Raw genomic sequence first — 53,611 nt, forward strand, 5'->3', positions numbered from 1 at the left:
GCCGGGAAGCCCGACGCCCGGAAGCCGGGAAGCCCGACGCCCGGAAGCCGGGAAGCCCGACGCCCGGAAGCCGGGAAGCCCGACGCCCGGAAGGCCCGGAGGCGGCGGGTCAGGACCAGGGCAGGACTGCGCGGGTGTGCCAGTAGGCCTCGGCGGGCTCGGCCATGGGGGCGAGGGTGGCGAGGTCGTCCGGGGTGGGGTGCAGGGTGGCGGCGGTGAGGTTGGAGGCGAGCTGGTCCAGGGTGGCGGCGCCGGACAGGACGGTGTCGGCCCAGGGCTGGGCGGCGGCCGCGGCGAGGGCGAGGGCGTCGACGCTGGCGCCGGTGCGCCGGGCGAGGGCGCGCAGCGGGGCGGTGTCGGGGCCGGTGGCGTTGCGGCCGGCGAGGCGGCCGTTGGCCATGCCCTCCTTGACGACGACGAGCCAGCCGGCCGCGTGGGCCTCGGCGAGGGCGGGGGCGGCGGAGGTCTCCAGCAGGTTCCAGGTGGCCTGCACGGCGGTGTACAGGGGGCGGCCGGCGGTGGTGACGGCGAGGGCGCGGCGGATGGTGTCGGCCTGGGCGGGGCCGCTGGTGGACAGGCCGACCCGTACGCCCTGGTCGGCGAGGGCGGCCAGGCGCCGGTGCAGGGCGGGGTCGGTGAGGGCGGGGCTGTCGGGGGTGACGGAGTGGACGAGGTAGACGTCGAGGTGGTCGCCGAGCAGGGCGCGGGTCTCCTGGACCTGGCGGTCGTAGACGGCGGTGGAGTGCTCCTTGACCTCGTGGGCGGCCGTCCCGCCGGTGCGCCAGTCGGCGGTGTAGGTGTAGCCCCACTTGCTGCCGACCGTCATCTCGGCGGCGGCGTCGGGGCGTTCGGCGAGCCACTGGCCGAGGAACTCCTCGGCGCGGCCGTAGGAGCGGGCGGTGTCGAGGTAGCGCACGCCGGCGGCGTACGCGGCGTCGAGGAGGGCGTGGGTGCGTTCGCGCAGGGCGTCGACGGTGCGGTCGGCGGGCAGGTCGGTGTCGCGCCCGAGGTTGATGTAGCCGGGCCGGCCGACGGCCGCCGTGCCCAGCCCGAGGCGCGCGGGGTGCGGGCGCGCGGCGGCGGGGGCGGGGTTCGCCGGGTCCGCCGGGTTCCCGGGGTTCGCGGCGGCGGGGTCGGTCGGCATGGCGGGTCTCCTCGGGCGCGACGGTTCTCACCTGGGACTTTAGCCGCGCGGTGTCAGCGGCCGGCGGTGGTGGCCCGGATCCAGGGGGCGTAGGCGCTCACGTCGGTGTACAGGCCGGGGCCGCCCGCGCAGGGCACGCCGGGGGCGCCGGGCCCGGAGGTGGTGCCGATCAGCTCCCAGCGGCCGCCGCGCCCGCGCTGGATCTGGGGGCCGCCGGAGTCGCCGAAGCAGGCCATGGCGCGCGGGACGCGGCCGAGCGTGCACAGCCGGGTGGGGTCCGCGTAGCCGGGGGCGCAGTCGTCGCGGGTGCCGATGCGGGCGGGCAGTTCCTGGAGGCGGTCGGGGAAGACCATCCTGCCGTAGTCGGTGGTGTCGACGACGGTTCCGAAGCCGAGCAGCCGGGTCGGGGTGCCGGGGGTGCCGGGGTGGTCGGCCAGGCGCAGGGGCCGGCCGTCGGCGGGGCGGTCGAGCCGGACGAGGGCGAGGTCGTCGCGGTTGGGGCGGGTGGCGCCGTCGCCGAACGCGAAGCCGGGGTGGACGACGACGCGGTCGACGGTGCGGACGGTGCCGCCGCTGTCGCGGTGGGCGCTGCCGATGCGCACGGTGCCCTTGAGGGTGAGGCCGGTGTCCTCGGTGCCGACCACGCAGTGGGCGGCGGTCAGCACCCACTGGCGGTCGACCAGGGTGGCTCCGCAGGCGCCGTCGGCGAGTTGGACGGCGCTCAGCGGGAGGGTGGCCATGAAGGGGTAGCGCTCGGTGGAGTCGCGGCCGTTGACGATGGCCGAGGCGCTGCCGCTCATGGCGGTGGCGCCCAGGGCCGCGGCCAGGGCGGTGACGGCGGCGGCCCGCAGGGCGCGGCGGCGGGCGAGGAGGCGGGCGAGGGGACGGACGGTGGTACGGGGCGGCACGGGTGACGGCCTTTCGGTTCGGCTGGTGCGGATGCGACCAGCCAACCGGGCGCCGGCCCGCCGGGACATCCGGCCAGCGGGCGTCCCGGCCTGGGGGTATCCCCCGGGCCGGGCCCCGGGCTACCGGGTGTCCCGCCCGCTCTCCCCCGGCACCGTGCCCGGCACCGCCGCCGGCACGGTGCCGGGCACGCCCCCGGGCTCGGGCCACCCCGAGGAGGAGGTGCGCACCGCCGCGGCCGCCGGCGTGACGGCCGGAGCGACGGCCTGGTCCAGGCGCAGCACGAAGTTGACGTAGTCGTGCGGTTTGCCGGGCCAGTGGCAGTCGTTGCTGGTGAGCAGCCGGCTGCGCAGCCCGCCGTGCTCGGTGAGCGGCCCGGTGGTGGTGCGCAGGTTGGGCTGCCAGCTGCGGCCCCACAGGTGGTGTTCCAGGGACAGCGTCCAGCTCTCCTCCTCCACCTCGATGGCGGCGCCGACCCGGCCGGGCAGCACCCGCATTCCGTACGCGCCGCGGACGACGGCCCGCTGGTCGAAGTCGGCGTTCTTGCCGACGACGGTGATCCGCCACGCGCCGTGGAACCTGAGCACGCCTGCCTCCTGACGCCGTGGCGCCCGCTCCGGCAGAGGGCGCCCCGTCCACGTCTACGGCCGCGCAGCACCCCGGGGCTCAACCCGCCCGCAGGCCGGGCCCGAAACGCTCCGCCTCCGCGCACCCCCGCGTCGCGGCGAGGCGCACCGGGCGGATGCCGGCACTCCGGGTGGTGAGCACCACCGGCTCGCCGGACACAGCACCGGCGAGCCGGGCCAGGGCCGCCGCGCGCCTCCAAGACGTAGCCGGCGCCCCAGCTCCGCGGCAGCAACAGGTCCCCGGGGTCGCCCCCGGCCCTCGGCGGCCTCGGGGGCCGGGGAGCACCCCGGGGCTCAACCCGCCCGCAGGCCGGGTCCGAAACGCTCCGCCTCCGTGCACCCCCGCGTCGCGGCGAGGCGCACCGGGCAGACGCCGGCACTCCGGGTGGTGAGCACCACCGGCCCGCCGGACACGGCACCGGCGCCGGGCCAGGGCCGGTCATCGGGCCTTCGGGCTCGACCACGAAGTGCCCGGGCCGCCGTTCGGGCGCCGTGGGCAGCTCGCGCTCCGCCTCCCCGCGCGGCCGTGGTCCGCCGGGGTGGGTACGTCCCCGCGGTGAGGCGAGCGGTTCGACGGGCACCGGGCAGCCCCGGGGCCCGAGCGCGCGCGGCACCGGCCGCTCGGTCCTGACCGGCTCGGGCGGTCCGGGCACGGTTCCGGGGCCGTCCGTCCGCGCACCCTGGCAACGGGGCACCGGCCGTTCAGCGGCGGGCGGCGGACAGCGAGCGGAGCTGGACGTGCACGGCGGCGGGCTCGGTGCCGGTCAAGTCGGCGACCTCGGCGGCGATCAGGTCCAGGACCAGATACAGCAGCAGGACGCCCTGCTCCGCGCCGGTCAAGTCGGCAACCTCGGGGCACCGGCCCTTCAACGGCGGACCGCCGGCAACGAACGGAAGCCGGACGGGCACGGCAGCAGACTCGACGCCGCTCAGTCGGCGACCTCGGCGGCGATCAGGTCAAGGACCAGATACAGCAGCAGGACGCCCTGCTCCGCGCCGGTCAAGTCGGCGACCTCGGGGCACCGGCCGTTCAGCGGCGGGCGGCCGACAGCGAACGGAACCGGACGTGCACGGCAGCAGACTCGGCGCCGCTCAGTCGGCAACCTCAGTCGCGGTCAAATCGAGGACCAGGTACAGCAGCAGGACGCCCTGCTCCGCGCCGGTCAGGTCGGCGACCTCGGGGCACCGGCCCTTCAACGGCGGGCGGCGGACAGCGAGCGGAGCTGGACGTGCACGGCGGCGGGCTCGGTGCCGGTGAGGTCGGCGATCTCGGCGGCGGTCAGGTCCAGGACCAGGTGCAGCAGCAGGACGTCCTGCTGGGCGGCGGTGAGGTGGGCGAGCGGGCCGAGCGGGCGGGGGCCGGCCTGGGCGCAGACGCGTCGGCGCACCGCCTGCCAGGCGCAGGCGGCCGGGCTGGCGGTGGCCAGGGCGTCGAGCCAGCGGCGGCCGAGGTCCTCGAAGGCGGCGCGCACGGCGAGCGGTGCGTCGGCGGGCGTCAGCAGCAGTTCGGCGTAGCCCAGGTAGTGGCGCCGGTGGAGGTCGTGCAGCGCCCACAGGCCCAGGGCGGGGCCGGGGGCGGCCGAACGGCGTGGTGGTGTCGGCATGGTGGTGTTCCCGAGGTGGCGCGGGTGGGTGCCGGGGCACGGGCGGCGGGGTGCGGCGGGTGCCGGGCCGCGGCCGGGGCGCGGGTGGCGCGTCCCGGCCGCGGGCCCGGTCACACCAGCAACGACGGGTTGTCGTCGGTGCCTTCGCGGCCCGCCGCGGCGGGGTGGGCGGGGCCCTCGCCCCGGTCGGTGGCCAGGCTGGTGCGCAGGGTCGCCCAGAGCCGGAACAGGATGTCCGTGGAGGTGCCGGCGCTGGAGGACTGCATGGCCCGGACGAACTCGCTGGCGTACGTGCGCGAGTTGACCGGCAGCGGGGTGCGGGCGTTGTTCGTCCGGTCCCAGGCCGCCGCCCACTGGGCGCGGCGGGCCTCCTTGATCCCGCAGACCTCCATGTAGGCGAGGAAGACGGGTTTGCGCAGCGGGGCCTCGCCCTTGAGGACCAGGGCCAGCGTGCTGGAGGGCAGGCGTCCGCCGCGGTCGCGGGCGCGGCGGTCCAGCTCCCGCAGGGAGGGCCAGTCCGCCTTGCGGCGCATCTCGTGCATCGCCCGGCGCAGGTCCGCGAAGGAGTCGACCTGTTCGGGGTCGACCCGCCGGGGTGCGCGCAGCCGCCGGCTGCCCGAGGGGCGGGGCACGTGGGCCCAGTAGTTGGCCTGGGACCACTTGCGCCGGGCCGCCTTGAGGTCGCCGCCGCACTCGCGGACGACGGCCTCGACGACCGCCCAGCTCGGCACGGAGCGTCCGCTGGCGGCCCGTTGCAGGGTGGTGGGGTGGTAGTTGGTCAGAGCGGCGAGTTGACGGTACGTCAGCCCGGCCTGCTCGCGCTGCTCGCGCAGCAGGGCGACGAGCCGGGCCAGCGCCGGCTCGGTCGCCTCGATCGGGTTCTCTCGGCGTCCCATCGCAGGCAGGCGTTCTTCCTAGGCCCGCCCCCGTCGGAGTCGTGCGGCCAACAGGCAGCCTCCCGCGGCCAGTTCGAGCGCGGTCCGGGCCGGCATGCCCGCCGCCACCAGGGCCGCGGCCAGCGCGACCGTCAGGACGGCCACGACCACGACGACGACCACGACCGCTCCGCCCGAGGCCCCGAAGGCCCCGAAGGCCCCGAAGTCGCCGGTTGCGCCGGGCCCGGCGGCCGCGGGCGGCCGGTACGGGTGCGGACGCGGCGGGGCGGGTTGCGCCGCCGCGCAGTGGGTAGGGGTGTGGGCACGCTTGTTCCGGTTCCTCGCCATCGAGGAGTCCTCCGTATCACTGTTCGCTCCAACGGCCGGGCACTTGTGCGGTTGGCGTCGCACTGTGTGTCCGGTGGCATCACACTCTGTCAGGCGTATGGGTGAATCCCAATCGGTTCGGCGAACATCGCGCGGATTGATGCGCGACAGTCCCGGTCCCTTCCTGAAATCTTGCGAACGTCCTACCAGAAAAGCGCAGTTCAGCGAATCGAAACCGGATTTTGGTGCGCCTTTGTGCAGCGCGCCCTTGTGAGCCGTCCTGGCCGGGTGTGACGATTGACAGCGGCGTTCACCCGGACCCGCGGGTCCGGAACCCGGGGGCGCTGTTCACTCCAACAACTCGGGAACATCGGCAGCGGGCCGTGTTGGCGCATGGGTCCGTCCGAACAGCAGAGACCGCCCGGCCCCGGTGGCCCGAGCGGTCTCTCTGCGTTCTGCCGGTGCGGCCGGGGTCGCTCAGCGGGCGAACTCCACCTCCACGCCCGTCAGTTCGCAGCTGGCCTGCCACAGGCGCGCGGCGGTGGCGGTGTCGGCGAGGTGGTCCCAGAGCGGTTCGACCCGCGGGGCGCCGCGCAGTCCGAAGGCGCGCGGGCTCCACATCCGGCCGCCGCGCACCCCCGGGTCGAGCACGGCCCGCACGGCGGGCCACGCGGCGGCGTCCTTGCCCTGCACGACGAGGCCGAGCGGCAGGTGGCGCAGCCGCTCGCCGGTGGTGCGGACGTGGACGGGCGGGCGCGAGGGGGTCAGGGAGTCGAGCGCGCCGCCGGGGTGGACGAGGACGCTCAGCGTCGTGCTGCCGGCGGCGCGCAGGCGGCGGTCGAGTTCGAGGGCGAAGAGCATCTGGGCGAGCTTGGAGCGCGCGTAGGTGCGCTTGGGCCGGTAGTCGCGGGTGCTCTGGAGGTCGTCGAGGTCCAGGCGTTCGGACTTGGCGGCGAAGCTGCCGGTGGTGACGACCCGGCTCCCGGGGGTGGCGGCGAGCAGCGGGGCCAGGTGGTGGGTGAGCGCGAAGTGGCCCAGGTGGTTGGTGGCGAACATCAGCTCGTGCCCGTTGACGGTCTCCCGGCGCGGCGGGTGGTCGAGCGCGATCCCGGCGTTGAGGACGACGGCGTCGAGCCGGTCCGGGCCGAGGGCGTCCGCGCAGGCCCGGGGCGAGGCGGGGTCGGCCAGGTCCAGGGGGACGTGCCGCACGTCGGCGCCGGGGACGAGGGAGCGGATGGAGGCGATCGCGGCCTCTGCCTTCGCCCGGTCGCGGCTGCCGAGCACGACCGTGGCGCCGGTGGCGGCGAGCTGCTCGGCGACGAAGTACCCGATGCCCGCGTTGCCGCCGGTGACCAGGAAGCGCCGCCCCTCGGCGCGGGGCAGCCGGTGGACGTCCCACGGCGGGGTCTGGGGTGCGGAGGGCATGGTGGCTCCTGGAGTTCGGGTGGTTCCGGAGCCCCCACTGTCCCGTGGGCCGCTCACATCCCACCGACAGCCCGCTGTCGGGGGGCGCACACGGGGGGCGCGCGCTGACGCTGTGCAAGCAAAAGATCGCATTCCGGTATCAGCGGCCGGGTGTCGGGGACTACGGTGACGCATCGGAACGGAGTTGCGCAGCCCGCAGTACCTGAGAGGTTCGGATGGCCCATCGGCGCTTGGAGAACGGCCTCACATCGAGTCCGGCGGTGGTGTTCGGCGAAGCACTCCGCTTCGGCCGTGAACAGGCCGGCTACACCCAGGAGGAGCTGGGCAAGCTGCTGTACTGCCACCGGGTGGTGATCACCCGGTACGAGAGCGGCAAGCGTTCGATGCACCGGGGCACCGTCGAGCGAGCCGACGAACTGCTCGGCATGAACGGCCTGCTGGTGCGGCTGTGGGAGCGGGTCGACTGGAGGGCGTCGGTCGAGCATCCGGACTGGTTCCAGAGCCACGCCGACTCGGAGGCCGAGGCCGTCGGGGCGCTCGTGTACCAGACCGACTACATGTTCGGGCTGATCCAGTGCCGTGATTACGCCCGGGCGATGTTCGAGGCCGGCGGGACCGGCGAGCGCCCCGGGGTGATCGGGGAACGCGTGGCGGCGCGGCTCGCCCGCCAGCAGCGCTTCCTCGCCGAGGACGGGCCGCAGCTGGTGGTCCTCCTGGACGAGAGCGCCATCCGCTCGGTGGTCGGCGGGCCCCAGGTGATGGCGCGGCAGATGCAGCACCTGCTGGACCTCGCCCGACACGAGAACATCGTCATCCAGGTGGTGCCGTTCACGGCCCGCAGGACGATCATCAACACCTCGATGGTCATCCTGGACATGCCGGACGGCGTGCACTCGGTGTACTCGGAGAACCTCGACAGGGGCAACTCGTGCGACGAACCGACCGTCGTCGCCGGGCACCGGCGGCGCTATGATCGCCTGCGTGGCGAGGCGCTCACGGTGGGCGACTCGCTCGCGCTGATCGCCGAGGCGCTGAAGGGGTTCAAAGATGATGCGGAACGAGCTCGACGCGACCACCTGGCGCAAGAGCAGCTACAGCGGCACGAACGGCGGCAACTGCGTCGAGGTGGCCCCCGGATTTCCCGGTCTCGTCCCCGTCCGTGACTCCAAGGACCCCCACGGCCCCCGCCTCGCCTTCTCCTCCCCCGCCTGGGACGCCTTCCTTACCGCCATCCGGCGGGGCGAGTTCCCGGCCCGGGGCTGACCGGACGGCACACCGTGGGGGGGGGGGGGGGGGGGGGCCCCCCCCCCCCCCCCCGCGCCCCCGCCCCCCCCCCCCCCCGGGGGGGGGGGCCCCCGGGGGGGGCGGCCCCCGGGGCGGGGGGGGGGGGGCCGCCCGCCCCCCCCCCCCCCCCCCCCCACGGCTCTCCCCGGCCCCCGGCTACTCGCGGGGGCGGGCCAGCAGGGCGGCGGAGGCCGGGTCGCCGACGCGGGTGGCCACCGCGCCCTTGAGCACGCTCAGGGCGGCGGGCAGCGCCGCGACCGCCGCCGCCTTGAGCGCGCCGACCGACGTCAGGTCGAACTTGTCGGCCAGCAGCAGGCCGAGGAACGCCGCGGCGTACGTGGCGACGGTGCGCTCGACCAGATCGATGAGGAACTTCCGCATGGCCAGGACTCCTTACACGGTGGAGACGGTGTGGAGGCGGTGAGGTGCACGGCTCCCCCAGCACCCGGCGGGGGGCCGTTCGGCGGGGCGGGGTCGGCGGTCAGGGGGCATGCGCGGCCAGCAGGCATGCGCGGTCGGATGGTTGGCGCCCCTGGGGTACACGTCCGGGCCCCCGGTTTCCGACGACGGCCGAACGCCGGTTTCCACCGCGCTCCTCACGCCGCGCGCCTCACGCCGGGCGGGCGCTGAGCTCCACCGCGCGCAGGGCCGACGCCAGGGCCGGGGCGTCGCCGACGTCCAGGGCGGTGTCCGCCAGCTTGATGACGTGCTCGTCCCCGTGCGCCGCCGCCCGCTCGAACACCTCCTGCCCGGTGAGGGCGCCGGGCGGCGGCACGTAGGCGGCCGGCGCGGCGGGCGCGTACATCGCCGTCACCGCCGCCGAGGCCGTCCAGGCCGCCGCGAGGCTCGCCGGCCACAGCGCGGGCGGCAGCGCGGGCAGCACGCGCAGCACGGCGTTGGGGGCGGTGGCGGCGTGGACGAGCATCGTCTCCTCGCCGTGGCCGTGGGTGGCGTAGCGGTGGGTCGCCGCCCGTACGAGTTCCGCGAGCCGGGCCCGCGCCTCCTGCGGGTCCGTCACCGCGGCGGCGGGCCACACCGGCAGGGCGCTGACGCGGCCGAGCCGGTCGGGGAAGCCGCCCTCCCGCGGGGCGAGGAGCGGCACCGCGTCGAGGGCGGCGGCCGCGCCGTCGGCGCCGGGCAGGCGGGCGGGGGCGGCGAGGGGGCGGTGGCGGGCGGCCCAGTAGCCGAGGCCGTGGGCGAGTTCGGCCAGCCGGGGGCCGGTGGCCTGCGCGGCGAGGAGCGTGCGCACGGCGTGGCCGACCCGGATCACCGGGTGCGTGGAGCCGCCGTACAGGCCGGGCAGCAGCCGGGGCCACCACCGGGCGAGCACCTCGCGCCAGGGGTGCTCGGCGAGTTCGCGCCCGAAGTGGTCGATCCAGTCCGCCGCCCGGGCCGGATCCCCCAGTGCGGCGGGCCAGGCGGCGGCCGTGACGGGTGCGACGCGGGGCGGGAAGTCCTCCAGCTTGCGCGCGTACCCGTCGAGCCAGCGGTGCACCACGCGGGCCTGCCCGTGGGCGGCGAGGGCCTCGACGGCCATCGGCGCGTGGTTGGTGAGCCGCCCGAGCCGCTCGGGCCCGCAGGCGTGCAGCCGCAGGAGTGCCTCGTCGAGGATGCCTGTCGTATCCGTGTCCACGGCAGGGAGGGTAGGCGGCGGGCCGCGGGCGGCGTAACGGTCCGCGGTCCTAGGTCGTGTCCTGGGCCGCCGGGGCGGGGGTGCCTGGGTGCCGTGCGTCGAGGGCCGGGCGGGGGCGGTGTCGGGGGTGCGGGCGGCGCCGCCCCCGCCCGGCGGGGAGCCGCGGCTACCAGACCTTTTCGAGCGCGAACAGGTCGGCCTGGAACTTCGCCTGCACGACGTGGCCGGCGCGCTGGTCGCTCTGGAGGACCAGCCAGCTCTGGCTGTTCTGCGCCTGGAACGCGACCAGGTTGGTGCCCGGGATGCTCCTGCCCCAGAACACCTCGCGCGGCTCCCAGTTGCACTCCTCCGTGATCAGCCAGGTGCCGTCTTCGATGTGCCCCTGGTCCATGGCCACGCACCACCAGCGCATGTGGTCCTTGAACTTGTAGAACCTGGCCCCGGGGTTCCGGGGGTCGTCCTGGGAACAGACCTGGAACTGCTGGTTGGCGTTGTCGGTGCTCTTCCACTCGTACTGGACGATCGAGCCGTGGTCGTCCCGGCTCTTCGACACGTCCCACACCATGTTGTACGGCGTGCGGATGCGGTACCCGCCGCCCTCGCAGCTGTAGCCGTCCATCGGGTCCGCCGCGGACGCGGTGGGCGCGGCGACGGTCAGCACCGTGCCGAAGGCGGCGACGGCGCCGAGTACGGCGCCGGCGCGCCGGGCGAACCTGCTCCTGTGCTTGGTCCTGGCCATGGTGGTTCCCCTCCTGGTCGTGATCGGGCGGGCAGGGCTGGGTCAGCTGGTGCAGAGCTTCTGCTGGGCGGCCCACCGCACGGTTCCGGCGGGCATCGCGACCGTGCACTCGACGGTGCCCTCGTCGATGTCGCCGAAGGTGGTGTAGCGGCCCGTGCCGGTCTGGCTGGCGTTGACCCAGTAGCCCGTGCCCGGGCCCGAGCGGGCGCACAGGTAGCGCGACCACTCGCCGTCGACCCGCAGGGCGCCGCGGTAGATCCCGTAGTGGCCGGGCGCGTTGAGGTTGATGACCCTGGTGAGCTCGGTGGTCCGGGTGCTGGCCCGGTCGGTGGCGACGTGGAAGCCGACCTTGACGCCGACCTCCGCCAGGGTGGACTTGTAGCCGGAGTTGAACTCGAAGCTGTTGTTGATGCTGGTGGTGATGGAGGTCAGCTCGGTGAGCTTCCGGGTCTGCTGCCCCGTCGTCCCGGGCGCGACGTTGAAGGACTGGTACTCGGTGACCACCGGGGTGACGGTGGCCGAGGTGATGTCGTCCCAGATCTTCTGGACGTCCGGGTTGCAGGTGGCGGCGGGCGGCGGCACGGCGTGCGCGGGCACGGCGCCGAGCCCGAGGCCGGTGACCGTCAGGACCGCGGCGGCGAGGCCGGTGGTCAGCGCGGAGCGCCGACGGTTGCGGATGGTCGGGGGCCGAGTGGTCACGAAGGGATCCCTCCGGTAGGGGTACGGTCTCGAACCGACTACCGGGATCCTCGGCTGTGACCCGGCGCGGTTTCCATCCCAGCGGCCTGGGAGGGGGCGGGGCCCCGGCGGCCGGCGCGTGGGCCGGTGGTCGGTGTGCGTGCTAGCTTTCGGCCATGGGTTTACGCGGGGCACGCGGGGCGGCGGCGCGACGGGCGATCGAGGGGCTCCGGGAGCTCGCCGCGGCGGGCCTGACGGCCGAGGAGGTGTTCCGCGGGGCGGACGAACTCCTGCGCGGCGTCCTGGAGTACGACGCGGTCTGCTGGCACTCGGCGGACCCGGCGAGCGGTCTGGTGACCTCGGTGCTGAGCGACGACCTCAGCCTGGACGGGTTCGAGAACGCCGTACGCCTGGAGGTGTGGGCGGACGACGTCGCGACGTTCCCCGGGATCCGCCGCAGCGGCGTGCGGGCGGAGACCCTCAGCCGGGCGACCGGCGGACGGCCGGCGGACAGCGCGCGGTTCCGGGAGCAGATCGGCCCGGCCGGTTTCGGCGACGAACTGCGCGCCGTCTTCGACGCGCACGGCGGCATGTGGGGCTGCGCCGCGTTCATGCGGGCCGCCGACCGGGGGCCGTACCTGGCCCGGCAGCGCGAACTCGCCGGCCTCGCCGCGCGCCACCTGGGCAACGCCCTGCGGGCCTGCCACGTCCCGTCGCCGGCCGGGCAGCGCGAGGGGGAGGCGGACGGCGGGCCGGCGGTCGTGGTCCTCGGCCCCTCGAACCGCCCGTTCGCGCTGTCCGGCCCGGCGGAGGACCTGCTCGGCCGCCTGGCCGATCCGAGCCGGACCTCCCTGGGCGTGCCGACGGCCTTCGCGATGGCCGCCGAGCAGGCCCGCCGGGCGGCCTGCGGCCTGCCGGTGCCCCAGTCGAAGATCCGGGTGCAGGACCGCGACGGCCGCTGGTACGTCCTGCACGGCTCGGCCCTCAAGGGCGGCCCCGAGGGCCAGGTGGCGGTGGTGGCGGCCCCGGCGACGCCCGCCGACGCGATGCCGCTCCACCTGTGCGCCTACGGCCTGACCCGGCGCGAGCAGGAGGTGGCCCTGCTGCTGGTGCGCGGCTGCGACACCCGCGACGTCGCACGGCTGCTGGCGATGAGGCCGTACACCGTCCAGGACCACCTGAAGTCGGTGTTCGCCAAGACCGGCGTGGCCAGCCGCCGCGAACTGGTCGCCCGCGTCATGCTCGGCGGTGCGGCGTCCCGGGGTGCCCCCTGAGCGCAGGGCGCTCCCCCTCCGGACCGGGCGGAACCGGCCCTTCCTGACGCCGTGTCACATAGCCTGGCCCGCACGCCCTCCGGGCCCGTCCGGGCCCCGCCGGGCCCTACCGACACCGAGGAGACGACATGACCGCTCTCCGCCGCCGCGCCGCCGCGGCCGCCCTCGCCCTCACGGCCGGCCTGACCGCGGCCGCCGCCACCGCACCGGCGCACGCCCAGGCCCCCGCCCGGGGCCTCGACCGCTACTACCAGCAGCGCCCCGCCTGGCACAGCTGCGTCCAGGGCCCGGACGACCAGGACGGCGCCGCGCTGGAACGGGCCGGCGCCCGCTGCGCGGAGGTCACCGTGCCGCTCGACTACGGCGCCCCCGGCGGGCGCACGATCACGCTGGCGCTCTCCCGCATCAAGGCCACCGACACCCGCCACCGGATCGGCACGCTGCTGCTGAACGACGGCGGGCCCGGCAGCGCGACGCTCGGCGCGCCGCCGCGGGTGCACGCCGCGCTGAAGGACACCGCCGCCCGCTTCGACATCGTCGGCCTGGACCCGCGGTTCGCCGGCCGCAGCACCCCCCTGGACTGCCACTGGCCGATCGGCTACGACCTCACCTCCTCCGGCGTCGGCCGGGCCTCCTTCGAACGCCAGGTCGCCTTCCAGCGGGACCTGGCGAACCGGTGCCGCTCGGCCGCCGGGGACGTGCTGCCGTACACCAGCACCCGCGACGCGGCCCGGGACATGGACGTGGTGCGCGGCGCACTGGGCGAGCGGCGGATCTCCTACCTCGGACTGTCGTACGGCACCTACCTCGGCACGGTGTACACCCAGATGTTCCCCGGCCGCGCCGACCGGGTGGTGCTGGACGGCGCGCTGGCCCCGGCCCACGCCGGGCCGGCGCTGCTGCCCAACATGGTGGCGGACAACGAGCGGGTGTTCGCCGACTGGGCGGAGTGGGCCGCGCGGCGCCACGGCACGTACGGGCTGGGCAGCACCCGCGAGGAGGTGGTCGCCGGGGTGCTGCGGACGATCGCGGCGTCCGCGGTGCACCCGCTCGTCCTCGGCTCCGGCGCGGACGCCTTCGAGCTCGACGACACCCGGGTGCCGCTGATGCTGTTCGGGAACCTCGCGGGCGACTCCGACGCCGAACGGGCGGCCCTGGCCGAGCTGATGGTGCTGCTCGCCGAGGCCGCGGCGGGCCGGCCGGTCACCCCCTCGGCCGACACCACCGCCCTGCTGCGCTTCCTGTTCACCCCGCAGGGCTCGCCGGTCGGCAGCATCTCCCAGGCCATCCTGTGCGCGGACGGAACGGCGCCGCGCGACCCGGAGGAGTACTGGCGGCTGATCGAACGCGACCGCGCCCGGTACCCGCTGTCCGGCCCGCTGGTCGACAACATCACCCCGTGCGCCTTCCTGGACGCCCCGCGCGAGGCGCCCACCGAGGTGCGCCGCGACGCCCGGGCGCTGATCGTCGCCGCCACCGGGGACCCGCGCACCCCCTACCGGGACAGCGTCGCGCTGCACGGGCTGCTGCCCTCCTCGCGGCTGCTGACCCTGCACGGCGCCGACCAGCACGGGCTGTACGGGACGTACGGCAACGCGTGCGTGGACGACGCGGTCAACGCCTACCTGGCCGGCGGACGGCTGCCGCAGGCCGACCTGTCCTGCGACCGGGCGTAGCCGGGCGGCGGTCCCCCGAGGCGGGCGCGGCGTGGCCGGGCGCAGCACGGCGGACGCAGCGTGGCCGGGCGCAGCACGGCGGACGCAGCGTGGCCGGGCGCAGCACGGCGGACGCAGCGCGGCCATGCTGCGCCCGCGGTGGATGCGCCCGGCAACCGTGCGGGCACGGAAGGGAGTTGGGCGCGGGAGCGGATTGCGGTGCGGGCCGCGGGCGGGCCAGGGTGCGGGGCGGAGGCGTGCGATGCGACAGGACCCCTGCCGGTGGAGAAGCTGCTGAAGGACGTGGCCGTGAGCCTGCTGTCCCTCGCCGTCCTGGCGGTGGGCCGGGTGGCCGACGGCGCGCGGGGCCTCCGGGCGGGCTCCTGGCCCACCGAGCGGCGCAAGCGCGCGCTGGTCGGCTCCCCGGCGGCGCGGGCGGCCCGGGCGGCGGAGCGCGAGCGGATCCGGGCACTGGTGGCGGCGCTGGGGGCGGTGGAGGGGGTCGAGCACCTGCTGACCCAGGTGCTCGACCAGTGCGTCCGCCCGTCCTCCCAAGGCCCGGACCACCCCCGGGGCACGCTGCTGGTCTGCCGGATCCACGCCCGCGCCCACTTCGTCGTCCGGGGGACGTCCTGGGGGCCCTGCGGCGGATCGACGCGGCGGGCGTGGCGCGGTGGCGGGCCCACGGCCGGGGGCCGGACCCGCACGGGAGCCTGGAGCACGCGCTGCGCTGGTACCGCGGCGGCGGCGTCGACGCCCACGGCCGGCGGATGGACTCCCCGTGCCTGTCCGGCCCCGGCGCACGGCTGATCTGGGACTGCCCCGGGTTCCGGCCCCGGGGCCCCGTCCCGGCGGGCCCCTACCCCGGCCCGCTCTCCGGGTGCGAGCGGACCCCGGCGGACGCGGACGCGGCGCTGCTGCGGCGGGAGGCCCGCGCGGACGGGCGGCGCGTGGTCCTGGAGGTGGACTTCGGTGCGGACCGGGTCGGTTACTGCCAGTACCACAAGGTGGCGCGCGGCGGGTTCCTGGGGCGCGGGCGGGCCTGAGGAGCAGACGGGGAAGTGCGGGGCGGTGCGGGGAGGGCGGCGGGGGCCGGGGCCGTCCGGGCGCCCTCCCCCGGTCAGCCGCGGCTCAGCACTGGGGGCGGCGGCCGTGGTTGGCCCCGCGCCTGGCCCTGGCCTTCTTCTTGCGGCGGCGCTTGGACGACATGGCCTCTCCTCTCCCTCGTGCGAGCGGGACGCCCCGGCGGGGGCGTCCCCGGGCTTCCACCGTTCCACACCCGGGCGGCCCCGGCCCGTCGAGCGGCCGGCGCGGTGCGCGCGGGGGCCGTCAGTCGGGGAGGTTGCCGTTGCCGCCGAGGTTCGCCACCATGCGGCGCAGCACGTTGACCGTGGTCACGAACTCGTCGGTGCCGATGCCCTGGTGGGCGCGTTCGCTGACCTCCAGGTTGCGCTCGCGGGCGCGCAGGCGCCCGGCCTCGCCGTCCTCGGTCAGGGCGAGGGCCCCGTCGGCGTCCTCGGTCAGCCAGCCGCGGGCGGCCAGGTCGTCGAAGACGGCGTCGAAGTCGGTGCCCTGGTCGTCGTAGGGGGCGAGCCGCTCGGTCAGCGTGGCGCGGGTCCACCCGCCGGGGCGGCCGGCCGCGTGGTTGAGCGTCCACCAGTGCGGCTGGGTGAGGCCTTCGACGGCCAGCTGCACGCGCAGGCCCTCCACCACCAGGCGGCGGTAGACCTCGCCGGTCCAGGCCCCGATGGGCTGGGCGGCGATGATCTGCGGGTCGTAGGTCTTGATGGTCACGTCCGGTGCTCCTTCGGCGGTTCGTCAGGACGCGACCGACCGTAGGACCTCAAGCCGCCTTGAGGTCAAGGGCGCCCGCCCGGTCCGGCGCCGGTCAGCCGATCACCGCGTCCACCTCCACCTCCACCAGCCACCGCTCGTCGATGAAGCGGGTCACCTCCACGAAGGTGGCGGCCGGGCGGATCTGCGCGAAGCGCTCGCCGTGGGCGCGCGCGGCCTCCCGCCACTGGCTCATGTCGGTGAGCATGACGCGGGTGCGCACGACGTCGGCGAGGGTGGCGCCGGCCTCCTGCAGGGCGGCCTCGGCGATGTCCAGGCAGCGGAGGGTCTGGGCGTGGACGTCGCCCTGGCCGACCGTCGTGCCGTCCTCGCCGATCGGGGCGGTGCCCGCGACCGCGACGTGGTTCCCCTTGCGCACGGCCCGGGAGAAACCGATCCGCTTCTCCAGGGGCGAGGCGGAACTGACTGTCTGTCGAGTGCTGTCCATCGCACCATGGTGCCGCACCGGGGCACCGCGGGGGCCTTCCGCCTGCGCGAACGCCCCGCGCGCCGCGGCGGCCGGCCGCAGGCGCCGCGGCGTCGAACGGCACGGTCTCGCCCTGGTCGGCCGGCCCGCCCGGGCCGGCTGCCCGGCGGGGCCGAGGCCTCCCCTGGCCTGCGCTGCGCTTCCCCGGTCCACGGCCGCCACGCCACCGCCGCCCGGCGGCGCCGGCCGGAACGCCGACCGGCTGCTCGTCGGCGGGCCCGCCGCCGGGGGCTTCGCCTTCGGTTCCTCCGGCCGGTTCCGCCTCGGACGCTCCGGCCGCGGCCGGGTCGCGCCGGTCGGCGAACCCGCCGCCGCGGGCGGCTTTTCTGCGCCGCCTGCACCCGCTGCGGGTCGAACGGCCACGCCCCCGGGCAGCGCCCTGGCGGTCCGCCCGGGCCGGGGACACGGACACCGCCCTCCCCCGCGGCCCGCTGCCCGTCCGCGGCGCACGGCGGCCGGCGGCTACCGGGGGCGCGGCTGGTTGAAGCGCAGCATGTTGCCGGACGGGTCGCGGAAGGCGCAGTCGCGCACCCCGTACGGCTGGTCCATCGGCTCCTGGAGGACCTCGGCGCCGGCCGCGCGGATGCGCTCGAAGGTGGCGTCGCAGTCGTCGGTGCGGAAGATGACGCCGCGCAGCAGGCCCTTGGCCAGGAGCTCGGCGGCGGCCCGGCGGTCGCTCTCGGAGGCGTGCGGGTCGGCCAGCGGGGGCTCCAGGACGATCTCCACGCCGGGCTGGTCGGGGGAACCGACGGTGACCCAGCGCATGCCCTCGAAGCCGACGTCGTTGCGCACCTCGAAGCCGAGGACGTCCCGGTAGAAGGCCAGGGCCCGGTCGTGGTCGTCGACGGCGATGAAGCACTGCGCGAGTTCGATGCTCATGGCCGTCACGCTACGGGAGCGGCGCCGGGGCCGCCGTCCTGGACCCCGCCGTCCCGGGCCCCGCCGTCCCGGGCCCCGCCGTCCCGGGCCTGCGGGCGGCGCACCGGGCGGGTGCGGATCCTGGCGACGCACGCCGGGATCGCCGCGCCCTGCCCGTGGTCGCGGGCCCGGTAGGCGCTGGGGCTCTCCCCGACCAGCTCGGTGAAGCGGGTGCTGAAGGAGCCCAGCGAGGTGCAGCCCACCGCCATGCACACCTCCGTCACGCTCAGGTCCCCGCGCCGCAGCAGCGCCTTGGCCCGCTCGATCCGGCGGGTCATGAGGTAGGTGTACGGGGTCTCGCCGTAGGCGGCGCGGAAGCTGCGCGAGAAGTGCCCGGCGGACATCAGGGCGGTGCGGGCCAGCGCCGGCACGTCCAGCGGCTGCTCGTACTCGCGGTCCATCCGGTCCCGGGCCCGGCGCAGCCGTACGAGGTCGTCGAGCGAGGGGGAGGAGGGGGAAGGTGTGGGCGCCACACCGGCCACCGTACCCACGGTGGCCGACACCCGGCTCCCCGCGCCCCCGCGCCCCCGCCGTCCGGCCCCGCCTCCCCCGCCCGGCGCAGCCCGCTCGCGTCCGCCCCGCGGCGCCGCCCACCCTGGAGGGACGGCCGGACGGCGGAGAGGGCGACGGGCTTTGGACGGCGAGGAGCAGCGGTCCGACTCCCCGCGTGCGCCCCGCAACGGGACGGTGGCGCTGGCCGTGCCGGCCGTGACCGCCGCCGTGCTGCTCGTCCAGGCGGCCACCGGCGCCGGCTCCCGGCTGGTCCTGCAGCTGGTGCTGCTGCCGGCGCTGCTGGCGGGCCTGGGGACCGTCGCCCAGACGGTGGCCGCCTCGGTGTGGGTGACCGTCGTGATCGTGGTCCACTCGGTGCTGTTCCCGCCGGGCGACCTGTCGGCCCGCCTGGGCACCCTGCTGGTGGTGGTCGCCGCGCAGGCCGCGGTGATCGGGCTGTGCGCACGGCGGGTGCGGCGCGAGCGGCAGCTGTCGCGGTTGCGGCACAGCGCCGTCGCCCTGCAGCGCCAGCTGCTGCGCCCGCTGCCCGTCGCCACCGCCCACGTGCGCCTGGACGGGCTGTACCGGCCGGTGGAGCAGGACGCGATGGTCGGCGGCGACCTGTACGACGTCGCGGACACCCCGCACGGCACCCGGGTGCTGGTCGGGGACGTCCAGGGCAAGGGCCTGCCCGCGATCGGGACGGGCTTCGCGGTGCTGAGCGCCTTCCGGGAGGCGGCCTTCCGCGAGGAGCGGCTGTCGGCGGTGGCCGACGCCCTGGAGGCGGCGGTGGAGCGGCACAACGCCTACGCGGCGCAGAGCGGCGAGCAGGAACGGTTCGTCACCGCCACCGTGCTGGGCGTCCGCCGCCCCGCCGGGGACGCCGGGCCCGTCGAGGTGCGGGCCGTCAACTGCGGCCACCTCTCCCCCTACCTGCTGCACCCGGACGGACGGGTGGAGGCCGTCGCCCTGGAGGCCGGCCTGCCGCTCGGGCTCGCGGCCCTGGGCGGTGGCGGGCCGCGCCCGGTGCGGCGCTTCGCACTGCCCGGGGACGGCGTGCTGGTGCTGCTCACCGACGGCATCACCGAGGCCCAGGACGCCTCCGGCGCGTTCTACCCCGTCGAGCGGGGCCTGGCCGACCTCGCCGCCGTGCCCGCCGAGGCGCTGCCCGAGGCCCTCGACCGGCGGGCCCGGCGCTGGGGCGGCGGGCGCAGCCGGGACGACGTCACCGTGCTCGCCCTGCGCCCGGCCGGGTAGCGGGGGGGCGCGGGCCGACGGGGGGCGGTGGTGTGCGGGGGCGCGCGGGGCGTCCCGTCCACCGGATGGGGCCGTCCGGCCCTTGACCCCCGGCTGCGGGCGCCACCTGCGGCGATCTAGGGTGCTGGCATGATCCCCACACCGATACCCAGTCCCGAGCCCGGCCCCCTCGACGGCCCGACCGACGACTTCCTGACCGACCCCGCCCAGGCGCTGCGGGTGATGATGCAGGGCAACGCCCGGTTCGTGGCGGGCAGCCCGGAGCACCCCAACCAGGACGCCGGGCGCCGCGCGGCGCTCGCCCCGGCGCAGCGGCCCTTCGCGGTGCTGTTCGGCTGTTCGGACTCCCGGCTGGCCGCCGAGATCATCTTCGACCGGGGCCTGGGCGACCTGTTCGTGGTGCGCACCGCCGGGCACGTCACCGGCGCGGAGGCGCTGGGCAGCATCGAGTACGGCGTGAGCGTGCTGGACTGCCCGCTGGTGGTGGTGCTGGGGCACGACTCCTGCGGTGCGGTGGCAGCGGCGCTGGACTCCCTGGAGCAGGGGCAGCTGCCGGGCGGGTTCGTCCGGGACGTGGTGGAGCGGGTGACGCCGAGCGTGCTGTCCGCCAAGGCGGCGGGCATCGAGGACCGCGACGAGATCGTGGACGAGCACATCCGCCAGACCGTGGACCTGCTGGTGGAGCGTTCGCAGGCGCTGGCGGCGCGGATCGCCGAGGGGAAGGTGGCCGTGGTGGGCCTGTCCTACCGGCTGCGCGACGGCCGGGCCCGGCTGGTCTCCGCCCGGGGGCCGGTGGGCTGACGGCGGCTTCCAGCGGCCCCTCGGCCCCCGACCGGCCCGCGCGGCCGGGGGCCGGGGGCCGGGGGGCCGCGCCCGGGAGGCGGCCGTCCCCGGGGGGCCGGGAACGCGATGTCCGATCACCGCCAGCGCCCCCGGGCGGGCCGGGGCAGAGTCGGTGGCCGGAAATGGTTCCCATCCCGAGGACGGCAGTTCCCGTGCACAAGGTCATCGATCTCAAGGTCCTGTACTTCGGCACCCCGGTGGTGCTGATCGGCTCCCGCAACGAGGACGGCAGCTCCAACCTCATGCCGATGTCCTCGGCGTGGTGGCTGGGGCAGTCGTGCGTGCTGGGCCTGGGCGACAGCTCGCAGACCGCCGAGAACCTGCGGCGCGAGGGCGAGTGCGTGCTCAACCTGCCCTCCTCGGCGCAGGTGGAAGCGGTGGACGCCCTCGCGCTGCTGACCGCCAGGCCGCGGATCGCCGAGTACCGGCTGAAGCAGGGCTACCGCCACGAGCGGCGCAAGTTCGCCGCCGCCGGGCTGACCGAGCTGCCCGGCGAGCTGGTGGCGGCGCCGCGCGCCGCGGAGTGCCCGGTGCAGCTGGAGTGCCGGGTGGAGTCGGCGACGGCGCTGGCGGGCGGCGGGCGCACCGCCTTCGAGGTGACGGTGGTGCGCGCCCACGTCGAGGAGGGCCTGCTGGTGCCGGGCAGCGACCACTACGTGGACCCGGTCGGCTGGGACCCGCTGATCATGAAGTTCTGCGAGTTCTTCGGCGACGGGCGGCGCCTGGCGCCCTCCCGCCTCGCCGAGGGCTGGCAGATGCCCGGGCGGCTGCCCGCCGCCGTGTGACGCCGCCCCGGCGCGGGGCGCGGGGCTCGGTGCCGGGGTGCCCGTACCGGGCGCCGCGGCTCAGGGCGCGACGGTCGCGCCGCAGGAGTCGCACACCCGGGTGGCGGGCAGCTGGAGGAAGCAGGTCGGGCAGATCGCCGGCGGGCGCGGCGGGGCGGTGGCGGCGGCCTTGCGCTCCACCGAGGCGCGCAGGCGCGGGGCCAGGGCGGGCGTGCCGCCGTCGGCGGGCAGGTCGGCGCCGAAGTGCCGGTAGCAGGCCAGGCGGGCGGCGGCGGCGTGCTGCTCGCGGTCCATCTCCGCGGCCACCGGCGGCTGTCCGGCCACCGCCAGCACCTCCTGGTAGCCGGGGCCGACCTTGCCGTCGGTGGCGTGCACCACCAGGGCCGTCAGCGGCGGGTCCCCGCGCCGGTGCGCCTCTCGTATCACCAGGGACAGCACCTTGCCGATCCAGTGCCGCTGGTTGACCCGGGTGCGCACCCCGGAGGCCTGCTGCACCGCCTCGGCGAGGTCCGCGTAGCTGATCACCGCGTGGTAGCGGCGCGCCACCTCCACCAGGGCGGGGTAGGCCGCCCGGGTCCACACGATGTGCGCCTGGGCGGCGCTGACCGCCGACCCGTCCGACGCCCGCCAGTAGCTGTGCTGCTCGGTCATCCGCCCGCCCCTTTGTCCGTGTCCGTCCCCCCGTAGCCCCCCGCCGGGAGCGAGGCTACCCGGCGCCGCGGTGCCGCCCTCCGGCGGGGCCCCGCCCCGGCCGGGCTTGACTTCAAGTGCTGTTGAAGTCGTGGAATGGGTGCCGACCGCAGCCGTACGGGCATCCGCGGTCGATGCCCCGCCCGTACGGAACCCGTACCGGGGCCGGGGCCGCCGCCTTCCCGATCGTGCCGACGGCGGCCCCGGCCCCCGGCAGGGCGCCCCGCCCGGACCGGCTCCTCGCCTTCCGCCTCGCTTTCCTCTCACCACCGCGCGGCGCCCGGGCCGGACAGCCCGGGCCGGGTCGCGAGGAGGGGGCAGGAGTGGCTCCGCGAGGACGACGGGCGGCAGTCCACCCCGGCCCCGGCACCCGACCTGACGCGCCGTCAGTCCGCCGCCAGCAGGCCGCCCAGCGCCGTGCGCCGGTGCGGCACCCCGGGCCCATGCGTGAGAAGTCGGCCCCGCCGACTTCTCACGCAGGCCGCCCCCACCGGGCCGGCAACGGCCCTGCACGCGAGAAGTCAGCCGCGCCGACTTCTCACGCAGGCCCCCTCGCCCCCCGGGGTGATCCCACAACAGGGCCGCCGGGCCGAGAACCCGCGCACACGAGAAGTCGGCCCCCTCGACTTCTCACACACACCCGACAAGCCCAAGCCCCACACCACCAACTCCCCCGGGCCACGCACGAGAAGTCGACCCCGCCGACTTCTCACGCAGGCACAAGCCCCGCACCGCCGACCCCAGCCCATGCGCAGAAGGCCGGCCCCACCGACTTCTCACGCACACACCCGACAAGCCCAAACCCCACACCACCAACTCCCCCGGCTCACACACGAGAAGTCGTCGCCATCGGCTTCCTGCGCAGCCCCTCCCCACCGGGCCGGCAACGGCCCCCTGCACACGAGAAGTCGGCCCCCTCGACTTCTCACGCACACACCCGACAAGCCCAAGCCCCACACCACCAACTCCCCCGGGCCACGCACGAGAAGTCGACGCCATCGACTTCCTGCGCAGCCCCTCCCCACCGGGCCTGCAACGACCCTGCACACGAGAAGTCGGCCCCGCCGACTTCTGACGCAGGCCCAAGCCCCGCACCGCCGACCCCAGCCCATGCGCAGGAAGTCGGCCCCGCCGACTTCTCGCGCAGGCCGCCCCCACCGGGCCGGCAACGGCCCTGCGCACGGGAAGTCGCTTCGGTCGCGGGGCGGAGAAGGCCGGGGCCCCCGCGGTCAGCGGGGCGGGGCGGGGGCCGGCGGGGGCACCGTGATCAGGGGGTGGAAGTGGGCGAGGTCGGCGGGTTCGTCGACGGGGCGGCCGGCGGCCTCGATCCAGGCGTGGGCGCGGAAGGGGGCGGTGCGTACGCCGGTGCGCCAGGTGGGCCAGGTGCCCCGGGAGCGGCACAGCAGGGCGGCGGCGATGGAGCGCTGGAGGCAGCCCTGGCCGGCGCAGCGCATGCTGAGGGCGACCACGGTGCGGCGGGCGGCGAGGGCCTCGGCGTGGTCGGCGGGACGGGCGCCGCGGCGCAGGGCGCGCATCACCCGGCGGATGCGGGCCGGGGGCAGCCGCTCGATCAGCCGGGCGGCGCCGATCGCGGCGAGGGCGGCGGGCCGCCGGCGCCAGGGCGGGCGGTGCGCGCCGGTGGCGTGGGCGTGCAGGCTCATCCGGCGACCAGCCCGGCGGTGCGCAGGCTCCGGTGCAGCCGCTCGACGTCGGAGCGGGCCCGGTCGGCGGTGACCGGGTGGCGGGCGGCGAGGCCGGCGGCGGCCTCCTCGGCGGTGCGTCCCTCCAGCAGGGCGCGCAGGACGAGCAGCCCGGTGCGGTTGAGCTGGTAGTAGCGGCCGGAGCGCTCGTCGAGCAGCACGGCGCCGTCGTCGGTCGGGGTGAGGGTCACGTCGGGGCGCAGCCGGGCGGGCATGTCAGGCTCCTCGGGCGGGGTGGCGGGTCTCGTGGGCGCGCAGCCAGTGTTCGCAGGCGAGGGTGGCGTCCAGGGCGGCGGAGGGGGTGCCGGCGGGGTGGAGGCCGAAGCAGGCGCGGCGCAGGGCGTCGGGGTCAACGAGGCCGGCGCGGGCCAGGGCGCTGTCCTCGGTGAGGGCGGCGAGGGCGGCGCGGTGGCGGGCGAGGCCGTGGTGGGCGTCGGGGGTGAAGTCGCCCTTGCCGGTGCGGCGCAGGAGGTCGGCGGGGACGTCGGGGGCGAGGGCGGCGGTGAGCAGCGGCTTGTAGGCGAAGGGGGTGCCGCGGGTGGCGGGGTCGGCGGCGAGGCAGGCGTCGAGGACCTGGTCGTCCAGGTAGGGCGTGCTGTACGGGACGCCGAGGCGGGCGGTGGCGTCGGTGAGTTGGCGCATGGCGGAGGCGCTGTGGCGGACCAGGTGCAGGGTCTGGTGCTGGGTGTGCCGGGGGGCCAGCGGCGGTGCGCCGTGCAGGGCGGTGAGCTGGTCGCGGACGAGGTCGGCGGCGTGTGCGGTGGCCCAGGGCGGCAGGCGGGGTTCGGTTCCCCAGCCGAGGAGTTGGGTGGTGGGCGGCGGGTGGGGGTGGGTGAGGCGGTCGGCGGCGCGGGCGAGCCAGGCGGGGTAGGGGCGGGGGTCGGCGAGGGCGTGGAGGGCGGGGGTGAGTCTCCAGCGCAGGCGGGCGCGGTGGCCGCGCAGGTGGCGGGCGGCGGTGGCGGGGTGGCGGGGCAGGAGGGTGCGCAGGCAGGCGGGCAGGGCCTGGAGGACTTCGTCGCCGCCTTCGCCGGTGAGGCGCAGGCGGGCGCCGTGGGCGGCGAGCAGGCGGGTGACGGCTTCGTCGCGGGCCCGGGTGCGGGTCCAGGCGAGGGGTTCGTCGCCCTGGGGGCCGGGGGTGTCGAGGCCGGCGAACATGGCGGGCAGGTCGCGGGCGGGCAGTACGAGGCGTTTGCCGGGCAGGTGGGCGGCGGCCCGGTCGGCCCAGGCGGCGTCCTCGTGGTGCGGGTCGTGGGAGCCGATGGTGACGGTGAGCAGGTCGGCGGGGCCGGTGGCGGCGAGGAAGCACAGGGGGGTGGAGTCGAGTCCGCCGGAGAGGTCGGCGGCGACGAGTCCGCCGCCGCGGGTGCGGGCGTCGACGGCGCGGTGCAGGGCCTGGCGCAGGGCGGCGGCGGCTTCGGGGAGGGGGTGTCGCGCGGCGGGCGGGTGCCAGTGGGCGAGGGTGCGGGCGGGGCGGCCGGGGGTGAGCAGGGCGGTGTGGTGGGGCGGTACGGGGGTGGTGCCGGGCCACAGCGGCAGGGTGTCGGCGGGGTGGGGCAGGGGGTGGGCCAGGCGCAGGGCGAGGCGTTCGGTGCTGGGGGTGCGGCCGAGGGCGGCGGCCAGGGTGTCGGCGCGGTCGGCGAGGACGGGGGTGCCGTGGATCTCGGCGTGGTGCAGGCGGCGCAGTCCGGACAGCGTGCCGCGCGCGGTGGCGGTGCCGTGCACGGTGGTGACGAGGTGGAAGCTGCCGGCGAGGTCGCGGCCGAGGGCGAGGGCGTCGCGGGGGGTGCGCAGGCGTTCGGCGTGGCGCAGCAGTCGGCGGGTGTCGGTGTCGCAGGTGCCGAGGACGGCGAGGGCGACCGGTCCGGCCCGTGCGGTGAGGGCTTCGTCGGGCGGCCAGTGGCCGAGGATCCAGGGGCGTCCGCTGGGGTGGTGCAGGGCACGGCTGTGAGCCGTGCCCCACACCGCGGCCACCGCGGCCCCGGCGTCGGTGTCCGGCAGGACCACGAACCAGGTGGGCCGGTGGCCGTTCACTGTCGGGTCCTCAGGGGGCGAGGTAGTAGCCGTGGACATCGGACTGGTTGCCGATGTCGAAGCCGCGGGTGAGGTCGGCGAAGTCGCCGAGCTCGATCAGCTCCGGGGGCTCGTACACGTCGTCGGTCATGGCAATGCCCTCTCGTTCGCGGGGAGTTGGAGGAGTGGGACATGGTCGCCGGCCGGCGGTACTCCACTGTTGCCGCCGGTTCGCCCGCGGACAAGCGCTGCCGGGGGCTTCGGCCTGATCCCGACGGACCGCGCGGGAGTGGTGCGCGGCGCTCGCGGGACTGGTGGGCCCCGGGGTGGCGGGGCGGCGGGGGCGGCGGGAGGGGTGGCCGGTTTCGGCCAGTCTGGGGCGAAGTGGTGTAGACCTGTTCGGTGTCGGAGGGGGGCTCGTAGGGTCGGGGCATGGTGGAGGCTTCCTACGGGCACCCGCGGCTGGCCGCGCTCTACGACCCGCTCGATCCCGACCGCGGCGATCTCGACGCCTACCTGGGGATGGCGCGGGAGTTCGGGGCGCGCCGGGTGCTGGACGTCGGCTGCGGCACGGGGGTGTTCGCGCTGCTGCTGGCCGGGCGCGGGGTGGAGGTCGTCGGCGTGGATCCGGCGGCGGCGTCGCTGGAGGTCGCGCGCGCCAAGCCGGGTGCGGCGGCGGTGCGCTGGCTGCACGGTGACGCGCGGGACCTGCCGCCGCTGCGGGTCGACCTGGTGACGATGACGGCGAACGTCGCCCAGCAGATCGTCGACCCGGCGGCGTGGCGAGGGACGCTGCGGGGTGCTTTCGGGGCGCTGCGTCCGGGCGGGCGGCTGGTCTTCGAGACCCGCGACCCGGCCGCGCGCGCCTGGGAGGAGTGGACGCCCGGGCGGTCCCGCCGGGTGACGCGGGTGCCGGGGGTGGGGCCGGTCGAGAGCTGGGTCCGGCTCCTGGGGGTGCGCCGGCCGCTGGTGTCGTTCCGGTGGACGTACGTGTTCGCCGCGGACGGGCAGGTGCTGACCTCGGATTCGACGCTCCGTTTCCGGGAGCGGGCGGAGGTGGAGCGGGACCTGGCCGCGGGCGGTTTCGTGGTGGAGGAGGTCCGCGGCGCGCCCGACCGGCCGGGCCGGGAGCTGGTCTTCGTGGCCCGCCGCCCGTGAGCCCCGGCCCCGGCCCCGGCGCAGGGGCGGGGCCGGGGCCGGGGCCGGGGGCCGGCCCGGGGTGCCCGGTTCAGGCGGGCGTCTCGGCGAGGGTGTGGGCGACGAGGGCGTTGGCGTGGCCGTGGCCCAGGCCGTGCTCGGCCTTGAGCCAGGCGACGAGTTCCATGTGCCGGGTGAGCGGGCAGGCGCGGACGAGGTCCTTCCACTCCTCGATCGGGCGGCCGTACTTCTTCTCGATCGACGGGAAGTAGGAGGCGGGGCCCTTCACGGCGGGGGCGGCGGTCATGTGCGGTTCCTCTCGGCGGGGCGGTGCGGTGCTGTCACGGGGTAGGACCGCGCCCGCGCCCCGGACTCGTCGCCCCGCCCCGGTGATCCGCGTCACACTCCGGCGGTGGCCCGGCCGCGGCGGCGCCGGCCGGCGGGCGGGGCGGGGTCGGCGTCCCAGGCGGCGACGGGGTTGCCGAGCCAGCGGGTGGCGCCGGGGACGTTCTCGCCGCGCATGACCAGGGAGGCGGGGCCGACGGTGGTGCCGGCGCCGAGGGTGGAGTTGAGCAGCACGATGGAGTGCGGTCCGGTGGTGGCGCCGGCGGCCAGGTGGACGGGGCCCAGGCGCATGACGCGGTCGTGGAAGAGGTGGGTCTGCAGGACGGTGCCGCGGTTGACGCTGGCGCCGGCCCCGACGGTGACGAGGTCGGTCTCGGGCAGCCAGTGGGTCTCGCACCACACGCCGCGGCCGATGCGGGCGCCGAGGCTGCGCAGCCACGCGTTCAGGTAGGGGGTGCCGGTGATGGCGTGGCCGCCGAAGGGCATGGCGAGTTCCTCGACGAAGGTGTCGTAGAGCTCGTTGCGCCACACGAAGGAGGACCACAGGGGGTGTTCGGCGACGCGGAAGCGGCCGACGAGCAGCCACTTGGCGGCGGTGGTGACGGCGCAGGCGAGGACGCAGGCGCCGGCCAGCACCAGGCCGGCGGTGGCCAGGGCGGCGCCGAGCCCGTAGTCGTCGCGCACCTCCTGGAGGGCGGCGAGGACGAGGTCGCCGAGCAGCGCGGCGAGGACGATCGGCAGCAGCCGGCACAGTTCGACGCCGGCGCGCGCCCACATCAGGCGCCGGGGCGGGTCGTAGGTGCGGTCCTCGCCGCCGGTGTCGGCGACGCGGGGCAGCGCGAAGGCGGGGCGCCCCAGCCAGGACGAGCCCTCGGGGGCGTGGGCGGGGGTGTCGGACAGCACGCCGACCAGGGAGTTGTCGGGCAGGTGGCGGCCGGGGCCGACGATGCCGGAGTTGCCGACGAAGGAGCGGCGCCCGACGCGGGAGGGGCCCAGGTGCAGCCAGCCGCCGCGCAGTTCGTAGGGGGCGACGAGGGTGTCGTCGGCGAGGAAGGCGCCGTCGTCGACGCGCATCAGGCCGGGCAGGGCGAGCACGGTGGAGGCTTCGACGCGGCGTCCGACGCGGGCGCCGAGCAGGCGCAGCCACACGGGGGTGAAGAGGCTGGCGTAGAAGGGGAAGAGGGTGCGCCGGGCGGTGTCGGCGAGGCGGCTGACGGCCCAGGCGCAGAAGGCGACGCGGCCGGTGGCGGGGTGGAAGCCGGGGCGCAGCGGCCGGGAGAGCAGGCGTACCAGGAGGGCTATCAGGGCGGCGTAGCAGACGAGGGTGAGGGCGGCCAGGGGGACGGTGGCGGGCAGGAGTTGGACGAGGGCGCCGGCCAGGGTGGTGTCGGTGTCGATCATCGGGTAGACGATCAGCAGGGCGGGCAGCGCGGCGAGGACGGGGACGAGGCCGAAGAGGGCGAGGCCGGCGCCGTAGGCGAGGTTCCAGGCGCGGGAGGTGCGGGCGCCGGGGGCGGGCCGCTCGGCGGGCCAGTGGGCGCCGGGGGCGGTGGCGGGGCGGGCCGGGGAGCCGCTCCAGTGCCCGCCGGGCGGGACGGCGGTGGTGGCGGTGACGCAGGAGCCGGGGGCGATCTCGGCGCGGGCGCCGATGCGGGCGCCGGGCATGAGGGTGGCGCGGTGGCCGATGCGGGCGCCGTCGCCGATGTCGAGGCGGCCGACGTGGAGGGTGTCGCCGTCGAGCCACCAGCCGGCGAGGTCGGCTTCGGGTTCGACGCAGGCGTGGGCGCCCAGGCGGGCGAGGCCGGTGACGGGGGGCAGGGTGTGCAGCTGGACGGCGGGGCCGACGCGGCAGCCCAGGGCGCGGGCGTAGCGGGTGGCCCAGGGGGTGCCGGCGAGGGCGGCGGTGCCGAGCATGGCGGTGTAGCGCTCGGCGGCCCACAGGCGCAGGTGGACGTGGCCGCCGCGGGGGTGGCTGCCGGGGCGGATGCCGGCGGTGAGCAGGCGGGCGCCGGCGGCGGCGAGCAGGGTGCGGCCGGGGGCGCTGTAGAAGAGGAGCAGTCCGGCGCCGACGGGCCACCAGGAGCTGTGGGGGGCCCAGGCGAGGTGGGCGCCGGTGAGGTTGTCGAGGGCGGTCAGGACGAGGATCCAGCGCAGTCCGGCGAGGGAGAACATGCCCAGCAGCAGGAGGGTCTGCCACAGGGCGGCGCTGCGGGGGGTGCGGCGGACGGGGCGGCGGACGGCGGCGGTGGCGGTGGTGGCGGTGGTGGTCCCTGCGGGTGCGGCGGCCTGCCCGGGCGCGGGGGCGGCGGCCTCGCCGGCGGCGGGGGCGAGGGTGTCGAGGTAGCCGGCGAGGTCGGCGAGGACGGGGTGGGCGTACAGGTCGGCGACGGAGACGCCGTTGTGGCGGGTGCGCAGTTCGGAGACGAGGCGGGCGGCGGTGAGGCTGGAGCCGCCGAGGGCGAAGAAGTCGTCGTGGGCGCCGGGGGCGGTGCCGAGCAGGCGCTCCCAGTGGGCGGCGAGGCGGGCGGCGGTGCCGTCCAGGGCCTCGGCGGGGGAGGCGGATCCGGTGGTGGCCAGCGGCCAGGGCAGGGCGGCGCGGTCGACCTTGCCGGAGGTGCGGGTGGGCAGGGAGTCGACGAGGGCGAGGACGGGCACCAGCGGGGCGGGCAGGTGCTCCAGCAGCCGGGTGCGGGCGGCGGCGAGGTCGGGGGCGGGGCCGGGTGCGGCGACGAGGTAGCCGACGAGCAGGTCGGCGCCGGCCGGGGTCCTGCGCACGGCCGCGGCGGCGGCGCGGATGCCGGGCAGGGCCTGGAGGGCGGCGTCGACCTCGCCGAGTTCGACGCGCCGGCCGCCGAGTTTGACCTGGTCGTCGGCGCGGCCGAGGAAGACGAGGCCCTCGGGGTCGTTGCGTACCAGGTCGCCGCTGCGGTAGACGCGGGGCGAGGCGAGGGCGGGGTGGGCGCTGAACTTCTCGGCGTCCTTGGCGGGGTCGAGGTAGCGGGCGGTGCCGACGCCGGTGATGAGCAGTTCGCCGGTCCCGTACCAGGGCACGGGGGCGCCGGAGCGGTCGACGACGGCGATCTCCCAGCCGTCGAGGGGGGCGCCGATGCGGACCGGCTCGCCGGGCAGCAGGCGGGCGGCGGTGGCGACGACGGTGGTCTCGGTGGGGCCGTAGGTGTTCCAGAACTCGCGGCCCCCGACGGCGAGGCGCTCGACGAGTTCGGCGGGGCAGGCCTCGCCGCCGACGATGATCAGGCGCACGGCGTCCAGGCACTCCTGCGGCCACAGGGCGAGCAGGGTGGGGACGGTGGAGACGGCGGTGATGCGCCGGCTGACGAGCCAGGGGCCGAGGTCGGTGCCGGCCTTGACCAGGGCGCGCGGGGCGGGCACCAGGCAGGCGCCGTGGCGCCAGGCGAGCCACATCTCCTCGCAGGAGGCGTCGAAGGCCACCGACAGGCCCGCCAGGACGCGGTCGCCGGGGCCGAGGGGGCGCTGCGTCAGGAAGAGGCGGGCCTCGGCGTCGACGAAGGCGGCGGCGGAGCGGTGGGTGACGGCGACGCCCTTGGGGCGGCCGGTGGTGCCGGAGGTGAAGATGATCCAGGCGTCGTCGGCCGGGGTGGGCCAGGCCGGGCGGCCGCCGGGCCGGGCGCCGGGCCCGGGGTGCAGGGTGCGGCCGGCGCCGAGGACGGCGCACACGGCGGCGTCCTGCCAGATCGTCTCGGCGCGCTCGTCGGGGTCGTCGGCGTCGACGGGGACGTAGGCGGCGCCGCAGCGCAGCACGGCGAGGACGGCGACGTAGAGGTCGGCGGTGCCGGAGGGGATGCGCACCCCGACCCGGTCGCCGCGGCCGATGCCGCGGCCGGCCAGCTGCCCGGCCAGGGTGTCGACCTCGTGCAGCAGGGCGCGGTAGTCGAGGACGGTGTCGCCGGTGTCGAGCGCGGGCGCGTGGGGGTGGGCGTCGGCGGTGGCGGCGATGACGTCGAGCAGGCTGCGGGGGTGGGCGGCCTGGGCCACCGGCCAGCTCGCCGCGGCGCCCGGGGCGGGGCGGGGCAGCATGCCGGGGCCGGCCGGTTCGTGGCGTGCGTCCATGACGGGGTTTCCTTGGCTCCGGGGTCCTGGGGGGCGCGTACGGGTGTGACGCCGGGTGACGACGGTGTCACCTGCGGAGGGCGCCCACCCACCATGACTCTGCGGGGAGTCGGCTGGATGCAGCGGGGATTCGATCAAAGGAAATTCTCATCATCCATGCCGCACGGGAATCGCGACGGTATGAATCGAAAGATATTTCGCGGGTTTTCGATCGTTTTCGCTGGTGAAGAGTAATCGCCGAATACCGGAGCGGTGCGACGGGAGAGGGAAGAGTGATGAACGCCATGGCGACGGGCACGGTACCGGTAGTGAGGGGGCCGCTGCCGCATCAGGGGATTCCGGGCGGATCACCGGACTGTTCACGGTTTTCACATCTTCATATGAGAGCCTTTCGCGCCCCGCACTGCGCCCCCCACCGCGCCCCGCACCGCCGCCCCCGCCGGTGAGCGAGCCGGGCCCGGAGGGCGGGAGCCGGGAGTCCGCCGGCCGCGCGGGCGCCGCACCGCCCGGCGAGCCCCCGCCCGGGGAGCCTGCGCCCGGCGCCGCACCGCCCGGAGAGGCGCTCGTCTGGTACGTGGCGTACGGCTCGAACCTGCGCGCCGCCCGCCTCGCCCACTACCTGTGCGGCGGCCGCCCCGAGGGCGCGCTGCGGGAGCACCCCGGCTGCCGCGACACGCGCCCGCCGCGCCGCACGGTCGCCACCGCCCTGCCGGGCACCCTCTACTTCGCCGGGACGTCCCCCACCTGGGGCGGCGGCTCGGCCTTCTACGACCCGGCCCAGCCGGGCGAAGTCCCCTGCCGCGCCTACCTCCTGACGCTCGGCCAGTTCAGCGACGTCGCCGCCCAGGAGATACGCCGCTCCCCCGGCGCCGACCTCGACCTGGCCCCGCTGCTCGCCACCGGGCGCGTCGAGCTCGGCCCGGGCCGCTACGAGACCCTGCTGCGCGTCGGCGAGTCGGACGGCCACCCGCTGCTCACCTTCACCGCCGCCCGGGGCGCGGCCGGCGCCGAGCTCAACGCCCCCGCCCCGCCCTACCTGCGCACCCTGGCCGCCGGCCTGGCCGAGTCCCACGGCTGGGGCCCCTGGCACGCGGCCGGCTACCTCGCCACCCGCCCGGGCGCCGCCGGGCACTGGACGCCGTCGCGGGTGGCGGCGCTGCTGGAGTGACCGCACGGCCCGGCCCGCCCGCACGCACGGGCGCGCCCGCAGCGGGCCCGTGCCTACGGGCGGGCCGCTGCGGGCGGGCGGTCGGTCGGCCGGGCGGTCGGTCGGGCGGTCAGGCGGGCGGGCGGTCGGGCGGTCAGTGGTGGTACATGCCGACCTCGTAGCCGCCGCCGGGCTGGCGGGTCATCACGTTGCCCCGGTTGAAGGCGTTGATCAGCGCGATCACGCAGACCAGCGCCGCCAGCTGCTCCTCGTCGTAGTGCTTGGCGGCGTTCGCCCACACCTCGTCGCCGACCCCGCCGGCCGCGTCCGCGAGCCGGGTGCCCTCCTCGGCGAGCTCCAGCGCGGCGCGCTCGGCGTCGGTGAACACGGTGGCCTCGCGCCAGGCGGCGACCAGGTTCAGGCGCACCGGGTCCTCCCCGGCGTGCACGGCCTCCTTGAAGTGCATGTCGATGCAGGCGCCGCAGCCGTTGATCTGGCTGGCGCGCAACCGCACCAGCTCCTGGACGGCGTACGGCAGGGACGACTCGGCGATCGGCTTGTTGGCGGCGATCAGGTGCTTGAAGACCTTGCCCATGACCGGGCTGGTGAAGGGGCTGAGGCGGGGTTCCACGGCGTGCTCCTCGGTCGGTTTCCGTTGCTGCCCCTTGAGACAGGACAGCCCCCCGCCCTGTGACATCCCCGCCCCCCGCAGGGGCTGTGAGCTGCGACACACCACCCGGGCGCGGGGCCCGGCGGCCCTCGGGTAGCCTGTCGGCCACGCACGGGACAGGGGGCCGGGGTGGGTTCGTCGGATGCGGCCGGGTACCGTCCGCTGCTGTTCTCCATCGCCTACGGGATGACCGGCTCGGTCGGCGACGCCGAGGACCTCGTCCAGGACGCCTTCCTGGGGCTCGCCCGCGCCGAGCGGTCCGGCACCGTGGTCACCGACCCGAAGGCGTACCTGACCACGACCGTCACCCGCCTGGGCATCAACCACCTGAAGTCCGCCCGGGTGCGCCGCGAGGCCTACGTCGGCCAGTGGCTGCCCGAACCCGTCGTCACCACGGCCGAGCGCCCCGGCCCGGCCGAGCACGCCGAGCTGGCCGACACCCTGTCGATGGCGTTCCTGGTGCTGCTGGAGGCCCTCTCCCCGGTGGAGCGCGCGGTGTTCACGCTGCGCGAGGCGTTCGGGTACGGCTACCCGCAGATCGCGCGGACGGTCGGCAGGAGCGAGGCGAACTGCCGCCAGGTCCTCACCCGCGCGCGCAGGCGCCTGGCCGCCTCCCAGGGCGGCCCCGTGCCGCCGGCCCCGGCCCGCCGGGCGCAGGCCGAGGAACTGGCCCGGCGCTTCTTCGAGGTCGCCGGCGGCGGGGACCCGGACGCCCTGCTCGGCATGCTCGCCCCCGACGTGGTGCTGCAGGGCGACGGCGGCGGCAGGGCCCGCGCGCTCGCCCGGTCCCTCGCCGGCCCGCGCCGCGTCGCCCGGCTGCTCGTCGGCGGCCTGCGCCGCGTCCGCCGCCTGGGCGCGCGCCTCGTCCCGGCCCGCGTCAACGGCCGCCCCGGCGCGGTGGTGTACGACGCCGGGCAGCGCGTGCTCGGCGTCATCGAGCTGGACCTCGGCCCCGACGGCGCGGTGCGGGCGGTGCACGCCGTCTCCAACCCCGACAAGCTCGCCCACCTCGGGCCGGTCTCCGACCTGGGGCTGCTGCCGCAGGCGCGCTGACCCGCTCCCTGTGCGTGCGGTGCTGCCCGGGCCGTTTCCCGCGCCGTGGTGAACGGTCCTTCCCGCCGGTCGACGAACGGTGGACGGGAGGGTGAACGCGGCGCCCTGCGCCGTTCGCCGCCGCGCGAGCGGGCCCGCTCGCGCGGGGACAGCTCGCTCCAGGGGACGGTGAAGGGCATGCGGTCCGGGTCGTGGACGCCGTGCGCGGCGAGGTCGGCCAGGGCGGCGAGCCGGTCGTCGGGGCGGTACCGGCGCCGGGGCGGCGGGGCGGTGGGCGTGATTTCCCGGCGGGCGGATCGGGTAGCTGTCTACGGCGCGCCGGGGCCGCCCGCGCCCCGCTTCCGGGAGGTCGGCGATGTCGGGACCATCGGCACTGTCGGGACCATCGGCATTGTCGGGGCCGTGGGGGCCGGCGGGGCGGCGCCGCCCGCCGATCCGGCAGGCCGTGGTCCTGGCGGGCGGGCGCGGCGAGCGGCTCGCCCCGTACACGGACCGGTGCCCCAAGGCGATGGTGGAGGTGGGCGGTGTGCCGCTGCTGCGCCACCAGCTCGACTGGCTCGCCTCGGGGGGCGTGGAGGCGGTGGTCGTCTCGGCGGGCTACCGCTGGCGGGTGATCGCCGACTACGTGCGCTCGGTGGCCCTGCCGGTGCCCACCACGGTGGTGGTGGAGGACCGTCCGCTGGGGCGGGGCGGGGGGCTGAAGCTGGCGGCCCGCGCGCTGGCGGCGCCGCGGGAGCCGTGGCTGGCGGTCTACGGCGACATCTGGGCGGAGTTCCCGCTCGCCGCGCTGGGCGCGCACCACCTGCGCCGCGGCGCGCTGGCGACGGTCGCGCTGGTGGCGCCGCGGCTGCCGCGGGGCACGGTGGTGTGCGACGCCCTGGGCAGGGTCGCCGAGCTGGGCGCGCCCCCTCCCCCGGAGTGCACGGTCAACGGGGGCGTGTACGCCTTCGCGCCCGCCGTGGTCCCGCTGCTGCCGGACCGGGGGGACCACGCGGACACGACGCTTCCGTACCTGGTGCGCCTGCGGCAGCTGGCGGGGTACCGGGCGCGGGGGTTCTGGTGCGCCGTCAACACCCCGGGCGACCTGCGGGAGCTGCGGGCGCGCGTGGCGGCGGGCGGGGAGGGGCACGAGGGCGGGCGTGCCGCTGCGCGCCGCGCGCCCCCGACCCGGCGGGCTCTCCCCCGGCCGGTCCGCGGCCCCCGGCTAGTCGACGACCTCGGCCTTCTCGATGACCACGTCGTTCTTCGGGACGTCCTGGTGGCCGCCCCGGGAGCCGGTGGGGACGGCCTTGATGGCGTCCACGACCGCCCGGCCCTCGACCACCTCCCCGAAGACGGCGTAGCCCCAGCCCTGGGGGTTCCTGCCGCTGTGGTCCAGGAAGGCGTTGTCCGCGACGTTGACGAAGAACTGGGCGGTGGCGGAGTGCGGGTCGCCGGTGCGGGCCATCGCCACCGAGTACGCGACGTTCTTCAGGCCGTTGTCGGCCTCGTTCGGGATGGGGTCGCGGGTCTCCTTCTGGCGCAGGCCGGGCTCCAGGCCGCCGCCCTGGACCATGAAGCCGTCGATGACCCGGTGGAAGACCGTCCCGTCGTAGAAGCCGTCCCTGACGTAGCGCAGGAAGTTCTCCACCGTCGCGGGGGCCTTCTGCGCGTCGAGCCGGAGAACGATGTCGCCGTGGTTGGTGCTCAGTTTGACCTTCGACATGGTGACCTCACTGTCTGCATGGTGGCGGCTACGCGACGTTCACCGCGCATTGTGGCAGGAGGGGCACCGGGGACGGCCGAGGCGCCTCAGTTGGCGAGGCTGAAGTCGCCGCCGACGGGCGCGGCGAGCTTGTCGATGCCGGTCAGGGCGGTGAGGGTGGGCACCGGGGTGCTGCTGTCGGTGGTGGTGCCGTCGCCGAGCTGGCCGGAGCCGTTGCTGCCCCAGGAGTGCACGGTGCTGGTCCCGGACAGGGCGACGGTGTGCTCGCGGCCGGCGGCCACCAGGCGCACGTCGGTCAGGCCGGGGACGGTGACGGGCAGGACGCGGAAGACGGTGGTGCCGTCGCCGAGCTGGCCGGCGGTGTTCTGGCCCCAGGCCTTGAGGCGGCTGTCGCCGTCGACCACGGCCATGCTGTGGTTGCAGCCGGCCGCGATCTGGGTGGTGCCGCCGCCCCAGGTCTGCCGGATGGCGACCGGGGTGAAGCGGTTGATGGTGGTGTTGTCGCCGAGCTGGCCGGTGGCGTTGTAGCCCCAGGCCTTCACGGTGGCGCCGGGGCCCGGCGTGCCGACGAGGGCGAGGTTGTGGCCGGCGCCGGCGGCGATGCGGCTGACGTCGCCCAGGCCGGTGACGGGCGCGGCGAGGGGGCGGGTGGCGTTGGTGCCGTCGCCGAGCTGGCCGCTGGCGTTGTAGCCCCAGGCCCACACGCTGCCGTCCTCGCGCAGGGCGAGGCTGTGGTGCAGGCCGGCGGCGACGGCCACGATCCGGCTCAGGCCCTCGACCCGCACCGGCACGCTGCTGTCGGGGCCGCCGCCGTTGCCGAGCTGGCCGTGGTCGTTGCGGCCCCAGGCGACCACGGTGCCGTCGGCGAGCAGGGCGAGGCTGTGGGCGCCGCCGGCGGCGATGTCGGTGGCGTCGTGGAGGCCGACCACCCGGGCGGGGGCGTTGTGGCTGAACACCGTGCCGTCGCCGAGCTGGCCCGCGCCGTTGACGCCCCAGGTCCGCACCGTGCGGTCGGCCAGCAGGGCCAGCACGTGGCCGGCGGCCGCGCCGAACCCGCCGGCGGCGATCTTCACCACCTCGGCGCTGGTGAGTCCGAGCACGGTGGTGGCCGTGGTGCGGAAGTCGGCCCAGGTACCGTCCCCGAGCTGGCCGGAACGGTTGCTGCCCCAGGACCTCAGGCACTTCTCTGCCATGCGACACTGCCTCTTTAACTCGTACGACTATAAGTCAAATCGCCGCTGGCGCAGTGGATTTGGCGACTCGACGATCATGGCTGGACGCTACCGACGCCGCCCGGGCGGCACGGGAAACGCCCGCCCCCACCACCCGATCGGGTGACGAGGGCCCCGGCGCCGCGGGGTCCGCCGGCGTCCGCATACCCCTGCCGTTGTGTGCCCGGCCCGTCACCCCTAGTGTCGGCGGTCTCCGCGCGCGGGGCAGCGCGCGGACCCCGTCCCGCCTTTGAGGAGGCAAGCCCGTGGCCGACACCTTCGTGCCCGTGGAACCGACCGCGTACGTCGCGCAGCGGAACCTGGCCGGCGCCAAGGAACTCCCCGACGCCCCGGCCGACTTCGAGAACGCGCAGCGCGGCCTGCTCGCGGCCCCGCCCTACCGCGCCCTGCCGTCCCTGGACGGCGAGGAGGCGGTCTGGCACTTCCGCGCCTTCGACCCGCCGCCCGGCGACGGCGCCCCCGCGGCGGTGGCGCCGGCGGTGCGCCGCCAGGGCCGGCTCGCCCTGGCCTCGGGCCTGTTCCGCGTCGCCGAGGGCCTCTACCAGGTGCGCGGCTACGACCTCGCCAACCTGACCGTCGTCACCGGCCCGGACGCGCTGCTGGTGATCGACCCGCTCGGCTCCTACGAGACGGCCCGCGCGGCCCTGGCCCTGTACCGCTCCGCCACCGGCGACCCGCGCCCGGTGCGGGCCGTGGTCCACACCCAGAGCGGGATCGACCACTTCGGCGGCGTGCGCGGGCTGTTCGCCCGCTCCCGCACCGGCCTGCCCGCCGGGCCGCCGGCCGACCTCGCCGTGCACGCGCCCGAGGGGTTCCTCGCCGACGCGGTGCTGCGCCAGGTCACCGAAGGCGCCCGGCACGCCCGGCTGGTGGACTACGCCTACGGCACCCGCCTGGGCATCGGAGCGCACGGCCTGGTCGGCTCCGACCTCGGACGCACCGTCTCCACCGGCCGCCCGGACTTCCTCGCCCCCACCGACACCGTCGGCGGGCCGCTGTGCGCCGCCACCCCGGCCGCCCGCTGGCCCGACCGGGCCGGGATCGGCCACCGGGAGGGCCTGTACGCCGTCGAGGCCGCCGGGGTGCCGCTGGTCCTGCGGCCCGCGGGCGGGCACGCCTGCCCCGCCGAGCTGAACCTCTACCTGCCCGCCCAGCGCGCCGTGTACCTGGCCGGCCCCGGACTGCTCGGCGCCCCCGGCCCGGCCCGCGCCGAACTGCTGGACGCCACCGCCGCCGCCTTCGGCCCCGCCGCCGAGATCGGGCTCGGCGCCTACGGGGCCCCGGTGTGGGGCGCCGCACAGGTGTCCGCGTGGCTGGCCGCCCACCGCGCCGCCGCCGACGCCCTGCCCGACGCGGGCCCCGCCGCCCCGCTGCTCGCCACCCCCGGCTACCTGGACACCCCCTCCCGCACCGTGCGCGAGGTGTGGGGCCGCCTGACCGGCACCTGCCTGGGCACCGCCCGACCGGCCGCCACCGCCCGCGCGGAGCTGGCCGAGCCGGACGCCGCACAGCGGGCGCTGGAGGCGGCGCAGCGCGCCTACGAGGGGACGGGCAGCGGCGGGGTGCCCGACTACGCGCGGGCGGTGCTGCTGCTGGACCCGGTGGTGTCCGCGTGCGCCGCCCCCTCGGCCGTCGCCGCGCCGGTGCGCCGCCGGGCGCAGGCGCTGCAGTCGGCGGCGCTCACCCAGCTCGGCTACCTCTCCGGGCACGGGCGGCTGCGCAACGCGCTGCTGACCGCGGCCCGCGACGTGCTCGCCCCGCACGGCACGGCGGCCGGCCGCTTCCCCGGGACGGTCCACGACCTGGAGGCCTGCGCGGACCCCCTCGCGCTCTGACCCCCGGGGGGCGGGTGCCGCCGCGCCCGCGCACACGGCGGCACCCGCCCGGCCCGACAGGCAGCCGGACAAAGCCCCTGGACCTCCCCGCCCGACCGTCCGCATCCAGCAACAGGTCCGCCCGGGAGTCCCCGGAGGCGTAGCGGACGGTGGCGCGGCCCTCCCCGCGGCGGCGCAGGTTGAGAGCGGCGGCCCAGCCTTCGTGTCCCATCCGCAGGGCCGAGGGGCCACTGCCCTGCCGGCGGTGCGGCTCCCCCGGCCGGCGCCGGCCCTGGTGTGGCCGGCGGTCAGGCGAGGCGGCGGGCCAGGCCGGGATAGTCGGCGACCAGGCCGTCCGCGTCCAGCAACAGGTCCGCCCGGAAGTCCCCGGAGGCGTAGCGGACGGTGGCGCGGCCGTCGTCGTGGCGGCGCAGGTGGGTGTAGGTCTGGCGCAGGGGCACGACCGCCAGGTCGGGCACGCGGATCCAGGCCATCAGGAAGGCGTGCTCGCCCGGCTCCCGGTGCAGGGCGTGGCGCAGGACGGGCGGGGTGTTGGTGAGCGGGGACAGGCCGAGGTCGCAGTCGAGGGCGCCGTCGAGGTCGGGGCGGGCGGTGCCGTCGACGCTCCAGCGGCCGGTGGCCTCGTCGCGGCGCAGGTCGAGGGTGCGGGTGGTGTCGGCGGTGCGGGCGGTGACGTGCATGCGGCGGGTGGTGAAGCCGTCGCCGGTGTCGAGTTCGTAGTCGAGCCAGTAGGGCGCGGGCCGGGCGGCGGCGGCGCGGCCGCGGGCGGTCAGGGCGGTGGGGCGCAGGTCGATCCAGGAGGTCTCCAGTCCTGCGGTCTCGGTGACCTGCCAGGTGGGGGCGAGAGCAGGGGCGGCGGTGCGGTCGGCGCGGCTGTTCATTCGTGCACGGTAGCCCCGGGCTCCGACAGCGGCCCCGACGGGCCGTCAACGCGGGGCGCTCCTTCGTTCGGGTGAGAGCGGGGGCGCGGAGTGCCTCGTACCGGGCGGGGCGGGGCGCGCGACGGCGGCGAGCGCCGTACGGGGCTCTCCATAATCGCGGGGGTGATCACATCCTGTGACGAAGCGGTGGCCCGGCTGCGGGCCCTGCCCGGGCTGTCGTGCTGCGCCCGCCCCCTGAACGTGCTGCCGCTGCTGCGCACCGGCTGCCTGGCCGCGGTGCTGAGCGTGGAGGGTGCGGACGCGGGCTGGGCGGGCGAGTTCGGGGCGGACTTCCACGCGCTGGAGCCGCGGCGGGCGGTGCGCGACCACACCCCGACCGCGGCCGGGATCGAGGCGGTGCTGCGCGCCCTCGCCGACGGCCCCGCAGGCCCCGCCGGCCCCGACCCCAGCACCCCCGGCGCCCCCGGCGCCCCCGGCGGCGGCTGGCGGGGCCGGGAGCTGGCGCTGCTGCCCTACGCCGGGCTGCGGCCCGAGTGGCGCGCGGCCCTCGGCGCGCTCGGCACCCGCCTGGTGGAGCCGCCCGGGCGCCCGGCCTGGCTGCCGGCGCTGGGCGACAAACGGGTCCAGCGCGGGTGGCTGCGCTCGGTGGGGGCGCCGACGCCGCCGGACGCGGTGGCCCCCGTACTCGACCACCGGGAGCTGCGCCGGCGCTTCGGCACCCCCTACGTGGTGCAGGTGCCGCACGGCTCCAGCGGCGAGGGCACCCACCTCGTCGCCGACGAGGCGCAGCTGCGCCCGATCCGCGCGGCCGGCGGCGGGCCCTGGCTGGTGAGCGGCTACGTCGAGGGGCCGGCGGTCAACGTGCACGTCCTGGTCTCGGCGGACAGCACCGTGCGGGTGCTGCGCCCGTCCGTCCAGCTGACCCGCCTTCAGGGCGTCGGCGCGCCCTTCGGGGCCTACTCCGGCTGCGACTTCGCGGCCCCCGCCCTGCTGTCGCCGCCGGCCATGGCCCGGGCGGGCGCGGCGGCGCGGCGCGTCGGCGAGGCGCTGGCCGCGCTCGGCTACCGGGGCCTGTTCGGCGCCGACTTCGTGCTGGACGGCGGGCGCCCGCTGCTGCTGGAGCTCAACTGCCGCATGCAGGGCTCGACCTGGCTGCTGGGCGAGCTCGAACTGGCCGAGCACGCGGTGCCGTCGGCGCTGCGCCACGTGCTGGAGCTGTACGGCGAGGCCACCGGCGGCGAGCCGCGCACGGACGCGGCCGGGGCGGTGCAGCTGGTGGTGCGGCACACCGGCGCCCCGGCGCGGGTGGCGGCGGCGCCCGGCGGCGGGCTGCACCGGCTCAAGGACGGGCGGCTGCACTACTGCGGGGCCGGTTTCGGCCTGCTGGAGTGCGGGCCGGACGACTGCGTGCTGCTGCAACTGCCGTCCCCGGGCACGGTGGTGCACCCCGGTGTGCCGCTCGCCCGGATCGTCGCCCGGTACCCGCTGACCACCCCCGACGGCACCGCGCTCACCGTGCCCGGGCGGCGCCTGGTGGAGGCGCTGCGCGCGGGCTTCGTCCTCCAAGCCCCCGACGCGCCCGAAGCCCTGGGCGCCCCCGACGCCCCCGAAGCCCCCGGCGGCCCGTCCGCGCCGTGCTGAGCCCGCCGCCCGCCGCGCTGTACCTGCGCGCCGCAGTGCCCGCCGACCTGCCCCGGCTGGCGGCGCTGCGCGCGGAGGCCGCCGCCTGGATCGCCCTGGAGCACGGCTCGGCCCAGTGGTCGGCCCCGTACGACGCCGAGCGCGGCCTGGCGCTGATCGCCCGCGGCGCGACCGTGGTCGCCGCGGCGCAGCCGTACGGCGAGGCGCTGGCCACCCTCACGCTGCGCCCCGCGGGCAGCCCCCGCCTGTGGAGCGAGGAGGAGCTGGCCGTGCCGGCCCGCTACCTGAGCTCCTTCACGGTGGACCGCCGCCACGCCGGGCGGGGTGTCGGCGCCCGGCTGGCCGACTGGGCCGCCTGGCGGGCCGCGCGGGCGGGCGCGGGGCTGCTGCGGGTGAACGTGTGGAGCGACAACGCGGCCCTGCACGCCTACTACCGTGCCCGGGGCTGGCGTTGGGTGCGCACCGCGCCCGGCAGCCGCAGCGGCGCCCTGTTCGAGCGGCCCACCGACGCGGCGGCGCGGCCGCCGGGGGTGCACGAGACGGGCCGCCTGCGGCCGTAGAGCCGCCCCCGGGCCGGAATCGGTGTCCCGGTGTGCGGCCGCGTACCGCTGCCGTGCCGTGCTGAGTGGAGGAGACCCCCGTGGAGCGTCTCGTACTGGACCCGACCGACCGTTCCCGCGACGCGGAGAGCGCCGAGCTGTGCGCGCGGCCACGCCGGTCGACATCCCGGGGGTACGGGCCCGGTCGGTGTCCGACCCGCGGCTGCCGGCGGAGCTGCCCCGGGACCGCGCGTGTTCAAGGACGGCACACGGCACCGGCCCGGGTTCGCCGAGGTGGTGCGGACCTGGCCGCCGGCGATCTGGGTGAGCGCCCGCAACGTGTTCGACGCCCCCGGCGCCCGCCGGGTCGCCGCCATGACGGCCGGCGTCGAGGAGCTGACCGAGGGCCTGCTGGACGGCCTGGCCGCCTGCGCGACCGCCTGGCCCACCCGCTGCCGATCCGGGTGATCTCCCGGCTGCGGGGCGTGCCCGAGGAGCTCACGGGCACCTTCCGCGGCATGGTCGCCAGGGCCTTCTCCACCGTCCTGGGCCCGCAGGAGTCGGCGGCCGCCGTCACGGCGTTCCCGGCCCTGCCGGAGGAGCTGATCGCCGAGCCCGTCGCCGTCGCTCTCCTGGTCGCGGGCGGCGATCAGCGCGGAGGTCAGGTCCTCGCCGGGCCTACGAGACCACCGTCGACCCGATCGACAACGGCATCACCGACCTGCTCACCCACCCCGACCAGCTCGCCCCGGTGCGCGGGGGGCCGGGTCGGCTGGGACGACGTCGTGCAGGAGGCGCTGCGCCGCGCCGCCCCGGTGGCGCACCTGCCGATGCGCTACGCGGTGGAGGACACCGAGCTGCCCGGCGGGGTGACGGTGCGCGGGGGCGAGGCGGTCCTCGCCGCCTACGCGGCCGTCGGGCGCCACCCGCAGCGCTGCGGCGACACCGGCGCCGACTTCGACGTCACCCGGCCCGTCGAGGACCACCTCGCCTTCGGCCACGGCGCCCACTTCTGCCCGGGCGCGCTGCCGGCCCGCCGGGAGGGGCGCACCGCGCTGGGCCGGCTCTTCGCGCGCTTCCCCGGCCTCGCGCCGGCCCCGGGCGTCCGGCTGGAGCCGGTGCTGCCGGGCCGACCGGCCTGAGGCCCCTGCCCCGCCGCCCGGACGTCGGACGCCCGGGCGTCCGACGTCCGGGCGGCGCAGCGCGGGGGGCCGGGGCGGGGAGGCCGTGCTAGCAATGGCCGAGGGGGCGGGGGGTGTCCACAGGGATCACTCACAGGCCGGAGGCCGTCTTGTCGCACCACCTCAGCGGACCGAACCTGCGCTCACCCGAGGGTGACGCTCGCCTGGACATGACCGACCTGTTCGCCTTCGCCTCGCCGGAGCCGGGCCGGACGGTACTGATCATGAACGTGAACCCGGTGGCGCCGTCCGGCGGGCGGGCCTTCCACCCGCAGGCGGTGTACCGGATCGACATCGACACCGACGGGGACCAGCGGGCCGACATCGCGTACAGCTTCACCTTCTCCGAACCGGTGGGCGGGGAGCAGACCATGACGGTGCGCCGGGCCACCGGGGAGGGGGCACGGGGGCTGGAGGCGACCGGCGAGGTGCTGGTGGCCGACGCACCGGTGAGCTTCACGAAGACCCCGGCGGTGGTGGAGGCGGGGGTGCACACGGTGAGCGCGGGGCTGCGCAGCGACCCGTTCTTCGCGGACCTGGACGGGATCGTGAAGGACTTCCAGTGGACGGGGGTGGACTGGGGCGCGGACAAGAACGTGTTCGGGATCGTGCTGGAGGCGCCGGACGAGCAGTTCGGGCCGTCGCCGGAGTTCGGGGTGTGGGGGCGGGTGAGCGTGCGCAAGGACGAGGGGCTGGTGTCGGTGGACCGCGGCGCGCACCCGTCGCTGACGGCGTACTTCAACGAGGAGGACGCCAAGGACGCGTACAACGCCGGGGACCCGGTGGACGACTGGGCGACGTACCGGCAGCCGTGGACGGCCAAGCTCCAGCACTTCGGCGGGTACACCACGGCCGCGGCCGAGGCGCAGCTGCGGATGGTGCTGCCGGACGTCCTGCGCTACGACCGCTCCCGCCCGGCGGGCTACCCGAACGGGCGCACGCTGACCGACGACGTGACCTCGGCGCGGCTGTCGATGCTGACCGACGGCAGGGTGTCCAGCGACCGCATCGGGCCGCACACCGACCTGCTGCCGGGGTTCCCGTACCTGGGGCACCCGCACTGAGCGCCTGGCCCGCCCGACCTGGCTGACCTGGCTGACCCGCCTGCTCCGCCTGACCTGGCCGCCCGTGCGTCCGACGGCGGGCGGTCGCACGGACGCACGGACGCACGGACGGGCGCGGCGGGCCGGGCGCCGCGCCCCTGTCAGGTGTCAGGGACCGCGGCGGGCCGCGGGTTCCTAGGCTGACGGGCACCGGACGGGCCGATCGTCCGTCCCCGTACCAGCCGAGGGAGAACCACCCATGCGCAGGATCACCCACGCCGTCGCCGCCCTGGCCCTGGCCGCCGCCGCCCTGAGCACGCTGGGGGCCGGCAGCGCCGGCGCCGCGGGCGGCGACTGGGCGGGCTGTCCGTCCGGCGCGGTCTGCGTCTACCCGCAGAACCAGGACCCGGCGGTCAGCCCCAGCGCGGTCTACTGGAGCTACGGCGCGCACAACCTGAGCGGCCAGTACGGCAACCACTGGGTGCTCAACAACCAGACCGGCGGCGCGCACGCCCGCCTGTGCCGTGCCTCGGGCGGCGGCGACTGCGTCTACGACATCGCGGCGCAGCGCGGCGTGTACTACGACCTGGGGCCGATCAACTCGATCACGCTCGACCGGCCCTGACGCCCGGTCGGTCCGGAGCAGGGGTGCCCGCCGCACGGGGGTCGGCGGGCACCCCCCTTTGCCGTGGGGCCGTCCCCCTGCCGGGGGCGTGTTCACGAAGATAACGAGTAGTGGTGGATTCCCGGCAGTCTGGTTTTACTTATTGACGTCATGTACGCGCTCAGGGTTGACTCCCCCCACCCCGCCGCAAACGCCGCGGCGACCCAGGGAGAGGTATCCGATGAACGCCGTCCTGCGTCGCGCCCTCGTCTCCACCGTGGGCCTCGTGCTGACCCTGTCCGTGACCGCCGCCTGCGGGAAGGCCGGCGGCGCCGGGAGCGGCTCCTCCAGCGCCGCCGGCGACTCGAACGCCATCGGCCTGCTGCTGCCCGAGAACGCCTCCTCGGTGCGCTACGAGTCCTTCGACCGCCCGTTCATCGAGGCCAAGGTCAAGGCGCTGTGCGCGCAGTGCAAGGTGCTCTACAACAACGCCGAGGGCAGCGCCGCCAAGCAGAAGCAGCAGTTCGACACCCTGCTCACCCAGGGCGTCCGGGTGATCGTCCTGGACCCGTACGACGCCGCCTCCACCCAGGGCTGGGTCGAGGAGGCGGCCGCCAAGGGCGTCAAGGTCGTCGCCTACGACCGCCTGGCGAGCGGGCCGATCGCCGCGTACACCTCCTTCGACAACGAGAAGGTCGGCGAGCTCCAGGGCCAGGCCCTGCTGGACGCGCTCGGCCCGCGGGCCGCCGAGGCGAACATCGTCATGATCAACGGCGACGAGGCCGACCCGAACGCCGCGCAGTTCAAGGCCGGCGCCCACAAGGTCCTCGACGGCAGGATCAAGAAGGTCGTCTACGAGCAGTCCGGGCAGTGGAACCCCACCGTCGCCGGGCAGAAGATCTCCGCCGCCGTCACCGAGTTCGGCAAGAACGGCTTCCAGGCCGTCTACTCCGCCAACGACGGCATGGCCGCCGCCATCATCACCCAGCTCAAGGGCGCCGGCATCACCGTGCCCGTCGGCGGCCAGGACGCCGGCCTGGACGCCGTCCAGCGCATCGTCGCCGGCGACCAGGCGTACACCATCTACAAGGCCTACCGGCCGCAGGCCGAGGCCGCCGCCGAGCTGGCCGTCGCCCTGCTCCAGGGCAAGGACGTGAAGGCCGTCGCCACCTCCAGCGTCGACAGCGCCACCGCCAAGGGCGTCCCGGCCAAGCTGCTCGACGCCAAGATCGTCACCAGGGACACCATCGCGAGCACCGTCCTGGCCGACGGCATCTACAAGGCCTCCGACATCTGCACCGCCGACTACGCCGCCGCGTGCGCCGCCGCCGGCCTCAAGTAGCCCGCGCGCGGCCCGTACCCGCGGGCAGCACGCGCGCCCGCGCGCGGCCCGTCCCCGCGAACAGCGGTGCCCCGGCCCCGGCCGGCCCCGCACGCCGTCCACAAGTAGCCGCTCCCCCAAGGTGGTCGTTCCCGTGACAGGCGCACCCGTCCTGCAGCTGCGCTCGGTCTCCAAGCGCTTCGGTGCCGTCCAGGCCCTCACCGACGTCGACCTCACCGTCCACGCCGGCGAGGTGCTCGCCCTCGTCGGCGACAACGGCGCCGGCAAGTCCACCCTCGTCAAGACCATCGCCGGCGTCCACCCCGTGGACGAGGGCACCCTCGCCTGGCACGGCGAGCCCGTCCGGCTGTCCCGCCCCCAGGACGCCACCGCCCTGGGCATCGCGACCGTCTACCAGGACCTCGCGCTGTGCGACAACCTCGACGTCATCGCCAACCTCTTCCTCGGCCGCGAGAAGCGCCGCCGCGGCCTGCTCGACGAGGTCGCCATGGAGCGGCACGCCCGCCGGCTGCTGGACACCCTCGCCATCCGCATCCCCGACGTGCGCACCCCGGTGGCCGCGCTGTCCGGCGGGCAGCGGCAGGTGGTGGCCATCGCCCGCGCGCTGGTCGGCGATCCGGCCCTGGTCGTCCTGGACGAGCCCACCGCGGCCCTGGGCGTCGAGCAGACCGCCCAGGTGCTGGACCTGGTGGAGCGGCTGCGCGAACGCGGCCTGGCCGTCGTGCTGGTCAGCCACAACATGGCCGACGTCCGGGCGGTGGCCGACACCGTCGCCGTGCTGCGCCTGGGCCGCAACAACGGTGTCCTGCCGGTGGCGGGCACCACCCAGGAGGAGATCGTCGCCGCGATCACCGGCGCCACCGACAACGCCCACGCCCGCCGCCGGGCCCGGCACGCCGGGGGCGCCGGGCCGGGCGAGGGCGCCGGTCCCGCTCCCGCCGCGGGAGCCGGGCCGGGCGAGGGCGCCGGGCCCACCGATTCCGTCGCGAGCGCCGAGGAGGCCGAGCGCGCATGAGCACCCCCGAAGCAACCTCCCCCGCCGTCGACCCGCGGCTGCACCAGGGCGCCCCCGGCTGGGCCGGGCGGGCGCAGGCCGCCCGCCGGCGCCTGGCCTCCGGCGAGCTCGGCTCGCTGCCGGTCGTGGTGGGCCTGGTCGTCATCGCGGTCGTCTTCCAGTCCGTCACCCACCACTTCCTCCAGGCCGACAACCTCACCAACATCACCCGCTTCATCGCCGGGCCCGGCCTGATCGCCGTCGGCGTCGTCTTCGTGCTGATCCTGGGCGAGATCGACCTGTCGCTGGGCTCGGTGGCCGGCGCCAGCGCCGCCACGGCCGCCGTGCTGACCTCGCGCCAGGGGTGGAGCGAGTGGGCGGCCATCCTCGCCGCCCTCGGCGCGGCCTGCGTGATGGGGCTGCTGCACGGCCTGTTCTTCGCCCGGGTCGGCGTGCCCGCCTTCGTCGTCACCCTCGCGGGCATGCTCGCCTGGAGCGGGCTGCAGGAGTACGTGCTGGGCGACGGCGGCACCGTCAACAACCGCCACGACGGCATCGTCGCCGGCCTGGACAGCACCTTCCTCGGCGACGGCGACATCTCCTACGCCTGGGGCCTGGCCGTCCTCGCCCCGGCCCTCTACCTCGGAGCCCGCCTGCTCACCGCCCGCCGGCGCCGCGCCGCCGGCCTCGCCGCCCCCGCCACGGCCGACAGCGCGGTGCGCGCCGGCGCGCTCGCCGTCCTCACCCTGGCGACGGCCTACGCGCTCAACCAGGACCGCGGCCTGCCGCTGTCCCTGGTGGTGCTGCTCGGGGCCGTCGTGCTCACCGACTTCACCCTGCGCCGCACCCGCTACGGCCGGCAGGTCTTCGCGGTGGGCGGCGGCGTGGAGGCGGCCCGGCGCGCGGGCGTCAACGTCGCCCGGGTACGGATCTCGGTGTTCGTGCTGTCCGCGTTCCTGGCGGGCCTGGGCGGGCTGTTCTACGCCTCCCAGCAGGGCTCCGCGGACAAGCAGTTGGGGGGCGGCAACGTGCTGATGAGCGCCATCGCCGCTGCCGTCATCGGCGGCACCAGCCTGTTCGGCGGGCGCGGCAAGACCTGGTCCGCGCTGCTGGGCATCCTCGTCATCCAGTCCATCACCACCGGCCTGGACATGGTCCACGCCGCCCAGGCGATCCAGTACATGATCACCGGGGCGGTGCTGCTGGCCGCCGTCGTCCTGGACTCCCTCACCCGCCGCACCCGCGCCACCGGCCGTACCTAGGACGGGCTCCGCCACCGGTGCCGCCCCCGGCGCGGGCAGGGGGCGGCACCGGCGTTCTCCGGGCATGGGGCGGGGGCCCCATACACCACGCCCACCGGCCGACACGCGCAGGAAGTCGACCAGGCCGACTTCCCGTGCACCACCGGCTCCCCACCCTGACAACCACCCCCCGCAGGAACAGCACGCGCAGGAAGCCGACCAGGCCGACTCCCACACAGCCCCCCTCCCCCAAAACGAACTGCCCGCCACAACAGCCCCACCCCGCCCGGCCAACACGCGCAGGAAGTCGACCGAACCGACTTCCCACACACCACCCCCACCCCAACCAGCCACCCCCGCCCGACCAACACGCGCGGGAAGCCGACCAGGCCGACTTCCTGCGCGCGGGGGTCAGACCCGGGCGCCCGCGTGGCCGTGGCAGCGGGTGAGGGCATAGCGGACGCGGCTGTCCGGGCGCGGGGTGGTGAGGAGGAGTTCGCCGGCCGCGACGAGTGCGGCCCAGTAGGTGGCGGGGTCGCCGGTGCGGGGCAGCGGTCGGGCGGCGACGAGGGAGAGGTAGGCAGCCGTGAGGTTGCCGGTGGTGAACCAGCGGGTGAGGCCGTGACGGTGGCCGGGGCGGATGCCGCCCATGGCGTCGACGGCGGCGAGGAGGCGGTCGACGACGGCGAGTTCGGTGTCGGTGAGGGATTTGGGGACGTCGAAGACGCCGAGGGCTTCGAGGAGTTCGCCGGTGTCGGTCTCGTCGCCGGGATGGTGGTCGGCGAGGAGGGCGTCGTAGCAGTCGGCCAGGCGGCGGGTGGTCTCGGCGTGGGGGATGTCGAGGGCGAGGCAGACGGCGCGGGCGGAGGCGAGGGGCTGGTGGGTACGGCGGGTGAGGAGAGTGTAGGTGGCGGCGAGGGTGTGGCCGCGGGAGAGGGCGTGCCGGGCCAGGGTGGCGAGGTTCATGGTGACGGGGTCCTTCAGATGGCGACGGGAGCGACGAGGGCCCAGACGAACTTGCCGATGCCGCAGGGGCGGGAGGCACAACCCCAGCGCTCGGCGAGCTCGTTGACGAGGATCAGGCCCCGCCCGCACTCGTCGTCCGGAGCGGCCGCGCGGAGCAGCGGCCGGCCGGATCCCGCGTCGTGTACCTCCAGGCGCAGTCGCGAGCCGGCGAGGGCGAAGCGGACTTCGATGTGCCGGTCGTCGGGCGCGTCGCAGTGCCGGACGGCGTTGGCGAAGAGCTCGCCCAACAGCAGCTCGGCGGTCTCGCGGTAGCGGTCGCCGGAGGGGAGGCCGGAGAGGTAGGCCCGGAGCAAGTACCGGGCCAGCGGCGTGGAGTCGGTCCGAGAGTCGAGACGCGCGACGAACATGCGGGGCCGGCGGGTTTTGAGCATGGCGAAGTACCTCGGAAGGAGCGGATAGAGAACGCACGAGAGGAGGGCGACATCACGCTGGAGATGCCTGGTGTGGTGCCAACCAGCGACCGGGCGCTTATAGCTTGATCGGACACGTCGAGAGGTTGTCGCGCCGAGCTGGACTGCGACGCATACGTACCGGCCACCCCAGCGGAGGTCGAGTTCGATCACGATGCTGTCGGCCGACTCACGACGGGGGGTCACGGCCCCGAGACAAGCAAGGACAAAACGTCCTATCATCCAGCCGAACAGAGCCCCACCGGCCCTGGTCGGCATGACTTGCTCTGTCTCAAACACAAAAGACCTACTGTCAGTGATCTTGTGCCACCGTTCAGTGACCAGATCCATCGTCGTTCGCCACTAGGACGTCCTGAAGGCCTTGGAGAGGACTCTTAAGGGACGCCTGGAGGACGTATTAGTCCGTCATATGCCTGAGGAGTCCCCAAAACGGCCTCTGAGTCCGTAGGGTTAATCCATCATCGGCATGTGCGGAGGAGACTGTGCCCAACACCGCGCTCAAAGCAGCCCGACAAGCCGCCGGCTACGCCAGTCAACAGGCCTTGGCCGACGCCCTCACCCGGGCTGCCCAACAGCTTGGCCTCCGTGGTGTCTCCGTCAGTGTGCGCCAGGTCCGCCGCTGGGAATCCGACACCCCTCCGTGGCCCGGGGAGGACTACCAACGCCTCCTGACTCACGTCCTGCGACAACCGGTTGAAGACCTGGGCTTCCGTGCTCCCTGGAACCGCTCCCAGCCCATGTCTGCGGCCGTTGCCACGCCTTCGGTTCCACTCCGTATGACATCAACAGCCCTCCGCGGCGCACTACCTCGACCGCACGGTCCGCAGGGAAGCCAGCCAGGGACTGTTGGCGCCGACTACGCCATAGTCACCGAAGCTCACCGTCGGCTCTACCTGTCCACGGCCCCAGCCGCGTTGCACCCGACGGTGGCCGCACACGCAGACCTAGGCGCCGTACTACTCGGGGAGACGGACGGGGTGGCCCGCAAGGTGCTGGCCTCGGGCCTGGCCGAGTCGCTGCTGCTGCTCGGCCGAATCGAGTTCTTCGACCTGCGGCTGCCCGACTCTGCTGACACGACCTTTGTCCGCGCACTTCAGGCTGCTGGCGAGGCTGACGACAACCTGCTCGGCGCCGCGATCCTCGCTCACAGTGCGTTTGTGCCGGGTTGGGCTGGTCACCTCGATGGGGCACGGGAACGTATGCACGCTGCCCGCACCTACGCCCGTCGGGCCCCGGTATCCGCGGACGTACTGGCCTGGCTCGACGCAGTCGAGGCCGAGTGCCTCACTCGATGCGGAGACCATCGCGGCGCGCTCGCTCTGCTGCGGCACGCCGAGGATGTCCTCGCCGCCGACAGCGACATTCTCCCGCCCGACTGGTTCACCTGGTTCTCAACGACCCGGCTGCACGCGTTCCGTGGCAACACCGAGTTGCGGGCTGGCCTGATCCCGCAGGCCCGGACCACGCTGGAGCAGACACTCTCGGAACTCCCTCAGACCGACGGCAAACAGCGCATCGTCGTACTCGGCGACCTTGCATCGGTGGAGGCCGCTGCCCGGCGGCCGGAGCAGGCATGTGCACTGCTGGAGCAAGCCCTCGACCAACTGGCCATCACCTGGTACGCCACCGGCATGGAACGTGTACGCGAGGCTCGACGAGCACTCACCCCGTGGCAGGACACGGCGGCCGTCCGACGTGTGGACGACCGCCTCTACTCCTGGTCGACGACGCTCAGTTCGCTCCAGCGTTGAACTCGGCGATCAGGTCCGGGAGCTCCGCCAGCGAGTCGATGCGGAACGTCGCCTGATCGGCGGCCGGGTCGTGCTGCTGGATCCAGCCCCAGGGGCCGCGCCGGATCAGCGCCGTCCGCATGCCCGCCGCCCGGGCGGGGAGGACGTCGTTGTCGAGCCGGTCGCCGACGTAGAGGACCTCGTGCGGCTCGGCAGGCACCACCTCGGCGACGCGCTCGAAGAAGGCAGGGTCCGGTTTGCTTGCACCCCAGTCGTCCGAGGTGCCGATCAGGTCGACGTCGTCCGTGAACAGCCGCCGCAGGATCGCGCCGGCCCTCACGGTCTGGTTGCCGGCGATCGCCAACCACAAGCCGTTCGCCCGGAGTCGGGCGAAGGCACCCCGGACGTCCGGGTAGAGGTCGTCCTCGCCGAAGGTCTCCGGCCGACCGGCCTCCGCCCGCTTCTCTCGCTCCTTGGAGAGGTCGAAGCCCGGCGCGAAGATCTGGAAAGTCTCCCGGTAGTCCCGGCCCTGCGCGATCACCGCGCCGAACTGGGCCACGAACGTGTGCCTCGGCACGCCCAGCCAGTCCGCCCAGGTGCCGTACTCCCGGGTCTCGTCGACCAGGCACTCCCCGACGTCGAACACCACAGCCTTGATCGTCATAGCCGCAGCCTATCGGGGAAGGAACGTCCCTCCGGAGGTCCTGCCCGGAGTCCTTCCGGCCCGGGCCGACCGGCCGCCGGCGGGGCGGCCGAAGCACTCCGCCGCCTTCGGCACGCCCCGGAGAGCGCCGCGCGCAGGCCCGCTGCGCAGGAAGTCGGCGGGGCCGACTTCCTGCGCGCCTCGTGCCCTCGGGGATCCGGCCCACCGGCCCGTCCGCGCGCAGCCGCGGTGTGCGCGGACGCGTTGCGTGCGCCCGCCGGTTCGGGCCGGGCAGCTCGGCTGCCGGACACGCAACGGGATTCCGCTGCCGAAGGCCACGGGGGCCTCGAACTGCCGGACCGGCCCTCCGGAGGCGTACCGGGTGAGCCGGGCGGACCCGGCGTCGGTCTCCGATGTCGGCACGGCGGCGTGGGAGCGGCCGCTCCTGCCGGGCGTGACGTCCTCCACCGCCATGGCGCCCCCATGGACCGAACTCGCCTGCGGCGCACCGGCACCCACCTCCTCGGCAGGCGACTTCCCCCGCGCCCGGGCGGCGGGGCCGTTAGGCTCGCGCCATGAGCCCGTACCCGCAGCCCGCCGAGCCCCGCCTGGAGATCGACGGCCGCCCCGCCACCGCGCAGGCGCTCTTCCCGGCGATGACCAGTCACGCGCACTTCACCGCGATGCAGGTGCGCGCCCGCCGCACCCCGGGGCTCGACCTGCACCTGGCCCGGCTGGACGGCGCGAGCAGGGAGCTGTTCGGCGTCGGGCTGGACGGCGGGCGGGTGCGGGAGCTGGTCCGGCACGCGCTGGCCGACGACGTGCAGGACGCCTCCGTGCGGGTGCGCGTCTTCCGCCCCGACGCCGGCGCCGAGCGGCTGTCGGTGCTGGTGAGCGTGCTCCCGCCGGCGCCCGAGCCCGCCGGGCCGGTGCGCCTGACCGCCGTCGACTACCAGCGCGAGTTCGCGCACGTGAAGCACACCGGGAGCTTCGGGCAGGCGCACCACGGGCTGCGGGCTCGGGCGGCGGGCTTCGACGAGGCGCTGCTGACCGGGCCGGGCGGCGTGGTCGCCGAGGGTTCCATCACGAACGTCGGCTTCCTGGAGGGCGGGCGCGTGGTGTGGCCGGACGCGCCGAGCCTGCCCGGCATCGCCATGCTGGTGCTGCGGCGCGAACTGGACCGGACCTCCTGCGACTGGTGCACGCGGCCCGTGCGCCTGTCCGAACTCCACCGCTACCAGGGCGCGTTCGTCAGCAACTCGCACGGGGTCGCGCCGGTGTCCCGCATCGACGGGCAGGCCTTCGACGAGCGGGCCGCCGCGCCGGTGGTGGCGCTGTACCGCGCGGCGCCCTGGGACCTCATCTGAGCGTGAGTAGGAGCGGGAGCGGGAGCGGGAGCGGAAGCAGGAGCGGGCCGCGCGGCGGCGGCCCGGCGATGGTGAGGCGGAGCGGCTCGTGCCCAGACGTGACCACCAGGACGCCCCGTACGCCCCGGCGGCGAACTCGCTGGTCCCGGGCCGCCTCCGTGGTCGTGGCGCACGGCGCGGGCCGCGTGCTGCTCCAGCGCCGTACCGACGACGGGACGTGGGCGCTGCCCGGCGGCGCGATGGGCACCGGGAAGTCGATCGCCGGGTGCGGCCTCCGCGAAACGCGCGAGGAGACCGGCGTCGAGGTCGAGATCACCGGGATCGTCGGCACCTACACCGATCCCGCCCGCCGCGCCGCGTCGGCGCGCTGCCCGCGGGGCCTGCCGCACGCGCGGCGGGGGGCGAAGCAGCCGTCGGAGGGGAAAAGTCGGTCCGGGCCCTCGCCGGCGCCCCCCCCCCGCCCCCCCCCGGGGGGGGGCGGGGGGGCGGCCCCCCCCCCGCGCCCGGGCGGGCCCCCCGGGGGGCGGAGAACCGGGGCACGCGCCCCCCCACGCGGAAAGGGCCCAGCCCC

Annotated in this window: 53 protein-coding genes and 3 pseudogenes; 26 read left to right on the forward strand and 30 right to left on the reverse strand. The window is 76.3% G+C overall.

The features are described from left to right. Positions 1 to 109: 109 nt before the first annotated feature. From ACH5AR_RS20620 to ACH5AR_RS20655, 8 genes are all read right to left on the reverse strand, one after another. Positions 110 to 1,144, reverse strand: coding sequence for an aldo/keto reductase (locus ACH5AR_RS20620; protein ID WP_396302885.1), 1,035 nt, complete (start codon positions 1,142 to 1,144; stop codon positions 110 to 112). A gap of 53 nt (positions 1,145 to 1,197) precedes the next feature. Further along, complete coding sequence (locus tag ACH5AR_RS20625) at positions 1,198 to 2,052, reverse strand: S1 family peptidase (RefSeq protein ID WP_396302886.1); 855 nt, start codon at positions 2,050 to 2,052, stop codon at positions 1,198 to 1,200. 120 nt (positions 2,053 to 2,172) lie between these two features. Further along, positions 2,173 to 2,637, reverse strand: a complete 465-nt coding sequence (locus ACH5AR_RS20630; RefSeq protein WP_396302887.1) for a hypothetical protein — start codon at positions 2,635 to 2,637, stop codon at positions 2,173 to 2,175. A 741-nt stretch (positions 2,638 to 3,378) separates the two neighbouring features. Further along, positions 3,379 to 3,516 (reverse strand): hypothetical protein, encoded by a 138-nt coding sequence (locus ACH5AR_RS20635; protein ID WP_396302888.1) that lies wholly within the window; start codon positions 3,514 to 3,516, stop codon positions 3,379 to 3,381. A 353-nt stretch (positions 3,517 to 3,869) separates the two neighbouring features. Continuing rightward, a complete protein-coding gene (locus tag ACH5AR_RS20640; RefSeq protein WP_396302889.1) occupies positions 3,870 to 4,280 on the reverse strand; it encodes a sigma factor-like helix-turn-helix DNA-binding protein in 411 nt (136 codons plus the stop codon). 110 nt (positions 4,281 to 4,390) lie between these two features. After that, a complete protein-coding gene (locus ACH5AR_RS20645) occupies positions 4,391 to 5,176 on the reverse strand; it encodes a helix-turn-helix domain-containing protein (protein ID WP_396302890.1) in 786 nt (261 codons plus the stop codon). Between the two features lie 18 nt (positions 5,177 to 5,194). After that, complete coding sequence (locus ACH5AR_RS20650) at positions 5,195 to 5,503, reverse strand: hypothetical protein (protein ID WP_396302891.1); 309 nt, start codon at positions 5,501 to 5,503, stop codon at positions 5,195 to 5,197. Positions 5,504 to 5,959: 456 nt separating this feature from the next. Then, a complete protein-coding gene (locus ACH5AR_RS20655; RefSeq protein WP_396302892.1) occupies positions 5,960 to 6,907 on the reverse strand; it encodes an SDR family NAD(P)-dependent oxidoreductase in 948 nt (315 codons plus the stop codon). 230 nt (positions 6,908 to 7,137) lie between these two features. On the opposite strand from ACH5AR_RS20655, the gene ACH5AR_RS20660 reads away from it, so the two are divergent. Together ACH5AR_RS20660 and ACH5AR_RS20665 are read left to right on the forward strand one after the other, a co-directional pair. Beyond that, positions 7,138 to 8,070: a helix-turn-helix domain-containing protein gene (locus ACH5AR_RS20660; protein ID WP_396302893.1), complete on the forward strand. Its 933-nt coding sequence runs from the start codon at positions 7,138 to 7,140 to the stop codon at positions 8,068 to 8,070. Then, positions 8,033 to 8,170 (forward strand): DUF397 domain-containing protein, encoded by a 138-nt coding sequence (locus ACH5AR_RS20665; RefSeq protein WP_396302894.1) that lies wholly within the window; start codon positions 8,033 to 8,035, stop codon positions 8,168 to 8,170. Before ACH5AR_RS20660 ends, ACH5AR_RS20665 begins: the two co-directional genes overlap by 38 nt. A gap of 177 nt (positions 8,171 to 8,347) precedes the next feature. Here ACH5AR_RS20665 and ACH5AR_RS20670 read toward each other — a convergent pair whose 3' ends face one another. From ACH5AR_RS20670 to ACH5AR_RS20685, 4 genes are all read right to left on the reverse strand, one after another. Beyond that, complete coding sequence (locus tag ACH5AR_RS20670) at positions 8,348 to 8,572, reverse strand: holin (protein WP_396302895.1); 225 nt, start codon at positions 8,570 to 8,572, stop codon at positions 8,348 to 8,350. Positions 8,573 to 8,801: 229 nt separating this feature from the next. Further along, positions 8,802 to 9,824: a questin oxidase family protein gene (locus ACH5AR_RS20675; RefSeq protein WP_396302896.1), complete on the reverse strand. Its 1,023-nt coding sequence runs from the start codon at positions 9,822 to 9,824 to the stop codon at positions 8,802 to 8,804. Between the two features lie 166 nt (positions 9,825 to 9,990). Further along, complete coding sequence (locus ACH5AR_RS20680) at positions 9,991 to 10,563, reverse strand: RICIN domain-containing protein (protein WP_396302897.1); 573 nt, start codon at positions 10,561 to 10,563, stop codon at positions 9,991 to 9,993. A gap of 42 nt (positions 10,564 to 10,605) precedes the next feature. Further along, on the reverse strand, positions 10,606 to 11,262 hold the full coding sequence (locus ACH5AR_RS20685; protein WP_396302898.1) for a hypothetical protein: 657 nt from the start codon (positions 11,260 to 11,262) through the stop codon (positions 10,606 to 10,608). Positions 11,263 to 11,417: 155 nt separating this feature from the next. On the opposite strand from ACH5AR_RS20685, the gene ACH5AR_RS20690 reads away from it, so the two are divergent. The 4 genes from ACH5AR_RS20690 to ACH5AR_RS20705 all read left to right on the forward strand — a co-directional run bounded on the left by ACH5AR_RS20690 (position 11,418) and on the right by ACH5AR_RS20705 (position 15,216). Next, positions 11,418 to 12,515: a response regulator transcription factor gene (locus tag ACH5AR_RS20690; RefSeq protein WP_396302899.1), complete on the forward strand. Its 1,098-nt coding sequence runs from the start codon at positions 11,418 to 11,420 to the stop codon at positions 12,513 to 12,515. Between the two features lie 128 nt (positions 12,516 to 12,643). Then, the gene (locus tag ACH5AR_RS20695; protein ID WP_396302900.1) at positions 12,644 to 14,191 is read left to right on the forward strand and encodes an alpha/beta fold hydrolase; all 1,548 of its coding nucleotides are present in this window, start codon (positions 12,644 to 12,646) and stop codon (positions 14,189 to 14,191) included. A 261-nt stretch (positions 14,192 to 14,452) separates the two neighbouring features. Continuing rightward, complete coding sequence (locus tag ACH5AR_RS20700; RefSeq protein ID WP_396302901.1) at positions 14,453 to 14,980, forward strand: hypothetical protein; 528 nt, start codon at positions 14,453 to 14,455, stop codon at positions 14,978 to 14,980. Next, positions 14,941 to 15,216 (forward strand): hypothetical protein, encoded by a 276-nt coding sequence (locus ACH5AR_RS20705; protein ID WP_396302902.1) that lies wholly within the window; start codon positions 14,941 to 14,943, stop codon positions 15,214 to 15,216. Before ACH5AR_RS20700 ends, ACH5AR_RS20705 begins: the two co-directional genes overlap by 40 nt. A 283-nt stretch (positions 15,217 to 15,499) precedes the next feature. On the opposite strand, the gene ACH5AR_RS20710 is transcribed toward ACH5AR_RS20705, so the two are convergent. The 4 genes from ACH5AR_RS20710 to ACH5AR_RS20725 form a co-directional block, all read right to left on the reverse strand. Continuing rightward, on the reverse strand, positions 15,500 to 15,964 hold the full coding sequence (locus ACH5AR_RS20710; RefSeq protein WP_396302903.1) for a MarR family transcriptional regulator: 465 nt from the start codon (positions 15,962 to 15,964) through the stop codon (positions 15,500 to 15,502). Positions 15,965 to 16,058: 94 nt separating this feature from the next. Then, positions 16,059 to 16,451 (reverse strand): RidA family protein, encoded by a 393-nt coding sequence (locus ACH5AR_RS20715; protein ID WP_396302904.1) that lies wholly within the window; start codon positions 16,449 to 16,451, stop codon positions 16,059 to 16,061. A gap of 501 nt (positions 16,452 to 16,952) precedes the next feature. After that, a complete protein-coding gene (locus ACH5AR_RS20720; RefSeq protein ID WP_396302905.1) occupies positions 16,953 to 17,369 on the reverse strand; it encodes a VOC family protein in 417 nt (138 codons plus the stop codon). Between the two features lie 5 nt (positions 17,370 to 17,374). Next, the gene (locus tag ACH5AR_RS20725; protein ID WP_396302989.1) at positions 17,375 to 17,809 is read right to left on the reverse strand and encodes a helix-turn-helix transcriptional regulator; all 435 of its coding nucleotides are present in this window, start codon (positions 17,807 to 17,809) and stop codon (positions 17,375 to 17,377) included. Positions 17,810 to 18,041: 232 nt separating this feature from the next. On the opposite strand from ACH5AR_RS20725, the gene ACH5AR_RS20730 reads away from it, so the two are divergent. From ACH5AR_RS20730 to ACH5AR_RS20740, 3 genes are all read left to right on the forward strand, one after another. Then, positions 18,042 to 19,157, forward strand: coding sequence for a PP2C family protein-serine/threonine phosphatase (locus ACH5AR_RS20730; RefSeq protein WP_396302906.1), 1,116 nt, complete (start codon positions 18,042 to 18,044; stop codon positions 19,155 to 19,157). A 222-nt stretch (positions 19,158 to 19,379) separates the two neighbouring features. Further along, the gene (locus ACH5AR_RS20735; RefSeq protein WP_396302990.1) at positions 19,380 to 19,958 is read left to right on the forward strand and encodes a carbonic anhydrase; all 579 of its coding nucleotides are present in this window, start codon (positions 19,380 to 19,382) and stop codon (positions 19,956 to 19,958) included. Positions 19,959 to 20,152: 194 nt separating this feature from the next. Next, on the forward strand, positions 20,153 to 20,785 hold the full coding sequence (locus ACH5AR_RS20740; protein ID WP_396302907.1) for a flavin reductase family protein: 633 nt from the start codon (positions 20,153 to 20,155) through the stop codon (positions 20,783 to 20,785). 60 nt (positions 20,786 to 20,845) lie between these two features. On the opposite strand, the gene ACH5AR_RS20745 is transcribed toward ACH5AR_RS20740, so the two are convergent. The 5 genes from ACH5AR_RS20745 to ACH5AR_RS20765 all read right to left on the reverse strand — a co-directional run bounded on the left by ACH5AR_RS20745 (position 20,846) and on the right by ACH5AR_RS20765 (position 25,336). After that, positions 20,846 to 21,436 carry a hypothetical protein gene (locus ACH5AR_RS20745; protein ID WP_396302908.1) on the reverse strand — a complete coding sequence of 197 codons (591 nt, stop codon included), beginning with the start codon at positions 21,434 to 21,436 and terminating at the stop codon, positions 20,846 to 20,848. A gap of 1,268 nt (positions 21,437 to 22,704) precedes the next feature. Continuing rightward, positions 22,705 to 23,136 carry a lasso peptide biosynthesis B2 protein gene (locus ACH5AR_RS20750; protein WP_396302909.1) on the reverse strand — a complete coding sequence of 144 codons (432 nt, stop codon included), beginning with the start codon at positions 23,134 to 23,136 and terminating at the stop codon, positions 22,705 to 22,707. Next, the gene (locus ACH5AR_RS20755) at positions 23,133 to 23,390 is read right to left on the reverse strand and encodes a lasso peptide biosynthesis PqqD family chaperone (protein ID WP_396302910.1); all 258 of its coding nucleotides are present in this window, start codon (positions 23,388 to 23,390) and stop codon (positions 23,133 to 23,135) included. The genes ACH5AR_RS20750 and ACH5AR_RS20755 overlap by 4 nt, the downstream gene beginning before the upstream one ends. Before the next feature lies 1 nt (position 23,391). Further along, positions 23,392 to 25,206: an asparagine synthase-related protein gene (locus ACH5AR_RS20760; protein ID WP_396302911.1), complete on the reverse strand. Its 1,815-nt coding sequence runs from the start codon at positions 25,204 to 25,206 to the stop codon at positions 23,392 to 23,394. Positions 25,207 to 25,216: 10 nt separating this feature from the next. Further along, positions 25,217 to 25,336 (reverse strand): lasso RiPP family leader peptide-containing protein, encoded by a 120-nt coding sequence (locus ACH5AR_RS20765; protein ID WP_396302912.1) that lies wholly within the window; start codon positions 25,334 to 25,336, stop codon positions 25,217 to 25,219. Between the two features lie 281 nt (positions 25,337 to 25,617). On the opposite strand from ACH5AR_RS20765, the gene ACH5AR_RS20770 reads away from it, so the two are divergent. Beyond that, positions 25,618 to 26,343 carry a class I SAM-dependent methyltransferase gene (locus ACH5AR_RS20770; RefSeq protein ID WP_396302913.1) on the forward strand — a complete coding sequence of 242 codons (726 nt, stop codon included), beginning with the start codon at positions 25,618 to 25,620 and terminating at the stop codon, positions 26,341 to 26,343. A gap of 70 nt (positions 26,344 to 26,413) precedes the next feature. On the opposite strand, the gene ACH5AR_RS20775 is transcribed toward ACH5AR_RS20770, so the two are convergent. Together ACH5AR_RS20775 and ACH5AR_RS20780 are read right to left on the reverse strand one after the other, a co-directional pair. Continuing rightward, positions 26,414 to 26,629 carry a DUF4287 domain-containing protein gene (locus tag ACH5AR_RS20775; RefSeq protein ID WP_396302914.1) on the reverse strand — a complete coding sequence of 72 codons (216 nt, stop codon included), beginning with the start codon at positions 26,627 to 26,629 and terminating at the stop codon, positions 26,414 to 26,416. Between the two features lie 92 nt (positions 26,630 to 26,721). Further along, positions 26,722 to 30,756: a Pls/PosA family non-ribosomal peptide synthetase gene (locus ACH5AR_RS20780; RefSeq protein ID WP_396302915.1), complete on the reverse strand. Its 4,035-nt coding sequence runs from the start codon at positions 30,754 to 30,756 to the stop codon at positions 26,722 to 26,724. 574 nt (positions 30,757 to 31,330) lie between these two features. Here ACH5AR_RS20780 and ACH5AR_RS20785 point away from each other — a divergent pair. Then, complete coding sequence (locus ACH5AR_RS20785; RefSeq protein WP_396302916.1) at positions 31,331 to 31,924, forward strand: histone deacetylase; 594 nt, start codon at positions 31,331 to 31,333, stop codon at positions 31,922 to 31,924. A 133-nt stretch (positions 31,925 to 32,057) separates the two neighbouring features. Here the strand turns inward: ACH5AR_RS20785 and ACH5AR_RS20790 are convergent, their stop codons facing one another. Then, entirely contained in the window at positions 32,058 to 32,534 is a 477-nt protein-coding gene (locus tag ACH5AR_RS20790; RefSeq protein WP_396302917.1) for a carboxymuconolactone decarboxylase family protein, read from the reverse strand. 168 nt (positions 32,535 to 32,702) lie between these two features. On the opposite strand from ACH5AR_RS20790, the gene sigJ reads away from it, so the two are divergent. Together sigJ and ACH5AR_RS20800 are read left to right on the forward strand one after the other, a co-directional pair. Beyond that, positions 32,703 to 33,626, forward strand: coding sequence for an RNA polymerase sigma factor SigJ (gene sigJ, locus ACH5AR_RS20795; RefSeq protein WP_396302918.1), 924 nt, complete (start codon positions 32,703 to 32,705; stop codon positions 33,624 to 33,626). Positions 33,627 to 33,981: 355 nt separating this feature from the next. Next, a pseudogene (locus tag ACH5AR_RS20800) lies at positions 33,982 to 34,707 on the forward strand (NDP-sugar synthase); the annotation flags it as partial. A gap of 123 nt (positions 34,708 to 34,830) precedes the next feature. Here the strand turns inward: ACH5AR_RS20800 and ACH5AR_RS20805 are convergent. Together ACH5AR_RS20805 and ACH5AR_RS20810 are read right to left on the reverse strand one after the other, a co-directional pair. Continuing rightward, positions 34,831 to 35,331 carry a peptidylprolyl isomerase gene (locus ACH5AR_RS20805; protein ID WP_396302919.1) on the reverse strand — a complete coding sequence of 167 codons (501 nt, stop codon included), beginning with the start codon at positions 35,329 to 35,331 and terminating at the stop codon, positions 34,831 to 34,833. 86 nt (positions 35,332 to 35,417) lie between these two features. Then, positions 35,418 to 36,524 carry an RCC1 domain-containing protein gene (locus ACH5AR_RS20810; RefSeq protein WP_396302920.1) on the reverse strand — a complete coding sequence of 369 codons (1,107 nt, stop codon included), beginning with the start codon at positions 36,522 to 36,524 and terminating at the stop codon, positions 35,418 to 35,420. 284 nt (positions 36,525 to 36,808) lie between these two features. Between ACH5AR_RS20810 and ACH5AR_RS20815 the strand changes: the two genes are divergently transcribed. Beyond that, entirely contained in the window at positions 36,809 to 38,398 is a 1,590-nt protein-coding gene (locus ACH5AR_RS20815; RefSeq protein ID WP_396302921.1) for an MBL fold metallo-hydrolase, read from the forward strand. Between the two features lie 287 nt (positions 38,399 to 38,685). Here ACH5AR_RS20815 and ACH5AR_RS20820 read toward each other — a convergent pair whose 3' ends face one another. After that, complete coding sequence (locus ACH5AR_RS20820; RefSeq protein WP_396302922.1) at positions 38,686 to 39,279, reverse strand: putative glycolipid-binding domain-containing protein; 594 nt, start codon at positions 39,277 to 39,279, stop codon at positions 38,686 to 38,688. 162 nt (positions 39,280 to 39,441) lie between these two features. On the opposite strand from ACH5AR_RS20820, the gene ACH5AR_RS20825 reads away from it, so the two are divergent. The 9 genes and pseudogenes from ACH5AR_RS20825 to ACH5AR_RS20865 all read left to right on the forward strand — a co-directional run bounded on the left by ACH5AR_RS20825 (position 39,442) and on the right by ACH5AR_RS20865 (position 47,885). Further along, positions 39,442 to 40,920 (forward strand): ATP-grasp domain-containing protein, encoded by a 1,479-nt coding sequence (locus ACH5AR_RS20825; protein ID WP_396302923.1) that lies wholly within the window; start codon positions 39,442 to 39,444, stop codon positions 40,918 to 40,920. Continuing rightward, positions 40,914 to 41,480, forward strand: a complete 567-nt coding sequence (locus ACH5AR_RS20830) for a GNAT family N-acetyltransferase (RefSeq protein WP_396302924.1) — start codon at positions 40,914 to 40,916, stop codon at positions 41,478 to 41,480. The genes ACH5AR_RS20825 and ACH5AR_RS20830 overlap by 7 nt, the downstream gene beginning before the upstream one ends. 231 nt (positions 41,481 to 41,711) lie before the next feature. After that, the gene (locus ACH5AR_RS20835) at positions 41,712 to 41,927 is read left to right on the forward strand and encodes a hypothetical protein (RefSeq protein ID WP_396302925.1); all 216 of its coding nucleotides are present in this window, start codon (positions 41,712 to 41,714) and stop codon (positions 41,925 to 41,927) included. A gap of 17 nt (positions 41,928 to 41,944) precedes the next feature. Beyond that, the gene (locus tag ACH5AR_RS20840; RefSeq protein ID WP_396302926.1) at positions 41,945 to 42,601 is read left to right on the forward strand and encodes a cytochrome P450; all 657 of its coding nucleotides are present in this window, start codon (positions 41,945 to 41,947) and stop codon (positions 42,599 to 42,601) included. A 113-nt stretch (positions 42,602 to 42,714) separates the two neighbouring features. Next, on the forward strand, positions 42,715 to 43,704 hold the full coding sequence (locus tag ACH5AR_RS20845) for a DUF4331 family protein (RefSeq protein WP_396302927.1): 990 nt from the start codon (positions 42,715 to 42,717) through the stop codon (positions 43,702 to 43,704). 238 nt (positions 43,705 to 43,942) lie between these two features. Continuing rightward, positions 43,943 to 44,308, forward strand: a complete 366-nt coding sequence (locus ACH5AR_RS20850; RefSeq protein ID WP_396302928.1) for a hypothetical protein — start codon at positions 43,943 to 43,945, stop codon at positions 44,306 to 44,308. A gap of 220 nt (positions 44,309 to 44,528) precedes the next feature. After that, positions 44,529 to 45,629, forward strand: coding sequence for a substrate-binding domain-containing protein (locus ACH5AR_RS20855; protein WP_396302929.1), 1,101 nt, complete (start codon positions 44,529 to 44,531; stop codon positions 45,627 to 45,629). A 133-nt stretch (positions 45,630 to 45,762) separates the two neighbouring features. Further along, positions 45,763 to 46,530 (forward strand): annotated as a pseudogene (locus ACH5AR_RS20860) (ATP-binding cassette domain-containing protein); the annotation flags it as partial. A gap of 110 nt (positions 46,531 to 46,640) precedes the next feature. Beyond that, positions 46,641 to 47,885, forward strand: coding sequence for a sugar ABC transporter permease (locus ACH5AR_RS20865; protein ID WP_396302930.1), 1,245 nt, complete (start codon positions 46,641 to 46,643; stop codon positions 47,883 to 47,885). Between the two features lie 390 nt (positions 47,886 to 48,275). Here ACH5AR_RS20865 and ACH5AR_RS20870 read toward each other — a convergent pair whose 3' ends face one another. Together ACH5AR_RS20870 and ACH5AR_RS20875 are read right to left on the reverse strand one after the other, a co-directional pair. Beyond that, positions 48,276 to 48,830: a hypothetical protein gene (locus ACH5AR_RS20870; RefSeq protein ID WP_396302931.1), complete on the reverse strand. Its 555-nt coding sequence runs from the start codon at positions 48,828 to 48,830 to the stop codon at positions 48,276 to 48,278. 14 nt (positions 48,831 to 48,844) lie between these two features. Then, the gene (locus ACH5AR_RS20875; protein ID WP_396302932.1) at positions 48,845 to 49,237 is read right to left on the reverse strand and encodes an ATP-binding protein; all 393 of its coding nucleotides are present in this window, start codon (positions 49,235 to 49,237) and stop codon (positions 48,845 to 48,847) included. A 1,040-nt stretch (positions 49,238 to 50,277) separates the two neighbouring features. On the opposite strand from ACH5AR_RS20875, the gene ACH5AR_RS20880 reads away from it, so the two are divergent. Further along, the gene (locus ACH5AR_RS20880; protein ID WP_396302933.1) at positions 50,278 to 51,051 is read left to right on the forward strand and encodes a transcriptional regulator; all 774 of its coding nucleotides are present in this window, start codon (positions 50,278 to 50,280) and stop codon (positions 51,049 to 51,051) included. On the opposite strand, the gene ACH5AR_RS20885 is transcribed toward ACH5AR_RS20880, so the two are convergent. Next, on the reverse strand, positions 51,032 to 51,694 hold the full coding sequence (locus tag ACH5AR_RS20885) for an HAD family hydrolase (protein ID WP_396302934.1): 663 nt from the start codon (positions 51,692 to 51,694) through the stop codon (positions 51,032 to 51,034). The genes ACH5AR_RS20880 and ACH5AR_RS20885 overlap by 20 nt on opposite strands. Positions 51,695 to 52,248: 554 nt before the next feature. On the opposite strand from ACH5AR_RS20885, the gene ACH5AR_RS20890 reads away from it, so the two are divergent. After that, on the forward strand, positions 52,249 to 53,040 hold the full coding sequence (locus ACH5AR_RS20890; RefSeq protein ID WP_396302935.1) for an aminotransferase class IV: 792 nt from the start codon (positions 52,249 to 52,251) through the stop codon (positions 53,038 to 53,040). A gap of 88 nt (positions 53,041 to 53,128) precedes the next feature. Then, positions 53,129 to 53,384 (forward strand): annotated as a pseudogene (locus ACH5AR_RS20895) (NUDIX domain-containing protein); the annotation flags it as partial. Positions 53,385 to 53,611: the final 227 nt, after the last annotated feature.

Source organism: Kitasatospora sp. NPDC018619, assembly GCF_044391605.1.
GTDB lineage: Bacteria > Actinomycetota > Actinomycetes > Streptomycetales > Streptomycetaceae > Kitasatospora.

Excerpts from the sequence above, each read along its gene's own strand:
- ACH5AR_RS20620 (WP_396302885.1), bottom strand. The coding sequence starts at position 1,144 with ATGCCGACCGACCCCGCCGCCGCGAACCCCGGGAACCCGGCGGACCCG.
- ACH5AR_RS20640 (WP_396302889.1), bottom strand. The coding sequence starts at position 4,280 with ATGCCGACACCACCACGCCGTTCGGCCGCCCCCGGCCCCGCCCTGGGC.
- ACH5AR_RS20645 (WP_396302890.1), bottom strand. The coding sequence starts at position 5,176 with ATGGGACGCCGAGAGAACCCGATCGAGGCGACCGAGCCGGCGCTGGCC.
- ACH5AR_RS20650 (WP_396302891.1), bottom strand. The coding sequence starts at position 5,503 with ATGGCGAGGAACCGGAACAAGCGTGCCCACACCCCTACCCACTGCGCG.
- ACH5AR_RS20655 (WP_396302892.1), bottom strand. The coding sequence starts at position 6,907 with ATGCCCTCCGCACCCCAGACCCCGCCGTGGGACGTCCACCGGCTGCCC.
- ACH5AR_RS20670 (WP_396302895.1), bottom strand. The coding sequence starts at position 8,572 with ATGCGGAAGTTCCTCATCGATCTGGTCGAGCGCACCGTCGCCACGTAC.
- ACH5AR_RS20680 (WP_396302897.1), bottom strand. The coding sequence starts at position 10,563 with ATGGCCAGGACCAAGCACAGGAGCAGGTTCGCCCGGCGCGCCGGCGCC.
- ACH5AR_RS20690 (WP_396302899.1), top strand. The coding sequence starts at position 11,418 with ATGGGTTTACGCGGGGCACGCGGGGCGGCGGCGCGACGGGCGATCGAG.
- ACH5AR_RS20695 (WP_396302900.1), top strand. The coding sequence starts at position 12,644 with ATGACCGCTCTCCGCCGCCGCGCCGCCGCGGCCGCCCTCGCCCTCACG.
- ACH5AR_RS20705 (WP_396302902.1), top strand. The coding sequence starts at position 14,941 with ATGGACTCCCCGTGCCTGTCCGGCCCCGGCGCACGGCTGATCTGGGAC.
- ACH5AR_RS20715 (WP_396302904.1), bottom strand. The coding sequence starts at position 16,451 with ATGGACAGCACTCGACAGACAGTCAGTTCCGCCTCGCCCCTGGAGAAG.
- ACH5AR_RS20720 (WP_396302905.1), bottom strand. The coding sequence starts at position 17,369 with ATGAGCATCGAACTCGCGCAGTGCTTCATCGCCGTCGACGACCACGAC.
- ACH5AR_RS20725 (WP_396302989.1), bottom strand. The coding sequence starts at position 17,809 with ATGGACCGCGAGTACGAGCAGCCGCTGGACGTGCCGGCGCTGGCCCGC.
- ACH5AR_RS20735 (WP_396302990.1), top strand. The coding sequence starts at position 19,380 with ATGATGCAGGGCAACGCCCGGTTCGTGGCGGGCAGCCCGGAGCACCCC.
- ACH5AR_RS20745 (WP_396302908.1), bottom strand. The coding sequence starts at position 21,436 with ATGACCGAGCAGCACAGCTACTGGCGGGCGTCGGACGGGTCGGCGGTC.
- ACH5AR_RS20750 (WP_396302909.1), bottom strand. The coding sequence starts at position 23,136 with ATGAGCCTGCACGCCCACGCCACCGGCGCGCACCGCCCGCCCTGGCGC.
- ACH5AR_RS20755 (WP_396302910.1), bottom strand. The coding sequence starts at position 23,390 with ATGCCCGCCCGGCTGCGCCCCGACGTGACCCTCACCCCGACCGACGAC.
- ACH5AR_RS20765 (WP_396302912.1), bottom strand. The coding sequence starts at position 25,336 with ATGACCGACGACGTGTACGAGCCCCCGGAGCTGATCGAGCTCGGCGAC.
- ACH5AR_RS20770 (WP_396302913.1), top strand. The coding sequence starts at position 25,618 with ATGGTGGAGGCTTCCTACGGGCACCCGCGGCTGGCCGCGCTCTACGAC.
- ACH5AR_RS20775 (WP_396302914.1), bottom strand. The coding sequence starts at position 26,629 with ATGACCGCCGCCCCCGCCGTGAAGGGCCCCGCCTCCTACTTCCCGTCG.
- ACH5AR_RS20780 (WP_396302915.1), bottom strand. The coding sequence starts at position 30,756 with ATGGACGCACGCCACGAACCGGCCGGCCCCGGCATGCTGCCCCGCCCC.
- ACH5AR_RS20805 (WP_396302919.1), bottom strand. The coding sequence starts at position 35,331 with ATGTCGAAGGTCAAACTGAGCACCAACCACGGCGACATCGTTCTCCGG.
- ACH5AR_RS20810 (WP_396302920.1), bottom strand. The coding sequence starts at position 36,524 with ATGGCAGAGAAGTGCCTGAGGTCCTGGGGCAGCAACCGTTCCGGCCAG.
- ACH5AR_RS20820 (WP_396302922.1), bottom strand. The coding sequence starts at position 39,279 with ATGAACAGCCGCGCCGACCGCACCGCCGCCCCTGCTCTCGCCCCCACC.
- ACH5AR_RS20850 (WP_396302928.1), top strand. The coding sequence starts at position 43,943 with ATGCGCAGGATCACCCACGCCGTCGCCGCCCTGGCCCTGGCCGCCGCC.
- ACH5AR_RS20855 (WP_396302929.1), top strand. The coding sequence starts at position 44,529 with ATGAACGCCGTCCTGCGTCGCGCCCTCGTCTCCACCGTGGGCCTCGTG.
- ACH5AR_RS20865 (WP_396302930.1), top strand. The coding sequence starts at position 46,641 with ATGAGCACCCCCGAAGCAACCTCCCCCGCCGTCGACCCGCGGCTGCAC.
- ACH5AR_RS20870 (WP_396302931.1), bottom strand. The coding sequence starts at position 48,830 with ATGAACCTCGCCACCCTGGCCCGGCACGCCCTCTCCCGCGGCCACACC.
- ACH5AR_RS20875 (WP_396302932.1), bottom strand. The coding sequence starts at position 49,237 with ATGTTCGTCGCGCGTCTCGACTCTCGGACCGACTCCACGCCGCTGGCC.
- ACH5AR_RS20885 (WP_396302934.1), bottom strand. The coding sequence starts at position 51,694 with ATGACGATCAAGGCTGTGGTGTTCGACGTCGGGGAGTGCCTGGTCGAC.
- ACH5AR_RS20890 (WP_396302935.1), top strand. The coding sequence starts at position 52,249 with ATGAGCCCGTACCCGCAGCCCGCCGAGCCCCGCCTGGAGATCGACGGC.